The sequence below is a fragment of the Kitasatospora sp. NPDC127116 genome, assembly GCF_042677365.1.
GTDB classification, from domain to species: domain Bacteria; phylum Actinomycetota; class Actinomycetes; order Streptomycetales; family Streptomycetaceae; genus Kitasatospora; species Kitasatospora lactacystinica.
This window is the reverse complement of the sequence record NZ_JBHXTL010000070.1, coordinates 3,966-52,517: the sequence shown is the minus strand read 5'-3', so window position 1 is coordinate 52,517 and position 48,552 is coordinate 3,966. Positions and strand designations below refer to the sequence as shown.

Below are 48,552 nucleotides of genomic sequence, written 5' to 3'. Positions count from 1 at the left end.
TCGTCAAGGCGAACGAGGCCGCCAAGAGCAGCAAGGACGCGGCGGGTGCCGCACTCAGTGCCAAGGGCAACGCCGATTCCGCGGCGGGCTCGGCCGAACAGGCCGGTGCCTACGCGGACAGCGCCGGCGGGCAGTCCGCCAAGGCCAAGCAGGCCGCGGCGGCGACGCGCCGCTCGGCCGCCGAGGCCGGCCGCGCCGCCGCCGCCTCCCAGCAACTGGCGGCCGAGGCCGTCACGAAGGCCGACGCGGCCGCGGCGCTCCTGAAGTCCGCGGGCGAGCACGCCGCCGCGGCGGCGCAGGCCGCCCGGGACGCCGCCGACCACGCCGGTCAGAGCAGCAACGCCGCGCAGGAGTCCACCGACCACGCGAACGCCGCCTCCGGCTTCGCCGCGGACGCCCAGACCGCGGTCGACAAGGCCAACGAGATCCAGGACCTGGCCCGCCGCACCGAGGCCGAGGACCTGACCAACCGCACCGCGGCCGCCGTGGAGAAGGCCCGCAAGGCCAAGGCCGACCAGGCCGACAAGCAGGCGCAGACCGACCAGGCCGCCCAGGACGTCCAGAAGGCCAAGGCCGAGGCCGACCGCCTCGCCGCCCTCGCCAACCAGCCCGGCGCCACCCCGGCGCAGGTCGCCACCGACGGCCGCAAGCTCGCCCTCGTCTCCCGCAAGATGTCGAGCACCTGGGGATCCGCGGCGGCCGACGCGGCTCTCACCGGCAACGACGCCGCCGTGTTCTCCTACCTCAAGGCCGGCCGCAAGCAGGCCGAGGAGCACGACGCCCGCGACCGAGCCACCAAGATCTACGGGGACTCGGAGAGCGACGGGGTCCGCACCGCCGCCTACACCGCACTCCAGGGCACCACGGACCAGGTCAACGCCTTCCTGACCAGTGGTCAGTTCGATGCCGCGGCGCCGGAGAACCGGCTGACGATCACCCGCGTCAGCGACAGCGCCGGCCCCGCAGTCAAGGCCGCGGCGGACGCCGCGCTGCGGGTCAACACCCCCGCCGCGCTGCGGGACTTCCTCGGCAAGGGCCTGGCCGACGCGCAGGCCGCCGACGACCGCCTCGTCGCCACCCGGCTGGAGGACGCCCCGGACACCGAGCCCGAGCTCAAGGCCGCGGCCAAGGTCGCCCTCGAAGGCCCCGTCCAGGACCTGCGCACCTTCGTGGCCCAGGGCCAGTTCACCGCCCAGCAGAAGGACCGGCTCACCGCCGTCCACGTCGCCGACGTCAAGGGCCTGATCGCCGAGGCCACCGCCGCCGCCGCCACCGCCCAGAAGAACGCGGCCACGGCCCAGGCCGCCGCCGCCACCGCCCGCGGCGCCGCCGCCGAGGCCAACGGCTACGCCGCCCAGGCCCAGGCCTCGGCCAACACCGCCGCCGACTACGTCACCAAGGCCCAGGCCGCCGCCGACGCCGCCCAGGCCGACGCCGCCAGGGCCGCAGCGGCCGCCAAGAGCGCGAACGCCGCCAAGGCCTCCGCCAACCGCGACGCCGCCAAGGCCGTCTACTCCGCCAACCGGGCCGAGCAGTCGGCCCGGCAGGCTCGCTGGTCGGCGGCCGAAGCCAACGAGTCCGCGAGCGCCGCCCGCAGCTCCGCCGAGGCGGCCGGTCAGGACGCGACGGCCGCCCAGACCGCCGCCGACAACGCCCACGCGACCTACGAGACGCGGCGGGACGCGGAGGAGAAGGCCCGGCTCGCCAAGCTCGAAGCCGAGCGCAAGGAGGCCGAGAAGCAGGCCCAGGCCGCCAAGGAGAAGCAGGACTCGATCGCGGCGATCGAGGAGGAGATCAAGAAGGCGAAGGAGGACAGCGAGAACGTCAGCTACCTCTACCACCTCTTCTCCGAGAGCATCCACCTCACCCTCGACGTCATCGGCGGTGCGGGCGGCGTCATCGCCCCCGGCCTCGCCGACATCGCGGACCTCGTCAACTGCGCCTACTACGCCGTCGAGGGCCGCACCACCGACGCGGTCACCTCCTGCATCGGAGCGATCCCCTTCATCGGCGACGGTGCCGCCGTCGCCAAGCTCGCCCAGTGGGCCAAGAAGTTCGGCTCCTGGGGCGAGAAGGCCGTCGAGTTCATCAAGAAGCTCGTCACCCGTCTTCCTCCGCCGACCTGCCCGCTGAACAGCTTCCCGGCCGGCACCCGCGTCCTGATGGCCGACGGCTCCACCCGCGCCATCGAGACCGTCCAGGTCGGCGACGAGGTCCTCGCCACCGACCCCACCACCGGAGTCGCCGGTCCCCGTCGGGTGTCGGCCACCATCTACACCCCGGACGACCGCGACTTCACCGACATCTCCCTGGGCGCCGGGCAGTCCCTGACCAGCACCGGCCACCACCCCTTCTGGTCCGAGAACCGGAAGTCCTGGACCGACGCCGCCGACCTCAGGACCGGCGACGAACTGCGCGACCCCGCCGGACAGCCCCGGCGCATCGAGGACGTCCGGAACTGGAACACCCTCCAGCCCGCCTACAACCTCACCGTCGAGGACCTCCACACGTACTACGTGCTGGCCGGTGACCTGCCGGTCCTGGTCCACAACACGACGAACTACTGCCCGAAGCGTCTCGCCCTCGGTCTCAGCGAAACCCTGGAGGGCAAGGACCTGATGAGCCCGTTCATCAAGCTCACCAAGTCCGAGTCGTACATGCAATTCCCCGACGGCACGGACTGGAAGCAGACCGTCCGTGACGCGCTCGCCCCGGGGAAGGACACCGAAATCGTCTTCAACCTCACCGGCTTCGGGAAGGATCTGGCACGGGAGTGGGCCGCGGCACAGGAGGGGATGGCGGTTCCCGTGCAGCCCTTCACGGGCTGGGAGCTGGCCATGATCAAGGCTGCGCCGAAGGAGGTACGGGATCGCGTGAAGTGGTACCTGGACGGTGTAGAGACGACGAGCCCCTTCGACTGAGACGAGCCCTTCGCATGACCAACGGGATGACGTTCCTGGCAGGAATCGACGATCTGCCCCTGCGGACCGGGCGGGCCTTCCGCCCCTGGTCCTACTCGGTGTCGCACCGCTGCCTGGTGCTGCGGACCTGGGAGGACGACACGAAGCCGGCCCTGGAACTGGAGTTCAAGAACGTCTTGGCGATGAAGCTCCGACGGAGCTTCGACCAGCTGCACGTGTCCGAGGTCGTCGACGGGGTCCCCGAGATCGACGAATTCGCGGACATCTCGGACGAGGACCGCGAGTTCTTCCGGACCCTGCTGTTGTCCGACGGCACCCACCAGGGGTTCGTCGTGTGCAGCCGCATGCAGCTCGTGAGCCTGTGACACGACTCCGTTGATCCCGAGGCGTGAGGGCGTCCTGCCGGTTCCGTCCGGCAGGACGCCCTTCCCCTCGGCCGTAGGCCCCCTCCGAACCCGGAGGGGGCCTACGCGCTTTCCCGGCCGGCGCGTTGTCGGGCCGGGGTGCGGCGCGCCGCCCGGTCCGCCGCGGAGGGCGGCGTCGACGGCGCCGGCCACGCGCTGCCTGACCTCGGGTGACGGGGTGACGGTGATCGCGACGCCGGCGGCGCGGCCGTCCCCGGTGGTGTCAGCAGCCGATGTAGCGCATGGTGACGCTGGTGAAGCGGGTGCCCGAGGGGGCGTAGAGGGTGATGGCGCGGGACTTGCCCTTGCCGCCGGCCCAGTCGCTGTCGACGCGGCCGCCGTTGGAGAGGTTGCCGCGCACGTAGGGACAGCGGCCGTCCGCCTTGGTGTCGTGCACCGTGCCGACGACCTTGGTGTTGTTGTTGCACCACTTGCCGTTCGCGTAGCCCTCGCCGGAGCTGACGCTCCAGTTCTGGGTGCACGAGTCGGCGGGCGGCGCGGCGTGGGCGCCGGTGGCCGGGAGGATCAGGGCGGCGAGGGTCAGAGCGGCGACGGCGGCTCCGGGGACGGCGAGACGGCGCTTGGACATGGCGGTACCTCCACACGGGTGCACGGTGGACATCCGGGCCGGGGCGTCGGGCGGCGCGAGGGCTCGCGGCTCGCGGCGCGCGGCCCGCGGTACGGCCGACGGCCCGTCCTCGGCGGTCCGACGAGCGTGACGTAGTCGAACGACCGTCGTCAACGGGGGAGTCGGGCGCGGGCGGCGGCGGACCGCCCCGGGGGCACCGGGCCGGTACGGGCGACCCAAGGGGTACGTCCCGCACCATGGGGGTGGGGTCGCCGGCCCGGATCGGTGTACGAACCCAGTGCGGAGGTTCGGCCGCGGCGGGGGCGGGGAACGGCCTCCACCCCCGCCCTCAGGCCCGGTCCTCCCGCTGCGCGCGGTGGGCGGCGACACGGACGCGGGTGGCGCAGCGCGGGGTGCAGTAGCGCTGCGGGGTGCGGCGGCCGGTGTCGATGAAGAAGCGTTCGCAGCCCGGGGCGGCGCAGCGGCCCCAGGCGCAGCCGCCGCGTTCGCCGAGCCACAGGCCGAGGGCGAGGGCGGCGGTGGAGAGCAGCCAGTGGGTGAGGCCGGCGTCGGCGGGGGCGCGGGTGTGCAGGGACCAGGGCCGGCCGGGGAGGCGGACCAGGCGGGGGCTGGCCGGGTGGCGGTCGAGCAGGGCGTTGATCAGTTCGGCCGCCCGGTCCGGGTCGTCCGTGTCGAGGACGGCGATCACCTCGGCGGTGGCCTCGCGCAGTTCGCGGGCGTCGGCGTCGGTGAGCCGGAAGGGCGGACCGCCGTGGCGCTCCAGGAGGGCCTGGAGTTCGGCGGCGCCCGCGCCGGGGTCCTCGCGGACGGTGTTCGCGAGCTCGGCGAGGAAGTGGAGACCGCGGGGGTTGCCGGCGTCGGCGCCCTGGGGCTTGGACTCGGACGCGGCCTTGGGTTCGTACTCGGACTTGGACTTGGGCTTGGGCAGGGGCTTGCGCGGGGGCGGGGAGTCGGACCGGGCCATGGGTCGCCTAGGAATCTCGGAGGGGTTGCCGTCCGGACCATGGTAACTTCAAAAACTCCCATTAGGCGTTACCGAGGAGTGGTGGCATGCAATTCCCGGAGACCACGTCCGTGCTCGTCGTCGGCGCGGGCCCGGTCGGCCTGACCCTGTCCGTCCTGCTGTCCGGCCACGGCGTGCCGCACCTGCTCGTCGAGGCGCACCCCGGCACCTCGCGCCACCCCAAGGCCCGCGGGGTGTCGGCCCGTTCGATGGAGGTCTTCCGGCGGTGCGGCCTGGAGGAGGAGATCCGGCGGGCCGGACTCCCGGCCTCCCAGGTGTTCTTCTACCGGGGCCGTGACCTGGTCGACCCGGACTTCGTCCGCACCGGCCTGGCCGGCGGCCCGGCGGAGAGCGCCGAGCGCACCCCCTCCCCGGGGCTGATCTGCTCCCAGGACGCCCTGGAGGCCGTCCTGCTGCGGCGCGCCCGCCGACTCGCCCCGGGCAGCGTCCGGTTCGCCACCCGCCTGCTCTCCTTCACCCAACGGGACGGACACGTCCACGCCCTGCTGGAGGACCGGGACTCCGGCGAGCGCCGCACCGTGCGCGCCGACCGGCTGGTCGGCTGCGACGGCGCGTCGAGCACCGTCCGCGAGGCGGCCGGGATCGCGATGACGGGGCCGACCGGCCTCGGCCACTACCTGAGCGTCCGCTTCGAGGCGCCGCTCGGCGAGGTCGTCGCCGACCGCGCCAGCGCCTCGTACTTCCTCACCGAACCGGGCCGCGGCGGCTTCCTCGCCGTCGACAACGACCGGCAGTGGATCTACCAGTACCCGTACGATCCCGAACGCGAGGACGCCGCCGCCCTGTCGGCCGACCACCGGGCGCTCGCCCGGCTGGTCCGGGACGCCGCCGGGCTGCCCGAGCTCGCGGTCACCGTCCAGGACACCATGACCTGGCGGATGGACGCCCGCCTCGCCGACACCTACCGCCGCGAGCGGGTGCTGCTCGCGGGCGACGCCGCCCATGTGGTGCCGCCGACCGGCGGGCACGGCATGAACACCGGCATCGGCGACGCGGACAACCTCGCCTGGAAGCTCGCGGCGGTCACCGCCGGGACGGCCGGCGAGGCACTGCTGGACACCTACGAGGCCGAACGCCGCCCGGTGGCCCGGCAGGTCGTCGACATCTCGCTCGCCAACTCCCGCGCCCGGGCCGGCTACCGGATCGACGACGAACTGCTGCTCACCGCCGCCTACCGCTCGACGGCGGTCCTCACCGACCCGGCCGACCCCGCGCTCCCACCCCTGGACCCCGGCCTCTCCGGCCTCGAACACCCCGACGGCACACCCGGCACCCGCCTGCCCCACCTGCGGCTCGCCGGCCCGCCCGGGGCCGTGTCCACCCTGGACCTGGTCGGGCCGGGCTTCACCCTCCTCACGGCCGCCGGGGACACCGCCTGGCGGCGACAGGCGGCCACCGCCGCGGCGGCAGGACTGCCGGTCACCGTGCACGCACTGCCGGCACCCGACCGGTCCGGGGCCGCCGGCCTCCCGCCCACCGGCGCCGTCCTCGTCCGCCCGGACGGCCACATCGCCTGGCGGGCACGGCAGGCTCCCGCCGAGGACGGGCGGCTGCTCGCCGTCCTGCGACGGGTGCTGTCCGCGCCGGACACCGGAACCTCCGGAACCTCTGGACGACCATCTCCTGATGGTCCGTCATGATATGTCGGCCGCACGGGGAAACAGCGCGTCCCGCCACGCCGCCCTGCCCGTTCCGTTCCTGCTCCGACCCCGGCCCCGGACCTCCATGCGGGGTGAAGTACACCTGCAGAACGGTGACTTCGGGCTCGACCAGCCCCGGGGAGGATGCCGGGCAGCACCTCCGGTGGATGCCGCGGCCGGAAGCCCACCGGCAGACTCGGCAAGAGGGGCGGCGACGCGCCCCCGACAGGGGAGGGAAGCAGACATGACGCCACATCCGCGCACATCGAGGGCCGGCATCCGCTCGGCCGCCGCACTCCTGGCCGCCACCGCACTGCTCGGCGCCGGCGCCACGACGGGCTTTGCCGCGCCCTCCGCCGGGCCCCCGGTCGTGATCCAACCCGCCGACGAGGAGGGTGAGTTCCTTCCGGACAGTGCCGAGTCCACCGCGCTGCGCACCACCTTGCAGGGCATCGTCGACGGCGGCTCCTCGGCCGCCGTCGGCGAGGTCCGCCAGGACGGGCGGACCGTCTGGCGCGGGCGCGCCGGGGTGGCCGACCCGGTCACCGGAGCGGCGGTACCCGCGCACGCCCGGTTCAGGATCGGCAGCGTCACCAAGACCTTCGTCGCCACCGTCGTGCTCCAGCTCTCCGCCGAACGGCGCATCGCCCTGGACGACCCGGTCGACGCCCGCCTTCCCGGCGCGGTGCCGAACGGCGCGGCCATCACCGTCCGCCAACTGCTCAACCACACCAGCGGGTTGTACAACTACACCGATGCTCCCGGCATGGATCCCCAGGACGAGGACCAGTACCGCAGCTGGCTGGCCGGACCGCGCTGGCACACCTACCGGCCTGCCGACCTGCTCGCGCTCGCCAACGGCCGTGCCCCGTACTTCCCGCCGGGGCAGGGCTGGCACTACTCCAACACCAACTACCTGCTCGCCGGCCTGCTCATCGAGAAGGTCACCGGCCACCCCTGGCAGCGGGAGGTCGAGCAGCGGATCATCCGGCCACTGGGACTGCGCGACACCACCATGCCCGGCCTGTCGCCGCGGCTGCCCGGCCCCCACGCCCACGGCTACGTGAAGCTCTCGACCGGACCGGTGGACGTCACCGAGCTCAACCCGTCCGTCATGGGCGCCGCCGGGCAGGGCATCTCCAGCGCCGCCGACCTCGACCGGTTCATCGCCGCCCTCCTGGACGGCCGACTGCTGCGCCCCGCCGAACTCGCCGAGATGACCAGGACGGCGGACGCCGGACCGGGACGCGGCTACGGGCTGGGGCTGGCCCGCTTCGACACCCCGTGCGGGGTGTTCTGGGGCCACAGCGGAGACCTCCCCGGCTACTCGACGATGGCCGCCGGCACGGCCGACGGCCGACGCCAACTCGCGCTCTCCCACAACCCGTTCGACCGCTCCGACCCGCGCGCCGCCAAGACCGCCGTCACGGCCTTCCTCACCACGGCCGCCTGCGGGACCGCCCCCGGGCGGTGATCCGCGGCCCGGGCGCGGCAACCAGGGTGCGGCGGCCGGGGATCAGCGCCCGGTGGTGACGACCATGCGGAAGCGGGCCCGGCCGCCGGCCATCCTGGCCACCGCAGCCGCGGTCTCCTCCAGCGGCACCTCCTCGATCCACGCCCGCACACCGGTGCGGGCGGCGAAGCGCAGGGTGTCCTCGGTGTCGACGGCCGTGCCCGAGGAGTGGCCGTAGACCCTCCGGTCCCCGGTGATCAGCTGCAGCGGGCTGATCGAGAGGGCGTCGGCGGAGACGCCGACGACGACGAGCTCGCCGCGCCGACCGAGCCCGTCGACGACGGCGGACATGGCGTCGGCGTTGGTGACCGTGGACAGGACCACCTTCGCGCCGCCGAGCGACCGCAGGGCCCCGGCGACGTCGCCGGCGGTGCTGTCGATGTAGTGCTCGGCGCCGAGCTCGTGCGCCAGCGGCTCCTTCTCCGCACCGCGTGCGACGGCCACCGTACGGAAGCCCATCGCGCGGGCGAACTGCACCCCCAGATGGCCGAGCCCGCCCAGGCCCAGGACCGCGACCGTGTCGCCGGGCCCGGCGGCGGAGCGGCGCAGGGCGTTGAAGACGGTGATCCCGGCGCAGGCCAGCGGGGCCGCCTCGGCGGCGGTCAGCCCGTCGGGGATCGCGGCCAGGGCCATGGCCGGGACGACGACACTGTCGGCGTAACCGCCGGGGTAGGCCGCCCCGGGGACCTGCAGCTCGGGGCAGTGGATGCCGTCACCCGAACGGCAGGCGTCACAACGGCCGCAGCTGCCGCCGTACCAGCCGACGGCGACCCGGTCACCGACCTTCCAGCCCTCCACCCCCTCGCCGAGGGCGTCGATGCGGCCCGCGATCTCGTGACCGGGGGTGACCGGGAACGTCGTGCCCGGCAGGGCGCCACCGGCGATCAGGAGGTCGGAGTGGCAGACGCCGCACGCCTCGACGGCGACGCGCACCGCCCCGCGCCCCGGTTCGCGGACCGGCACCTCGGACAGTTCGGGCGCCGCCCCCGGGGCTGCGACCAGCACGGCGCGCTGCAGGCCGTCGGAGGAGGTGGACGAGGTGGCAGCCATGGTGGAGAACCCTTCCGTACGGAGTCGAAGGCCGAAGGCCGAAGGCCGGATGTCGGAGGCCAACGGCGGGCGGCGGGCGGCGGGCGTCACTCGCCCCGGCGCTCCCACCAGCTTCGTCCCTCCGCCGCCGTTTGTCCGCGCACGCCCGCCGCACCGACTCCCGGGCCCGGCGGGCGTCATCGGGCGAAAGGCCGCACCGTCGGTGCCCCGGCGGCGAGAATGTGGTCCGCGTCCCGCTGGGAACGGTCCCGACCCCGAGGAAGGCTTGTGATGACGCAGAGCGCACCCGACTTCGCCGAGCTGCTGAGGGGCGCCACGCGCTCCGCCGCGCACCTGGAGATGCGCGACACCTACTCGGTCGGCGAGGAGGTCGAGCCCTTCGACCGCTTCAGGAGGACCGGCGAGGTGGACAACGACCCGAACACCTCGTTCTGGCCGACGTGGATCCCCCTGGTGGAGGATGCCGTCTCCCGGGGTGTCGTCCTGCGCCGCGCCCGGATCGTCTCGGAGCCGGTGACCGACTACATCAGGTACGAGCACGCCGTCACCCCCGTCAACCTCGCGGCCGGCGAACAGGTCCGGTGGCTTCCCCGGAGCCGGGCATCGACCATCGCCCTCCCGGGCAACGACTTCTGGCTGATCGACCGGCGACTGGTGCTCTTCCACTGGTTCACGGGCGACGGCGACTGGGCGGGCCACGCCTTCACGGAGGACCGGGCCGCGGTGGACCTCTGCTCCGCGGCCTTCGAGGCCGTCTGGGCGGCGGGCGTCCCCCACGAGAAGTTCACCGTCGAGTAGTTCGCCGTCGAGAGGTTCGCCGTCGAGTAGTTCACTGTTGAGAGGTTCACCGTCGAGAGGTTCACCGTCGAGAGGTTCGCCGTCCGACGCCACGGGCACCGGACGCCTGCCGCGCCTCTCTCCGAGGCACGGCGGGCGAGGTGCGCGGTTCTCAGTGCCGGTGGTGGTTGTCGGGTTGGGCGGGGTCGCCGGGGTGTTCCAGGCCTTCGACCAGGGTGAGGCGTCGGGCGCGTGCGTGGTCGAGCCAGCGGACGAAGGCGGCGCGGCGGGCGGCGTCGCGGAGGGTCGGGGCGGGGTCGGGGGGCTCCGGGGGCGTGGTCACGGTGAGCAGGGCGGCTTTCCAGGGGCCGGCGGTGACCCATGTGCCGGGCGGGGCGGCGCGGAGGGCTTCGGCGAGGGCGGTCGGGAGGGTGTCCGGGTCGGCCTCCAGTTCGCCGTCGGGGAGGGCGAGGTGCCAGCGCTCCGCCGGTGGGCGGGTGGTCATGGTGCGGTAGTGGGCGATGTCGGCGGGTGAGGGTTCGACGTCGGCGGTGACGGCCGCGTAGACGGCGCGGACGGCCGGGTTGCCCTCGAAGGCGGCCGCCGTGATGGAGCCGAGCTCGACGGCGGCCTGCTGGTCGAGGCGGGCGGGGCCGTCGGGGGCCACGGGCAGCCGGCGTTCGGCGGCGACCGCCTCGCACAGCGCCTCGGTCAGCAGGACCTGGGCGACCCATCGGGTGAGCTGGCGGTCCTCCGAACTGCCGGGCTGCGGCAGGGCGGTGGCGCGCGGGCCGTTCCGCAGGGCGGCGAGGCGCTGGTCGAGTGCCGTCCGCGGGAGCGGGCGTCCGTCGAGCAGGCCGAGCGTGGTCATGCCTCCACCACCAGGGCGACGGTCGGGGCGTACTGGCAGCGGCCGAACCACATGACCTTGGCGAGGGCCCAGTACGAGCCCGGGTCGGTGGATTCGGGGACGGTGACGGGGAAGTCGACGGTCGTGGCGGTGCCGGCGGGGGCGGTGAAGCCGCGGACGGGGTCGGCGACGGCCTCCCAGGTGCCCCACGGGGAGACGAGCTGGAGTTCGCCGCGGATCTCGCCGCGCGTGCGGTTGGTGAGGACGAGGGAAAGGGTGGCCCGGCCGCCGGGGGCCACGCGCAGGGTCTCGGTGGAGACCTCGACGTCCAGCCCGGTGTCGCGGCCGGTGGTGGCCTTGGTGCCCTGGGCGATCGTCCAGTCCTCGGGAGTGTCGCCGGGTGCGGGGAGCAGGCCGGGCAGTTCGCCGACGGCGATGGTCACCACGTCCTCGATCCGCTGGCCGTCGTGCTCGATGCGGACGGCGGCGAAGTACAGCCCGGGCTCGGCCCCGGCCGGCGGGGTGACGGTGACCGGGAAGCGCAGGTGCCCGCCGGCCTCCAGCCGGTACGGGCGGCTGCCGGGGCCGGTCGTCCAGCCCTCGGGCGGCAGCACGACGGCCGTGCCCTCGACGGCGGCATCGCGGAGCTGGGAGGAGAGCGCGACCGACAGCGTCACCGGCTCCCCCGCCGTTCGCAGCAGCCCGGGCGAGGCGCCGACGGACACCGGCAGGTAGCCGAGCGGGGCCGGGCCCCGGTTGTGGAGCCAGTAGCGGGCGTGGACGGGTTGGGCGGGTTCCGCGGTGGGGCCGAGGTCCGTCGCGGCCGCGGGGGCGGTGACGGCCGGGGTCGCGAGCAGGGTGGCGATCTGCGAACCGGCGAGGTCGAGAGCGGAGTCGCCGGAGGGAAGCGGTCGTTCCAGCAGGTCCGCGGCCCGGATCTCGCCCAGGCCGAGCGCGCCGCCGATCCGCGCCGTGCGCCCGAGGCCGGTGGATTCGACGAGCCGGACGGTCAGTTCGCGCCCGAGTGGCGACGTCGAGCCGTGCGCGATCGGGTTGCCGGCCGGTTTGAGCGTCCCGAGCAGCACCTCGCGCTGCGGCTCGACCCGCAGCCAGGACAGGGTGGCGGGCAGCGGCCCGTCCTGCGCCGGGGCGATCCGGGCGTACAGCGGGTGGTTGAACTCCTGGCCCTGGGCGGGCAGTGTGCGGTCCCGCCAGTCGCCGTCCCCTCCCACCAGCGCGTATTTGAACTCGTGCGTCCAGTGCTGGAGTTGGAAGGACGTGCCGTCGGGCAGGGTGCGCCGGGGCGGGTCGATCCAGACGCCCGAGGGCCAGCCGGTGCAGGAGCGCATCAGCGACAGGTGCAGGGCGCCGGTGGTGTCGACGGCGAAGCCGGGCAGACCGAAGCTCAGCAACGCGACGGTGTGTTCGGCCAGTTGCTCCTGGACCGGGGACGGGCAGACGGCGGTGATCCGGGCGTCGGCCAGGTCGTCGACCAGCGCCGCCACGTCGGAGACGACGAGCGCCGGCAGCGCCCGCAGGTCGCGCAGGTCGGCGTCCGGCCGCCAGACCTCGGCGAGCGGGGTCACCGCGGGCACCCACACCGCGCCGTGCGCCTTCAGGACGGCGGCGTACTCCTCCCCCGCCAGCGAGATCAACTCCCGGGCGGCATCGTTGGCTTCCGGCCCACCGACGACGATCCGGAAGTCCGGCAGGTTGGAGTCCACCTCCAGCCAGCCGTACCGCGCCCAGTCCGCCCCCGAGGTGGTGGCGGTGACCCCGACCCGGGCGAGCGCGACCACCAGCGGACGGGCGTCGGCGGCGTCGTCCAGCGCGGGGACGACGACCTCCGCCACCCCGAGGGCGCGCGAGCCGGCCGGCGCACCCAGTGCGTCGGTGAGGTCGACGCGCGCGGTGGCGCCGAGCCCGAACCAGGTGTTGGCGGGGTTGTCCAGGGTCCACGGCGCCTCCGCCGAGTCCACGTCCGGCATCGCGAAGCCGCGCCCGACGACCGCGCCCGCGACCTCGCTGACCGGCAGGCCGCCGGGGACGTCCACCGGGAAGCGCAGCCGCAGCAGCCGGTCGGCGCCGGAGTGGTCCACCACCCGGGTGCGGCAGTCCACCCGGTCGAGGCCGCGCCAGAGCGTGACGGTCTGCTCGTACCGGACGGAGTCGACCGTGCCCTCGATCACGAGGCGCTCGCCGAGCGGCCCGGTCTCCCGGCGGACGGACGCCTCGCCGTCGCCCGAGCCGACGACCGGACCGCTGGGCACCAGGTGCCAGGGGCCCTCGCCGAAGTCGGGGTGCTGCGGGTACTCCTCGTACACCCGCAGCTCATTGCCGATCCGGCCCTCCTGGATCAACTCCCTTCGGCTCGGCAGGTCGTGGACCGAGGTGAGGCCGCCGCCGCGTGCCGGGTCGGCGGTGACGCGGTACCGGTCGCCCTCGATCACGAAGCCGTCGGCCGCCGTCCACGGCTGCTCCGCCTCGCCCTCCACCAGTCGCCAGGTGCGCCAGCCGAGCGCGGGCACCTCGGCGGCCAGGAAGCGCAGCGCCCCCCGGTCGACGGCGCTCGGCACGGGCTCGCCCCGGTCGTCGAGGACTCGCACCGACCGCATGCCGTCCGGCAGTTCGACCGTGACGAGGTCGGTCCGGTCGAAGGAGAGCGTGTTGGTCACCACGATCGCCGAGCCCGCGCCCGCGGTGGGCCCCGCGCTCGCGATGGGCCCCGCGCCCGCCATGGGTCCCGCGCCCGCCGTGGGTCCCGCCCCCGCCGTGGGTCCCGCCCCCGCCGTGCAGATCCGCCCCGCGAGAGCGTCCAGCGCCGCGTCGCGTACGCCGGACGCCAGGTCGTACGCCTCCCGCCAGCCACCGAGCAGGTCCAGGTACACCTGGTCGGACTCGGAGCCGGTGATCGCGTCGTGGTGGGCGCCGTAGGCGAGTTGGCGCCAGACCTTGTCGAGCGCGGCGGCCGGGTAGCGGCCGAGGCCGTGCACGGAGGCGAGCGTGGCGAGCTTCTCCGCGTCCACGGCCGCGACCTCGCCGGCTCGTTGGGCCTGCTTGGTGTCGATGTAGGAGACGTCCTTGCCGGTGTACACCGGGTTCATGTCGCGGGTCTGCGGGCTGGGCCGCCGTCCGGTGGCGGCGAGTTCGGCGCGGACGGCGTCGAGGAAGTCGCGCGGGACGGCGCAGACGAACCGGGGCCAGAGGTACTTGGCGGCCCAGGAGCGGTGGATCTCGGTGACCCACTTGTTCGGCGGGGTGTAGTCCGTCCCGACCGGCAGCAGCAGGTTCTTCGTCGCCCCGACGGGCTTGAGCTTGCGGTACAGCTCGTAGACGGCCTGTTCGGCGGCGGCGAGGTCCGGGGAGGAATCCATCCACCAGCCGGCCGAGTAGTGGTGCGGCATGTAGTGGGTGAGCACGCCCTCGCCGCCGGGGGCGATCCACTCGAACTCGCTCGGGAACTGCATCACCCGGGCGTCGTCCTTGGCCTCCCGGAAGTTCTTCTGGATCGGGCCCCACTGGTGGAAGGGGCCGCGCGCCCAGGCGCTGCCGGTGAGGCCGGCCGCGGCGAGGTGGCCGGGGAACTGCGGGTCGTGCCCGAACACGTCGAGCTGCCAGGCGGTCCGCGGGTCGCCGCCGAGGATGTCACGCTGGTAGCCGATGCCGTGGACGATGTTGCGGATGGTGGTCTCCGCGCCGGTGAGGTTGGTGTTCGGCTCGTTGTAGGTGCCGCCGACGAGTTCGACCTGGCCGCGTTCCAGCAGCAGCCGCAGGGTCTCGCGGCGTTCCGGGTGCTGGTCGAAGTACGGCTTCAGGTAGTCGACTTCGGCGAGCACGAACTTGTACACCGGGTCCCGCAGGGCGAGGTCCAGGTGCGCGTCGACGAGGGCGAAGCCGTTGCGCTCCCACAGCGGCCGGGTGGTGGCGTCGGCGGAGAGCAGTTCCCACGGGGAGGTGTAGGCGGCCTGGGTGTTCCACCAGACCGGGTCGTAGTGGAAGTGCGAGACCAGGAACATCGTCCAGCCGGGCTCGGCGACGTCCACGCTCGCCTCCGCGACGGCTTCCGAGGCCCGCACGGTGACGGGCAGCCGCTCGCCGGGCGAGGCCCCGCCGATCTCCAGCGGGACCTCGACCAGGCCCGTGCCGGTCGCCTCGCCGCGGACGCCCGGGCCGCTGACCGTGATCCGGGCGGCCGGGCCCTCCAGCGTCACCCGCAGCACTTGGCGCGGGGCGTCCTCGGGACCGACGAACAGATCGGTGCTCTCGACGGCGGTGATGGTGACCGGCACGGGGGTGCTTCCTTTCCTCTGACAGGGCAGCGCGGGCCAGCGGGGCTACGCGCCCCAGGCCTCGAACTCGTAGATGCGGGCGGCCGGATCGCCGTTCTGGGTCGGCGTGTTGACCACCAGCCGGACGTACCGGGCGGTGGTGTTCACCGGGTGGGCGGTGGTGCCGGCCGTGTTCCCGGTGACGTCGGCGACGGTCGTCCAGGGGTCGTTCGCGCCCGAGCGGACCTGGACGGCGAAGTCACGGGTGTTGTACGAGGCGCTCTCGCCGCCCGCCGCCGCGTGCTTGACCACGAACTTCGACAGCTGCTTCGCCGAACCGAGGTCCACCTCCAGCCACTTGGCGGAGGTCAGCGCGCACCACTTGTCGCCGGTCCCGCCGCCGACGCTGCCGTTGACGGCCTTGGCCGGGCCCTCGTTGGCGTTGCACTGGCCGGAGGCGGTGGCCGGGCGGTTGAGCGCCAGGTTGACGGAGGTCGGCGGGGTGCCGTTCCAGCTGACGGTCGTGGAGGCGGCAGTGGAGCGCCCGTAGGTGGTGGACACCGCCTCGACGTCCAGTGTGGTGGCGTTCTCGTTGCCGGCCCGGTCGAGCCGCCCGACGAAGTACGCGTCGTTGGGCGTGGCGCCGAGGAAGCTGCGGCTGCCGTCCGCGTTGCGCCGGTAGACCTCGTAGTGGTGGACGTTGCCGCCGGGCGCCGCCGTCCAGGACAGCCGCAGGGACTGGCTGGAGCCGGCCGTCACGTCGCTCGCACCGAGCACGGTGAGGCCGGCCGGGGCCGCCGGGGTCTCCACCGCACCGTCGTAGAGGGCGATCTGTCCGACCCGGAGGTCGTACGCCGGGTCGCTGCCCTCGACCCGCAGGGCGATCTGGGCGACGGTGCGGCCCGCGTACGGGGAGAGGTCGAGGGTGTGCCGTTCCCAGCCGCTGCCGGTGTTGGCGCCGACGTCGACCGTGGTGAAGCTGCTCGGCGAGTCCGTGAACGACACGGCGGCCTTGAGCTTCGTGGGCCCGGCGGCCGGGGTCTTGACCACCAGGTCCAGCCTGGTGTTCGCGGCGACCGGCAGCTTGGCCTGGTACAGCCGGACGGTGTTGGCGGCGTCGAGCTTTCCGCTCAACCGCAGTGAGGAGCCGCCCTGGTAGGCGTCGGTGAAGTCGACGGACGGGGTGAGCCTGCTGCCGGTCGACTCCACCACCCAGCGGTAGGTGGGCGGGACGTCCTGGAGCGAGAGGTTGTTCCAGCCGCCGGTGGCGACCCGGGTGCCGGCCGCGTTGTAGAAGTCGCCCTGCCCGGTGTCGAAGTTGGTGACGAACGGCTTGGCGGTGATCGGCGAGGATTCGGCGACGTAGCCGGCCAGCCCGGGCCAGCCCGCCGAGAGGTCGATCCGGGACGGGTCGTTGTTGGCGCCGACCCAGTAGCGGGCGTCCTTGGCGTAGAAGTCGGCGCGGTCGGTGGCGGACTTCCAGGTCCACTCCGGGCGGTAGAGGCCGAGCGAGGTGGTGTGCGGCTGCCCGGACGGGAAGAGGGTGTTCCAGTCCACGCCGGTGTTGTAGCCGTTGGCCTCGGTGTCGATGCCGGAGTAGAGCTCGTACTCGCTGCGGCCGAGCTGCCGGGCCAGCGCCCGGGAGGAGTTCAGGCCGCTCGCCGACCAGCCGAAGTTCAGGAACATCGAGTCCGAGGTGCGCTTGGAACCCTCTTGCAGGAAGGGCGAGTTGGCGGAGGTGAGGGCGTTCTGCCAGTTGACGGAGCCGGAGGTGGTCATCGCGTCGTACCACATGAACTCGGTGCCGCTCTGCGCCTTGGTGTACTGCATCAGGTTGCGCACTTCGCCCGCCAGCGCCGAATCGCCGCCGCCGGTCTCCTGGTTGATGAACCAGCCGTCGAAGCCGTAGTACTGCGCGGCCTGGACGAGCTTGTCGGCGACGGGGTAGCGGCTGCCGGACTTCTGGACGAAGTCGCGCACCCACTGGAGCTGGCCGCCGTACGCGCCGGGCGGGAAGAAGACCGTGCCGTACACCTTGACGCCGTTGCGGTGGGCGGCGTCGATCACGGTCGGGTTGGGGGCGAGGATCAGGCCCTCGCCGGCCGAACCGCCCCAGAACACCAGCTTGTCGACGTACTGCCAGTAGCCGAAGGCGTAGTAGTTGGGATCGGCGGAACCCTGCGAGGGGTTGTTGGAGGTGGGACCGAAGGAGACCAGGGAGGCGATCTTCCCCTCGCCGGCACGGGCGTTGGGGTTGGCCCGCAGCGCCGGGTCGCCGGTGCGCGGCTGGAGCGGGACGCGGGAGCGGTTGAAGCGGGCGTCCGGGTCGGTGGCCGGGTCCCAGGTCAGGATGCTGTTGGGGTACCAGTACGAGGCGAAGGGCTGGGTGCCCGAGCCGACGGTGACGGCGGGCGCCGCTGCGGGTATCGGGTCGGCCCGGGCCGCGGGGACGGCGGTCAGCGCGGCCGTCGCGAGGGCGGCGCCGAGCAGCAGGGGGAGGCGTCGTGACATGCGGTGGCTCCGATCGAGCGGAGGAGGGTGGGGGCGGGCCCGCCGTCGCGGACGGGCCCGACTGCATGCGGGCGTGCCGGTGCTGGATCGAGTGGGGGTCGCGCCGCCGCCGGGCTTCCTCGGCGCACGGAAGCGCACGGGAAGGTACGGGAACGTACGGGCGCGGCGGGGAGCGGGACGGGCGGCGGAAGCCGAACGGAGTGCGGCGGAGCGCGCCGAGCGGAGCCCGCTCGGCGCTGCGAGGCTAAACCGGTTCAGAACCGCTGTCAACGATGCGCGCAGCATCCACCCGGCCGGGGGAACCCGCGACGGAACCGGCGGGCGAACCGGCCGCAGAACCGGAAGGCGGACCGGCGGGCGAAGCGTCGACAGGACCGGCGGGCCCGGCGGGCGAAGCGCCGGAGGAGGCCTCCGGGGGGCCGGCCGGCACGGCCCCCGGCGGCGAGGTGGACTCCCGCACGGTCAGCCGCGGCGTGGGCATCTGGAGGTCCCGCCCCGGCCCGGCCTCGTCCAGTGCCGCCAGCAGGCTGCGCGCGACCTGCTCCCCGAGCGCGAAGGTGTCCCGGCTGAGCGCGGTCAGCGGCGGGTGGACGATCCGGGCGAGCACCGAGTCGTCGAACGAGACGATGGACAGCTCGCCGGGCACCGCGACGCCCATCTCCCCCGCCACGCCGAGCCCGGCGACGGCCATCACGTCGCTGTCGTAGACGATCGCGGTGGGCCGCCTGGCCCGGGACAGCAGGGTCCGGGTGGCGGCCGCGCCCTCGGCGTCGCTGAAGTCGGTGGGCACCGACACCGCCTCCTCCAGCCCGAGCCGGCGCGAGGCGTCGCGCAGTGCGCGGATCCGCCGCTGGGTGTGCTGGAAGTGCGGCAGCCCGGCGAGGTGGGCGATCCGGCGGTGCCCGATGGCGGCCAGGTAGTCGACGATCGAGAGCATCGCCTCCCGGTCGTCGGCCCAGATCCGCAGCTGGTTGCCGCCCTTGCCGGGCCCGCCCAGCACCACTGCGGGCAGCCCGAGTTCGTCGAGGACCGGCAGCCGCGGGTCCTTGACCTGCAGGTCGACCACGATGAAGCCGTCCACCCGGTGCTCGGAGGCCCAGCCCCGGTAGACCTCGATCTCGGCGGCGGTGTCCTCGACCACCATCAGGTGCAGCGCGACCGCCCTGGCCGAGAGCACCGCCTGGAGCCCGGACAGCAGTTGGCTGAAGAACGGCTCGACGCCGATGGTGCGGGCCGGCCGGGCGATCACCAGGCCGACGGCGTCGGCCCGGGCTCCGCCGAGGGCGCGCGCGGCGCTGTGCGGGCGCCAGTTCATCTCCTCGGCGACACCCAGGATCCGGGCCCTGGTCGCCTCGCTGACGCCGGGGCGGCCGTTGAGCGCGAAGGACACCGCGCCCTTGGAGACACCGGCCCGGCGGGCGATGTCGGCGATCGTCGGTCTGCCCACTGAACCCGACTCCTTCTCTTGACATCCAAGTTTAGGCGGGAGCATAGTCCCTGGCATAGCTAGACCGGTTTAGTTAGTCAGGTTGCGGAATCCGGCACAACCCCCGAGCTCGGCACGATCCCCCACCCACCCCCAGGACCGGGAGACCCTCATGCGAAGAATCTGGGCGGCACTGACCACGACCGCGCTCGCCACCGCCGCGCTCACCGGCTGCGGACTCGGCTCCGGCGACACCAAGGACAGCGACGCGGTGGCGAGTGCGGCCGCCACCGGCGAGGTCAAGGGCAAGGTCTCGCTCCAGACCTGGGCGCTCAAGCCGAAGTTCACCGACTACATGCAGGGCGTGATCGACGGCTTCAAGAAGAAGTACCCGGGCGTCGAGGTCGACTGGCTGGACCAGCCCGGCGAGGGCTACTCCGACAAGGTGCTCAGCCAGGCCGCCGCCGGCAGCCTGCCCGACGTGGTCAACCTCCCGCCGGACTTCGCCTTCCCGCTGGCGAAGAAGGACGTCCTGCTGGACGTCGCCAAGGCCGACCCGAAGCTCGCCGAGGAGTACGTCCCCGGCGGCGTCGACGCCTACCGGTTCAACGGGTACCAGGGCACCTTCGGCTACCCCTGGTACCTCAACACCGATGTGAACTACTGGAGTTCGGAGCTCCTGACGAAGAACGGCCTGGACCCGCAGAAGCCCCCGGCCAGTCTGGACGAGCTGATCGCCCAGGCCCGGACGATGAAGGAGAAGTCCGGCGGCCAGACCTATCTGATGAGCCGCAAGCCGGGCATCGGGGACCTGTACAACATCGGCGTGAAGATCATGTCCGACGACGGCAAGTCCTTCACCTTCAACACCCCCGAGGCCGCCGCACTGCTCGACAAGTACCGCGACGCCTTCAAGGAGGGCCTGATGCCGAACGGAGTGCTGACCGACACCTACGCCGGCAACTCCAAGCTCTTCAGCTCCGGCACGGTGGCCTGGACCACCGGCGGCGGCAACTACATCACCAGCCTCGCCACCGACAACCCGACCCTCGCCCCGAAGGTCGTCTCCTCCCCCGCGATGGCCACCCCTCCGCTGTACGTCCAGGGCCTGTCCATCCCGAAGAACACCAAGAACCCGGCCGCCGCCGTGGCCCTCGCCCGCTGGGTGACCAGCCCCGAGAACCAGGCCGCCTTCGCCCACCTGACCAGCGTCTTCCCGTCCACCAAGGCCTCCGCGAACGACCCGTTCTTCAGCAGGAGCGACGGCACCAACGCGGGCGACGCCAAGGTGATCGCCTTCACCTCGCTCGCCAAGGCCAAGCTGATCCAGCCCGTCGAGGTGGACGACGCGATGGGCACCGTCATCAAGCAGCAGTTCGCCCTGGCCATCAGCGGCGACACCAGCTCCAAGCAGGCGCTGGACACCGCCGTCGAGCAGTGCAACAAGCTGCTCAAGGGCTGACCCCACCGGGCCCCACCGAGGCCTCGCCCGAACCCCGCCGGGCCCGCGGCGTCCCGCCGGAACCCCCACCGCACGCCACCCCGTACCGGCGAAGTACCGGCGACCGGCGGCGGGCTCCCCCGCGCCCGCCGCTCCCGGGAACCACCCGCACCACCCCCAGGCCCCAGGAAGGCACGGCATGACCCACCGGCGTTGGTTCACCCCCTGGCTGCTCGCCGGGCCCGCGATAGTCTGGCTGGCCGTCTTCAACCTCTGGCCGGCCGTCAACACGGTGATCCTGTCCTTCACCAACGCCAAGCCCCTGGGCGGCGGGCGGTTCACCGGACTGGAGAACTTCGGCCGGCTACTGGACGACGAGCAGCTCGCCGACGCCCTGCTCAACAGCATCGTGTTCATGCTGGTCTGCCTGCCCCTGCTGACCGTCCTGCCGCTGCTGCTCGCCCTGCTGGTGCAGCGCAGGATCCCCGGCATCACGTTCTTCCGCACCGCCTTCTACACCCCGGTGATCGCCTCCGCCGTCGTGGTGGCACTGATCTGGGGCTGGGTGCTGGACGAACGGGGCCTGGCCAACGGTCTGCTGCACCAGGCCGGGCTGGCCGGCTCCCCGGTCGCCTTCCTGACCGACCGCTGGCTGCTGCTGTTCAGCGCGATCGCCCTGACCGTCTGGAAGGGCCTCGGCTACTACATGGTCATCTACCTGTCCGCGCTCGCGAACGTCCCGCGCGAGCTGCACGAGGCCGCGGCCGTGGACGGCGCCGGCCCGCTGCACCGGTTCTGGCACGTCACCCTGCCCGGGGTGCGCCCGACCATGATCCTGATCTCGGCGCTGATCTCGGTGAGCTCGCTGCGCGTCTTCTCCGAGCTGTACGTGCTCTCCAACGGCCTGGGCGGCCCCGGCGGCCGGGACATGTCGGTGGTGATGCTGATCCAGATGTACAGCCGCGGCTTCAACGGGCACCTGGGCTACGCCTCGGCGCTCAGCCTGCTGCTGTTCGTCGTCACCCTCGGCCCGATGCTGTTCCTGATGCGGCTGAACCGGAAGGCGGCCTGACCTCCCATGACCACCGTCCGTACGTCCCGGTCCCACGACGCGACCACCGAGCCCGCCGGCCCCATCGGGCCCGCCAGGCGCTCCCGGGGCTTCAACACCCCCTCCACCGCGCAGACCGCCGCCCGCTACCTGCTCCTGGTGCTGGTCCTGCTGCTGGTCATCGGCCCCTTCCTGTGGCAGCTGTCCACCTCCCTCAAGGGCCCCGCCGAGGACGTGTACACCCGCACCCCGAGCTTCCTGCCCGACCAGCCCACCCTGGGCAACTACGGCAAGGTCGCCGACGTCATCCCGGTGTGGACCTACGCGCTCAACTCGGTGATCGTCGCCGTGGTCTGCATCACCGGCAACGTGGTCGGCTGCACCCTGGCCGGCTACGCGCTCGCCCGGCTGCGCTTCCGCGGGGCGAAGCTCGTCCTCGGCCTCTTCCTCGCCACCCTGATCCTGCCCGGCGAGGTCACCATCGTCTCCCAGTACGTGCTGGTGCGCGGTCTCGGCCTGGCCGACAGCCTGGCCGGGGTCGCGCTGCCCGGCTCGATCGCGATGCTCAACGTGCTGCTGATGCGCACCGCCTTCGCCGCCGTGCCGGCCGAACTCGACCAGGCCGCGCTGGTGGACGGCGCCAACGTCTGGCAGCGGCTGTGGCACATCGGTCTACCGAACGTGCGCGGGATGCTCAGCGTGATCGTGATCTTCACCTTCATCGGCGCGTGGGACGACTTCCTGTGGCCGCTGATCGTGCTCAACGACCCGCAGAAGTACACCCTCACCGTCGGGCTCCAGTACCTCAACGGCACCTTCTCCGCCAACCCCCGGCTGATCGCGGCCGGCACCATGATCGCCTTCCTGCCGATCGTCGTGGTGTTCGGCGTCTGCCAGCGCTTCTTCTTCAAGGGCGTGGAGGAGGGAGCCGTCAAGGGATAGCCCGCCCCAGGGATCGGCCCACCGCCCGTACGCCCCAAACCCGTTGAGGAAGCCCTCCGATGGCCACCGCCCCCCGCTTCGGCGTCAACTACACCCCCAGCGCCGGCTGGTTCCACCACTGGCTCGACTTCGACCTCGACGCCGTGCGCGCCGACTTCGACTCCATCGCCGCCCTCGGCCTGGACCACGTCCGGGTCTTCCCGCTCTGGCCGGTCTTCCAGCCCAACCGCACCCTGATCCGTCCGCGCGCCGTCGAGCAGCTGACGGCCCTGGTGGACGCGGCCGGCGAGCGCGGACTGGACGTCGCCGTGGACGGCCTGCAGGGCCACCTGTCCAGCTTCGACTTCCTCCCGTCCTGGACGCGGACCTGGCACCGGCGCAACATCTTCACCGACCCCGAGGTGCTCGACGGCCAGGCCGCCTACCTGCGCACCCTCGCCGGGGCGCTGCACGAGCGGCCCAACTTCCTCGGAATGACGCTCGGCAACGAGATCAACCAGTTCTCCGGCGCCCCGCACCCCGACCCGGACCGGGCCACCCCCGCCGAGGCGGAGGCCTGGCTGCGCCGGATGCTCGACGCCTGCGAGCAGGGCGCCCCCGGCCGGCTGCACCTGCACGCCTCGTACGACGCGGCCTGGTACCTGGACGAGCACCCGTTCACGCCCTGGCACTCGGCCCGGATCGGCGCCGCGACGGCCGTGCACTCCTGGGTGTTCAACGGCACCGCCCAGCGCTACGGCGCGCACTCCACCGCCACCGCGCAGCACGCCGCGTACCTGGTCGAGCTGTCCAAGGCCTGGGCGGACGACCCGGCCCGCCCGGTCTGGCTGCAGGAGGTCGGCGCGCCCGCCCCGCACATCACGGCCGAGGACGCCGCGCGCTTCACCGGCGCCACCGTGGAGGCCGTCCTGGACTGCCCGGACGTGTGGGGCGTCACCTGGTGGTGCTCGCACGACGTGGACCGCTCGCTCGCCGACTTCCCCGAACTGGAGTACAGCCTCGGCCTGTTGACCACCGACCGGAGGGTCAAGCCGGCCGGTGCCCGGCTCGCCGAGGCAGCCGCCGAGGCCCGCCGGTCCTGGCAGCCGCCGAAGCCGCGCAGCACCGCCGTGGTGGTCGCCACCGGCGACGAGGTCACCTCGCCCGGCCGCTCGGTCTGCGGCCCCGGCGGTTCGGCGTACGAGGCGTTCATGCGCCTCGCCGAGGCGGGCGCCCGCCCGACCGCGGTCCTCGCCGAGCGCGCCGAGGACCGCGTCCACCTCGCCGCGCGCGGCATCACCGAGGTGGTCCACCCCTGCGACGTACGTTCTCTCTGACCGCGACCCAGCCCGCGACCCAGCCCGCAACCCAGCCCGCAACGGAGCCCGCTGACATGCACGATGACCGCACCCTGGTCGAGTCCCGCCTCAAGCGCGTCCTGGACGAGCGCATTCGCCCGGCCGTGTACCCCGAGTCCGTCCCGCTGGAGGTCGGCATCTGGACGGCCCCCGGCGAGCCCGTCCCGGTCGCCGAGGGCCTGGCCGCTCCGCGCACCCCGATCGCGGTGGGCGACGCCTGGGGCGCGCCCTGGGGCACCAGCTGGATCACCGTGACCGGTACCGTCCCCGAGGCCTGGGCCGGGCGCACCGTCGAGGCGCTGATCGACCTCGGTTTCGACGCCAACATGCCCGGCTTCCAGTGCGAGGGCCTGGTCTACCGCCCGGACGGCTCCCCGGTGAAGGGCCTCAACCCGCAGAACCAGTGGGTGCGGATCGCCGCCCCGGCGGCCGGCGGCGAACAGGTGCTGCTGCACGTCGAGGCCGCCTCCAACCCCGTCATCCTGGACTACCACCCGTTCCTGCCCACCGAGTTGGGCGACAAGGAGACGTCCGGCGACCAGCCGCAGTACAAGCTGGCCCGGATGGACCTGGCCGTCTTCGACGAGACGGTCTGGCAGCTGGTGCTGGACCTGGAGGTGCTCGGCGAGCTGATGGCCGAGCTGCCGGTGGAGGGCGCCCGCCGCTGGGACATCCTGCGCGCGGTCGAGCGGGCGCTCGACGCCGTCGACCTCCAGGACGTCAACGGCACTGCCGCGGCCGCCCGTTCGCAGCTCGAAGCGGTGCTGGCCGCGCCCGCCGTGCCCTCCGCGCACCGGATCAGCGCGATCGGCCACGCGCACATCGACTCGGCCTGGCTCTGGCCGCTGCGCGAGACCGTCCGCAAGGTGGCCCGCACCACCGCCAACATGACGGCGCTGCTGGAGGACGAGCCGGACTTCCGCTACACCATGTCCCAGGCCCAGCAGTTCGCCTGGATCAAGGAGCACCGCCCCGAGGTGTACGCGCGGGTGCGGAAGGCCGTCGCCGAGGGCCGGTTCGTCCCGGCGGGCGGCATGTGGGTGGAGTCCGACACCAACATGCCGAGCTCGGAGGCGATGGCCCGGCAGTTCGTGCACGGCAAGCGGTTCTTCCTGGACGAGTTCGGGGTGGAGAACCACGAGGCCTGGCTGCCGGACACCTTCGGCTTCGCCGGCGGCCTGCCGCAGATCATCCGCAACGCCGGCTCCAAGTGGCTGCTGACGCAGAAGATCTCGTGGAGCCAGATCAACAAGTTCCCGCACCACACCTTCCTCTGGGAGGGCATCGACGGGACCAGGATCTTCACCCACTTCCCGCCGGTGGACACCTACAACTGCTCGATGAAGGGCAGCGAGATCGCCCACGCGGCGAAGAACTTCAAGGACAAGGGCGTCGCCCGGCACTCGCTCGCCCCGACCGGCTGGGGCGACGGCGGCGGCGGCACGACGCGCGAGATGGTCGCCAAGGCGGCCCGGATGAACGACCTGGAGGGCTCGGCCACCGTCCGCTGGGAGAACCCCGCCGAGTTCTTCGCCAAGGCGGAGGCCGAGTACCCGAACCCGCCGGTCTGGGTCGGCGAGCTCTACCTGGAGCTGCACCGGGCCACCCTGACCAGCCAGGCGAAGACCAAGCAGGGCAACCGGCGCAGCGAGAACCTGCTGCGCGAGGCCGAACTCTGGTGCGCCACCGCCACCTTGCGCACCGGCGCGGCTTACCCGTACGAGCAGCTGGACCGGATCTGGAAGACCGTGCTGCTGCACCAGTTCCACGACATCCTGCCCGGCTCGTCCATCGCCTGGGTGCACCGCGAGGCCGAGGCGACGTACGCGGCGCTGGCCGGCGAGCTGGAGGGGCTGATCGGCGCGGCCCAGCAGGCACTGGCCGGGGCGCCCTCGGGCGGGCGCGAGCTGGTGTTCAACGCGGCGCCGCACGCCCGCTCGGCGGTGCCGGGCGGCGGGGCCGGCGCCACCGCCCCGCCGAGCGGCACCTGCGAGGCCGTCGAGCGCGCCGAGGGCGGCTTCACGCTGCGCAACGGCCTGCTGGAGGTCGTCGTGGACGCGGACGGGCTGATCGCCTCGGTGGTCGAGCTCGCGACCGGCCGGGAGACCGTCGCCCCCGGCAGCCGGGCCAACCTGCTCCAGCTGCACCCCGACTTCCCCAACATGTGGGACGCCTGGGACGTGGACCAGTTCTACCGCAACACCGTCACCGACCTGACCGGCGTGGACTCGCTCACCGCCACCGCGTCCCCCGCCGCGGCCTCGGCGCGGATCACCCGCTCCTTCGGCTCCTCCACCGTCGTCCAGACCCTCACCCTGCCGGCCGGCGAACAGCGCGTGGACATCGACACCGAGGTCGACTGGCACGAGACCGAGAAGTTCCTCAAGACCGCCTTCCCGCTCGACGTCCACACCGAGCGCTACGCCGCCGAGACCCAGTTCGGCCACCTCTACCGGCCCACCCACACCAACACCAGCTGGGACGCCGCCAAGTTCGAGGCGTGCAACCACCGCTTCGTCCACTTCGACGAGCCCGGCTGGGGCGTCGCCCTGGTCACCGCCTCCACCTACGGCCACGACGTCACCCGCACCGTGCGCCCCGACGACGGCGGCACCACGACCACGGTCCGCTTCTCGCTGCTGCGCGCCCCGCGCTTCCCCGACCCGAGGACCGACCAGGGCCTGCACCGCTTCCGGCACGCCCTGGTGCCCGGCGCGGCGATCGGCGACGCCGTCCGCGAGGGCTACCGGATCGGCCTGCCCGAGCGGCGGGTCACCGGCAGCGCCGAGCAGGTCGCGCCGCTGGTGGAGCTGGACAACGACGCCCTGGTGGTGAGCGCCGTCAAGCTCGCCGACGACCGCAGCGGGGACCTGATCGTCCGGGTCTACGAGGCCGGCGGCGGCCGCGCCCGGGGCCGGCTGACCACCTCCTTCCCGCTGGCCGGCGCCGTCCCCTGCGACCTGCTGGAGCGGCCCTGGGACGGCACCCGCGGCGAGGTGTCCGTCGAGGACGGCACGGTGCGCCTCGCGCTGCGCCCGTTCGAGCTGGTCACCCTGCGGCTGCGGGCGACGGCCTGACGTCTACGCTGTTCGGCGCCCCGGCCCCTCGGCCGGGGCGCCGCCCCCTACTTCCTGGAGCCCACCGTGCCGCTCACCCCGCTGTTCGCCGCCCTCGACATCGGCGGCACCAAGATCGCCGGGGCACTGGTCGACGCCGACGGACGGCTGCGGCACCGGCTCCAGCTGCCCACCCCGGCCGCCGAGCCGGGCGCGGCCGTGCTCGCCGTGGTGCACCGGGTGCTGGACGAACTCTCCGGCACGGCCGACTGGGCCGCCGTGACGGCCGTCGGGATCGGCAGCGCCGGCCCGGTCGACCTCGCCGACGGCACCGTCAGCCCGGTCAACATCCCCGGCTGGCGCGGTTTCCCGCTGGTCGCCGAGGTCGCCGCGCACCCCGCGGTGGCAGCGCGCACACTGCCCGTCCGCCTCGCCGGGGACGGCGTCGCGATGGCCGCCGCCGAGCACTGGCAGGGCGCGGCCCGGGGTGCCGGCAACGCGCTCTGCCTGGTGGTGTCGACCGGGGTCGGCGCCGGACTGGTCCTCGACGGCGCGGTCCGCCCCGGCCCCAGCGGCAACGCCGGCCACCTCGGGCACATCACCGTCGACCTGGACGGCGAACCCTGCCCGTGCGGCTCGCGCGGCTGTCTGGAGGGCCTCGCCAGCGGCACCGCCATCGCCCGCCGGGCGCTCGCCCAGGGCTGGCAGCCGGTGGACGGCGACCGGACGGCCCGCGCCGTCGCCGCCTCCGCCGCCGCGGGCGACCCCGTCGCGCTCGCCTCCTTCGACCGCGCCGCCCGAGCGCTGGCCGCCGGGATCGCCGCCACGGCCGCCCTGGTGGACCTCTCCCGGGTCGTCGTCGGCGGCGGCGTGGCCGGCGCCGGGGACGTGCTGTTCACCCCGCTCGCCCGCCACCTGGACCGCTACGCCGCCCTCTCGTACATCCGCGGCCTGGACGTGCGCCGCGCCGAACTCGGCACCGACGCCGGGCTGATCGGCGCGGCCGCCCTCTGCCGCTGAGCCTCCCCGGAGCCGACCGCATGCCGCCGACCGCCCTTCCGCCACCCGCTTCGCCGCGGCCCGCTCTCGCGCCGTTCGCCCTCCTGCGCAACCCCGTCCGCCGCTACGCCTGGGGCTCGCCCACCGCGATCCCCGCGCTCACCGGCCTCGCGCCCGACGGCGGCCCGCAGGCCGAACTCTGGCTGGGCGCCCACCCGTCGGCGCCGTCCCTGCTGTCCGGCCTCGGCGGCGACAGCGCCGGTGTCGGTGTCGGTGTCGGTGTCGGTGTCGGTGTCGGTGTCGGAGAGCAGCCGCTGGACCGGCTGATCGCGGCCGACCCGGAAGGCCTGCTCGGACCGGACACCGTACGGCGGTTCGGCCCGGAGCTGCCGTTCCTGTTCAAGGTGCTGGCCGCCGACCGGGCGCTCTCCCTCCAGGTGCACCCCACCCGCGCCCAGGCCGAGGCAGGGTACGCGGCGGAGCAGGCCCGGGGCATCCCGGCGGACGCGCCGGAGCGGGTGTTCAAGGACCGCGGGCACAAGCCCGAACTCATCTGCGCACTCGGCGACTTCGAGGCCCTCTGCGGCTTCCGGCCCACCGCCGCCACCGCCCGGCTGCTGGACGCGCTCGGTGTGCTGTCCCCCTGGGCCGCCGCCCTGCGCGCCCGGCCCGCCGAGGCCGTGCTGCCCGAGCTGCTGCGCTCCGGGCCGCACGCCTCCGGCGGCGAACTCGCCGCCGTCACCGAGGCCCTGCGCCGCACGGCGGCCGCCGGTGGACCGTACGGCGCGAGCTGCGCCGCGTACGCCCGCCTCGCCGAGGAGTACCCCGGTGACCGGGGACTGCTCGCCGCGCTGCTGCTCAACCACGTCCGGCTCGCGGCCGGGCAGGCGCTGTTCCTGGACGCCGGGGTTCCGCACGCCTACCTGCATGGCGTGGGCGTGGAGTTGATGGCCAACTCGGACAACGTGCTGCGCTGCGGGCTCACCCCCAAGCACGTCGACGTGGACGGTCTGCTGGCGGTCACGTCCTTCCGGCCCGGGGAGCCGGAGGTGCTGGTGCCGCGCCGGCTCGGGGACGACTCCGGCTCCGGCTCCGGCCCGAGTGGTGGAACAGGCACCGGAACCGGCGTCGAGGAGGTCTTCCCCTCCCCCGCCGAGGAGTTCAGGCTCTCCCGCCTGCGCCCCGGCCCGGCCGCCGCCCGGATCGACCTCCCCACCCCGCAGATCCTGCTCTGCGTCTCCGGGCAGGCCCGGCTGCGAACGCCCGGCGGTGCCGAACTCCCCCTTGCGGCGGGCGCGTCGGCCTACCTGCGCCCCGGCGCCGGGCCGGTCGAGCTGACCGGCCCGGGCGCGGAGCTGTTCCGGGCCACCACGGGGTAGCGGCACCCGAGGGCCGCCCGGCAGGGAGCCCGAGAGACCCGCCCTAAGCCGGTGCCGGGTGGCCGAACAGCAGGTCGTAGCCGTCCGGGAGTTGCTCGATCACCTGGTCCAGCAACTCCCCGGGGACCAGGTCGGCGACCGTGCTGAGCACGGCCCCGATGTCCCACTGAACCGTCGCCGGGGTCGCCCCGTCGATCCACCCCACCACGGCCTGCACGAAGCGGTCGGCGGTCAGCGGCTCGGCCGCGGGCACGGCGTCGCGCAGCAGCGAGGCGTAGCCGACGGGCAGCGCATCGGCGAGTTCGATCCGCGCGGACCCCACCAGGTGCTCACCGAGCAGGGCCAGTACGACCCGGGCGGCGTGATCCGCCTCGGCCTCGCCCCGGTACTCGCCGCGCTCCACGACGCGGGCGAGGAAGTCCTCCCAGGAGATGGTCATCGCGTCCTCCTTCCGGTCGGCGGGCTCCGGCCGGACCGGCGGCCTGCTCACCCCGGGCCAGGAGGGGGATCGCAGCCCGTGACCACCGTGGGACGTACCGGTGCCCGTGCTGCTCAGCGTAACTCGCCCCGGCGCCTTCGGAACCGGCCTTCCGCCGTGGACCCGCGGAACCGTGCCTGCGGACGGCCGGGACACCCGGCCGCCGGGGCTCCGGAACGCTCCGGAACGCTAAGGGGCGCAGGGGAGGGCCAGAGGACGCGGGGAGGGCCTGGGACGCGGGGAGGAGCCGGGACGCCGTGCGGCGGGGATGGCCGGCCCCGGCGGATCGGCGCCGTCGTCGATCACGCCGCCGGCCCGCGGCGGGGGCTCACCCCGCCGAGGCGTGGCACCGCCTGCGCGGCCGCCGGGAGGGCGCCATCGCACCGGCGGCCGCGCCGCCCGGTACGCGCTGCGCCGGGGTCGTCGCGGTCACCGCCGCCGCGGCCACCGTCGTGGCGGCACCCACCACCGCCGGGGCCGTCACCGTCGCCGGGGCCGTCACCGTGGTCGCCGCGGTCACCGTCGTGGCCGCCAGGGCCGCCTGGGCGCGGGCCGCGTCCGCCATAAACGCCGAGAGAAAGATCCGCTCGGCCGGGCTCAGCGCCCGCGAGCGGCCGGATTCGCGGTCCCGCGCGACCACCACGGTCCGCGCCCGCATAAAGGTGAGCCGATCCCGGCAGACATTCACCTCGACCTGCACCGAACTGCGCCCCAGCCGTTCCACGGTGAGTCGCACCGACAGCGGCTCGGGCCGGTGGTGCAACTGCTCCAGGTAGTCGATCTCGTGCCTCGCGATAATGAATCCGGAGGCGAACAGCGATTCCCTCACCGCGGTTTCGTGGTGACGGAACAGGTCGTAAATCCCCTCCTGGACGTAGCCGACCAGACGGGCGTTGTTGATGTGCCCGTTCTCGTCGACGTCGCTCCACCGGGTCGGGCAGGACAGCACGTGCACGCCCGGCTGCACCGCGTTCACGGCCGGGTCAGCCCGGCACCGGCGGGGAGCAGCGCGCGCTGCAACCTGGCGTAGTAGCCGGAGTGTTCGGCCGCCATCCGGGCCGCGGTCCACCCTTCTTCGGCGGCCTCGGCGGCGGCCTGGACGACGAGGCTGTCCAGTACCGCGTCGACCGCGCGGCACAGATCGTGAACGGCGGCGAGCCGCTCGGTCACATCGGCCCCGCTTCCGGCGTTCCGGGACGGGAAGGCGGCCAGTGATTCCATCGCGAGCTGGAGATCGTCCACTCCGTCCGGCCGGTTTTCCGCAGGGAAATTCCGCATGTTTTTCTCCATGACTCATTCGGCCGTTACGGCCCAGTAGCTAGCGTTCGATTGCACCGGATCGGTGTCGACCCCCCGACCCCAAGACGCTATCCCAGCCGACCGGGGGCGACGGATGGTTTGCGGACCGCGACGGGAAACTGACCCCCATCGGAGTAGTTTGTCGGTGTACACAATATGCCCCATCAGCCGAATGCCGTCCGCATTTCGGGTGGTATCTCCGACGCGCGCCCCGAGATCGGCGCCCCGCAGTCCAAAGTCTGCTACCAGCCACTCCACCACCTCGCCTTGTACAGGTGCGTGCCGCGCAGCGACCGCGCCCCGTCGGGCCGGTGCAGGGTGATCACCGAGGTGCACCAGTCGCACGGAGCGGCGTGCTCGGGCGCCACCGTGAGCAGCCGGCCGGTGCCGGGCTCGTCACCGACGCTCTTGACGTCCCGCTCGGCGGCCGGATCGGCCAGGTGCACGGCGGTGAAGCGGTCGGCGGCCGGGTCGAAGCGCCACAGGCCGGCCGTCGTGGTCACCCAGAACTGCCCCGGAGCCGCCAGGACACCCGCCAGGTCGTGCCCGCCGCGCCCCGGCAACGGGCTGCTGCGCACCGCGGCGAGAGTGGGCGCGGCCGGGGTACCGCCCACCCTCAGCGCGCTCAGCGACGTGTCGCCGAGCACCCAGAGCAGGCCGCTCCGCCCGTCCCAGTGCACCCCGTGCGCGCCGGGCAGCGGGAACTCCGCGTACGCGGCGACCCGCGGGCCCTGCGAGGCCGCGTACAGCCGCACCCAGCCGCCCGTGCTCGCCGCCACCGCCACGTTGCCGTCCGGCAGCAGCTCGATGCTGTGCGGGTTGACGGACGTCCCCAGGTCCGCCGCCCAGTGGACGCGGCCCACGGTGGTCTCCACGACGGCGGCCAACCCGCCGGAGGCCGTCGTCAGCAGGTAGCGGCGCCCCTGCCGGACACGGGACTTCGCCTCGTCCGGGTTCGTCCAGCTGCGCGCGGGCGTCAGATCCGCCAACTCCGGTGCCCGGTCGGCACTCCAGCCCCAGACCACCGGCAGCCGGTCCGGCCCGCGGTAGGCCATCAGCTCCTCGGCGCTCTGCAGCACCAGCACGCTCCGCGAGGCCTGGTCGACGACCGCCACCTGTCGGCCCGGCGACCTGGCCCACGCGCCGCTCCCGGGCACGCAGAGCAGCAGGGCGACCGCAAGGGCCGGCAGGGTTCTCCTCAGCACGCCTTCACCGTCGGTGCTGCGGGCCGACTCCGCTCGGCGGCACGTCCGAACGGGCCATCGACGCGGCGGCCGCGGACCGGGCGACGCCGTCGGCGGATCCGGCTCGTTCACTGTCATCCGCACATCCTGGCCGGGCGACGGCACCGGTGGCCGGCGCCACACGGTCCGGCACGCCGGGCCGTCAACCGGGCGCTGACCGCGCTCCTCAGCGCCCGGTCGACGGGCCGGTGTTCGGCGGCCCGTGCGGCGGCGCCCCGGTGTCCGGCGGCTCGGCGCCCGGGGTCCCGACGTCCGGCGGCTGGTCGTCCGACGGCTCAGCGCCCGGCGACCACGTCCGCGACCCGGGCGATCGGCGAGGTGGTGGCCCGCCCGTCCACCTCCTGCCGGTCGGCGGCGTGGTACGCGGCGTACATCGCGTGCACGCCCAGCCAGCGCAGCGGCTCCGGCTCCCAACGCCGTACGGTGTGGCCGACCCACGGCAGCCGGGTCAGCTCGGTGTCCCGGCCGAGCACCAGGTCCCGCAGGGTGCGGCCGGCCAGGTTGGTGGTGGTCACCCCGCTGCCGACGTACCCGCCCGCCCAGCCGAGCCCGCTCACCCGGTCCAGCTCGACGGTGGCGCACCAGTCCCGGGGCACGCCGAGCACGCCCGCCCAGGCGTGGTCGATCCGGGCCTGCGCGGCGGCCGGGAAGAACCGGTCGAGGATCCGGCGCAGCTGGCGCACCGTCTCCACCTGGGTGCTGCCGTCCGAGTCCGTCCGCGAGCCGAACCGGTACGGCACTCCCCGCCCGCCGAGCGCGATCCGGTCGTCGGCGGTGCGCTGGGCGTACATGTACGCGTGCGCGAAGTCGCCCAGCAGCTCCCGGCCCTGCCAGCCGGCCTCCGCCCAGAACCCGGCCGGCAGCGGCTCGGTGGCGACCATCGCGGAGTTCATCGGCAGCCAGGTGCGCTTCTCGCCGCGCAGCCCGGCGGTGAACCCCTCGGTGGCGCGCAGCACATGGTCGGCGGTGACGGTCCCGCGCGGGGTGACGGCGCGGGGCTTGCGGTAGCCGGAGCCGGGCAGGATCGCGGTGACCGCCGTACCCTCGTACACCTCGACGCCCAACTCCCGTACGGTGCGCGCGAGTCCGCGGGCCAGTCGGGCGGGCTGGATGCGGGCGCCGTACCGGGTCCAGCAGCCGCCGAGGGTGCCGGCGACGTCGATCCGCTCCCTCGCCTCCTTCTCGCCGAGCAGCTCGACGCGTCCCTCGCCGTAGGCCCGCTCGCCCTCGACATGGGCCCGGAGGCGCTCCAGCTGCGGCTTGCTGCGGGCGACTTCGAGGACCCCTCCGCGGACGATGTCCGCCTCGATCCCCTCGCTCTCCGCTACGCCGACGACCTCCCCGACCGCCTCGTCCATCACCCGCTGCATCGCCGCCGCGCGCTGCTGCCCGTACTTCCTGGCGAACGCGCCGCGGCCCGCGAAGCCGTTGTACAGCCAGCCGCCGTTGCGCCCGGAGGCGCCGTAGCCGCAGAAGCGCCGTTCGAGGACGGCGATCCGCAGGCCGGGGTCGGCCTTCTTCAGGTAGTAGGCGGTCCACAGTCCGGTGTACCCGCCGCCGACGACGCACACGTCGACGTCCCGGTCCCCCGGCAGCCCGGGACCCGCCCCGGGCACTCCGTCCGCCGCGTACCAGAACGACACCCCGCCGTTGACCGCCGCCACCGGAAACCTCCCACACCCTCGCCGACCTGCCCGGACGCTACCTCCGCGGGTCCGCCGCGGGCCACCCCTCACAGTGCAAGGATCGCCGCCGCCGATCAGCCACCCTGTCAGTCCCGCAGCAGGTCCAGGGCGCGCGTCCAGCTGTACGATCCCGGCGTGAAGTCCGCGATCCGCACCCCCATCCGCCGCAGCTTCGCCAGGCTCTCCCGGTAGGCCGGGTGCGCCGCCTGAGCCGCGCTCAGGCAGGGCTGCACGGCGACCGGGACGCCCCAGCCGTACGACTCGCAGAGGATGCCGAGGGCGAGGGTGTCCGAGATGCCCAGGGCCCACTTGTTGATCGAGTTGAAGGTGGCCGGGGCGACGACGATCGCGTCCGGGTCCGGCAGCGGCCGCGGCTCCCCCGGCCTGCGCCAGGCCGAACGGATCGGGTACCCCGTCCGCGCGGCGATCGCGTCGGCGTCGACGAGCGCCATGGCGTTCGGCGTCGCCACCACCCCGACGTCCCAGTTCCGCTCCTGCGCGGCGGAGATCAGCTCCCCCACCCCGCCCGCGACCCCCGCCGCGCACACCACGACGTACAGCACCGGCTTCCTGTCCTCGGACACCCTCGGAATCCCCACGCTCGACCCACCTGCGGACCCCAGAACAGTAAGCTGCCCGCATGGTCCGCTCCGTGGTGTTCGACATCGGCGAAACCCTGGTCTCCGACACCCGCTACTGGGCCGGCTGGGCCCGCTGGCTCGGCGTGCCGACCCACACGATGTCCGCCCTCGTCGGCGCGGTGGTGGCCCGGGGCCGGGACAACTCCGACGCCGTCCGCGTCCTGCGCCCCGGTGTCGACATCGCCGCCGAGTGGCGCGCCCGGGAGGCCGCCGGCCACGGCGAGCACCTCGACGAGACGGACCTCTACCCCGACGTGCGGCCCGCCCTCCACCGCTTGCGCGACGCCGGCCTCTGGGTCGGCATCGCGGGCAACCAGAACGCGCCGGTCACCGGCCTGCTGACCGGGCTCGCGCTCCCGGCGGACGCCATCGCCACCTCGGCGGACTGGGGCACCGCCAAGCCCTCCCCGGAGTTCTTCGACCGCGTGCTCGCCTGGGCCCCCGGCGACCCGCACGAGATCCTCTACGTCGGCGACCACCCCGCCAACGACATCACCCCGGCCCGGGCGGCGGGCCTGCGAACCGCCCACCTCCGCCGGGGCCACATCGGCCTCACGACCCGGGCCCCCGAGGCGGACTGGACGGTCGACTCGCTGACCGCCCTCGCCGACCTCCTCACGGGGCGGTAGCGGCCACGGGCCTCCCGCGGCCGTCGCACGCCACGTCCGAACCGGTCCGCACCGGGCCCGCCCCCGCGCGATGGCGGAGGCGGGCCCTTCCCCATGAGCCTCAGGCCAGGATCCGGACGGGCGGGGCGATGGAGGGCGGGGAGCACCGGGGCGTGGTGGCGCAGACGGTGAGCGGTCTCGGGTGGGGACCGTCGAGGATCCGGACGGACCAGAGCACCGGGTAACTTCCGCCGCAGATAGAGCAGTTCGGGCGGGGCGGGGCCGCCGGCACCGGAGGCACGCCGGGCGGCATCGGGGGCACGCCGGGCGGCGGGGTCGGCGGGACGAGTGGCTGGGTCGGCGGGACGAGCGGGGGCGGCGGGGTGCCGGCCCACCCGGGGAGGTCCGGGGCGAGGGCCTGGAAGTCGTGGCCGCACTCGGAGCAGGTGTCGAGGACGGACTCGGTGCGCATGTCGCCGCAGCTCGGGCAGAAGGTGACCGGCTGCTCGTCGGCGGCAGTGCTCTCGCAGCGCACGCAGACGAAGTCGGGGTCGATCCTGGACCGTTGGAAGATCGACCCGAAGATCAGGAAGGGATTGGGCTCGCCGTCCTTCTCGTACGTCGTCTGAACGACGGAGGCGATCAGCTTGAGGCGGTTCTTGCGCTGCCGCAGCCGCTTGAGGTCCAGGTTCACCACCTTGGTCTGCCGGCAGGCGCGGCAGGTGCAGAGCGTGCGGACGGGCAGCCGCGAGCGGATGCCGAACTGGCGGTGCAGGAAGTCGAAGGCCGGGCGGTCCGCCTCGGTGACGGCCACCTCCACCGAGGCGGACCCGCCCGCACTGAGCCGGCCTTCCACCACGGCCGCCAACCGCGCGACGTCGGCCGCCAGCTGGTCCGGCACGCCCTCCGGCCGGCTGCCGATCATCACCGGGATCGCCAGCAGGGTTCGGGCGGTGGCCATGTCCATCGTGAGGTAGCCGGCCGGGGAGCGGAACACGATCCGCTCGATGCCCTCCCACAGCGCCGGGCCGGTGGAGCGGCGCCCGCCGGAGAGCCGCTCGGTGACGAGGGCGGCGACCCCGCCGACGAGGCGCTGCCCGGTCTCGTGGTGCCGGGCCAGCGTGTCGGCCCGGGGCCCGCCGGCCCACCACCGGGGCTGCGGGAAGCCCGCCCCGGCCGCCGGATCCAGGCCGGTGAGGGCCCGGTCGAGGGCGCCCAGCGTGACCTGGAAGGCGGCCACGTACGGGTCCTGGACACCCAGGGCGATCACCGAGACCGCCCGGTCCGAGAGGTGCAGGGACACCGCGGTGCGGTCGCCGTCGGCGGGTGCCATGTGGAGACGGGCCGTCACCGGCACCTGGTCGGGCAGCAGCATCGCCGAGCGGACGGCGGAGCCGCGCCGGGCCTCCACCACGGTGGCCATCTCCGAGGTGATCTGGAAGCCGAGCGAGCGCAGCGCGTCCACGGCGGCGACCCGGACGCGCCCGGTGTCGGCGTGCACACGGCGTTCGGCGTCGAGCGTGATCGAGGCCAAGGTTCCTCCGGAGGAAGGGAATTGGTGAGCGGAGGCGGGAGCGGAGCGATCCCGGCGCGCAACCGTAGCGAAAACACCGCGCCGGGGTCCCCCGCTACGTGCACGTATTGACCGGACACCCGGCCGGACCTGCCCGCATGCCCGGCCCGGTGCAGCCGTCTCCCGACACCCGTACCGCCCCCTTGACCGCGGCGTTCCCGGTCGCGCTCGCCGACGACGCCGAGGCGGTTCTCGCCCTCATGCCCGCTTCGCGGCTCCGGCCCGCCGGCCCGTTCCCGGTCGTCGTCGAGGGCGAGCGGGTGACCGTCCCCGGGCGTCTCTACGCCGGTCGGCGAGTACGTCCTGGAGATCCTGGTGGACATCCGGGACGAGCTGCGCCCGCTCGCCGTGCCGGGCTCCCCCGGACGGCTCGCCTACGGGCGGTTCCTCGTCGACAACCCCGCCTTCTTCGCCCGCACGCAACGGCGGGTGGTGAGCTACTGGAGCTGCTGCCACCGCAGTACCCCCCCCCCGCGCGACTTCCGGGCCTATCCGGGCTCCACGGTCCTCGACCTCCTGCGGTCCGCCGCCTCCGACCGGGCGGGCCGCCCCTGGCCGGACCTCACGCCCTCGGGCACGGGGTGAGGTGGCGCGTCCCCGTCCTTCTCCCGGCGGGCGGGGAGGCCGTGCCTACGACTCAGGGCGCGGCGTAGCGGGTGACGTTGGTGATCCGACAGCTGACCTTGCCCGAAACCTGCGCCGTTCCCGGGGCCTTCTGCACGGCGGCCTGGTTCGGGGCGAGGTTGCTGGTCGCGGCGGCGCCCTCGGCGACGCGCGTGCCGGAGGTGTCGGTGAACTCCAGCTGCACGATGTAGTTGCTGCTCTTGCCGCTGTGGTTGGTGATCCTGACCTCGGCCTCGGGCATCTTCAGCACGTCGTTGATCGTGCACTTGGTGATCTCGGCGTCCTTGGCGGCGTCACCACCGCCGACCGGGGCCGCGGCCGGCGGTGCGGCCGCGGGGGCGGTGTCGCTTGCGGCGGGTGCCGCCGGGGCGGGGACACTCCCCGTGGTCGCGGCGACGACGGGAGCGGTGCTCCTGCTGCTGCTGGTGCTGAGGCTGGGATCGCAGGCCGCCAGGCCGAGAACGGTGGCGCCGGCGGCGAGCAGGGTGAGGGCGGTGCGACGCATTGGTTCCTCTGGGGCGTGGTGCGGGCAATGGGAGCGACCGTAGCGAGCCCGCACTGTTCGGTGCGGACCGTGTGATGGATCTGTGACCGGTCCGGGACCTACCCGTCGGTCAGGACCGAACAGGGCGGCGGAAGTCCGCAAATGCTTTCGAGCCCACGGTCGTTGACGAACCATCAGATCTTGCTTCGACCCCAAGGCCCGGCTCGCCTCAGTGCGGCTCCACCAGGGCCGCCGCGGCGTCGGCACAGCCCCAGCTGAGGGTGACGCCGGCGCCGCCGTGGCCGTAGTTGTGGACGACCCGGCCGCCCGGGTCGGCTTCGAGGCGGGGGCCGCCGTGGCGGGCGGGGCGCAGGCCGACGGCGTGGGCGAGGACGCGGGCGTCGCGGAGTTGCGGGATGCGGGCCGTGCAGCGGGCGAGGATGGCCTCGGCGGTGGCCGGGTCGGGTGCGGTGTTCCAGTCGTCCGGCTGGAAGGTGCCGCCGAGGACGACATCGGTGCTGCGGGGGTGGATGTAGGTGTAGCCGGCCGGGTCGTCCTGGATGCGGGTCGAGCTGGGCAGTCCGGGGTTGTGGACCAGGACGAGCTGACCGCGCACCGGGTGCACGGCCGGGTCGTCGCAGAGCTTCCGGGCGCCGAGCCCGGTGGCGTTGACCACCACGGGGGCCCGGTCCAGGGCCTGGTCGAGGGCATCGAGGCGGCGGTGGACGAGTTCGCCGCCGTTGTCGGTGAACCGGCCGAACAGCCAGGGCAGGTAGAGCGGCATCTCGACGGCGGGGGCGGTGAACGACCAGCCGTCCGCGCACTCCGGTCCTCGTTCGGCGGCCGTCAGCCGGCGCAGGTCGGGGACGGCGTCGCCCCACCAGGGCAGGCCTTCCGACTGCCGCTCGTGCTCCAGCATCCGGGTGCTGCGCATCGAGACGCCGGGTACGCCGTCCGCGGCCTGGCGGGCGAACTCGGCGAAGGCGGTCGCGGACCAGTCCGCCACCCGGCTGTCGGTGCCCGTGGCGACGGGGAACCAGACGGCCGCGGCCACCGCCGAGGTCGTCGACAGCAGGCCGTCGGCCGTCACCACGACGACCCGAAGTCCCTTCTCCTGCAGGCGGATCGCTGTGGTGAGCCCGATGATTCCGCTTCCGACCACGACGACGTCCATCGCGAACCCCTCCGTCCGAGGGCCGCCGACCCGATGTCGGCGGCCGCGTCCAGGTAAGCCGGTCGCGCCCGGTCCCGTCCAAGACCAGTTCTGTCCCCGGACGATAAGGCGCGCTTATCATCGCCGGATGGACAGGCGGACGGATCTGCGGACGGATCTCCGGATGGATCTGCGCCGAATGCGCTACTTCTCCGTACTGGCCGAGGAGTTGAACTTCACCCGGGCCGCCGGCCGGCTGCGGATCGCGCAGCCGGCGCTGAGCCAGCAGGTCAAGGCGCTGGAGCGGCAGCTGGGCGTGGAGCTGGTGGAACGCACCGGCAAGGGCTGCGCGCTGACCCCGGTCGGGCGGGCGGTCGCGGAGGAGGCCCGGCGGGTGCTGCGGGAGGTGGCGGCGGCCGAGGAGCGGCTGGCGGCGGTGGTCCAGGGGCGGGAGGGGCGACTGCGGGTGGCGTACACCCGCTCCGCCCGGGGCGGGGTCTGCGACGCCCTGGTGACGGAGTTCCGCAACCGCTACCCCCGGCTGGACGTCGCCCTGCAGACCGGCTGGACCTCGCACAACGTGGCCGAGCTGCTGGCCGGGCGGCTGGACGCGGCGTTCGTCCGGCCGCCATTGGACGTCCCAGGGCTCGACTGCCGGATCATCGCCGAGGAGGAGCTGCTGCTCGCCGTGCCGGCGGGCCATCCGCTCGCCCGCAGCCGGGCCCGGATCGGCCGGCACCGGATCGCGGACGAGCCGGTGGTGCTGTGGCCGAGGGAGAACGGGCCCGGGATGCACGCGTTGATCACCGAGCAGCTGTGGCCGGGCCGCTCGCCCCGGATCGTGCGGGAGGAGCCGGACGACGAGCAGTTGCTGCTGGCGGTGGCGGCGGGGTACGGCATCGCGCCGATCCCGGAGGGCCGGGCCCGGGTGTTCCGGATCCCCGGCGTCTGCCTGCGTCGGCTCACCGTCCCGGTGCCGACGGTCACCCTGGGGCTGGCCCACGATCCCCGGACGGCGCCGCCGGCCGTCCAGTTGCTGCTCGCGATGGTGCCCTCCCGTCCGACGCCGGGAGGGAGACCCGAACGGCCGTGATCCCGAACTCTGGGACTGCGGGAGCCGGGCCAACCAGTACTGGTGGCACAGCATCTGATGGCTCGTCGACTCCCGGCGGCCCCGGTGCCCGCCCCCGCAACCGGGCGGGGGCGGGCACCGTCGTCGGAGGGCCGGTTCAGCCGATGGTGGAGCCGGTGATCGGGGCGGAGAGCTCGACGGTCTTGCCGTTCAGGCCGGTCTTGACGAACTGCCAGCTCAGGCCGGTGATGACGCCCTTGTCCAGCGGGGCCAGCTTGGCGAAGGCGGGCTGGCTGAGGTCGATGTGGGTGGAGTCGCAGGAGGGACACTGGTCCTTCACCGGGACGGTGATGGTCTTGCCCTGGTAGCTGACCTTGACCGAAATGCCCTTGCAGACCGGGTCGTTGTTGGGGTTGGCGGTGGTCCACCAGGTGTGCGAGACGGCGACCAGCATCTGGGTGGCGGCGTTGATCTGGGTGCCGCAGGCGCCGTAGCCGGCGTCGTTGTAGTAGGTGGCCTTGCCGGTCATGGGCTTGTTGATCGGTATCGCGGCGCTGGCGGAGCCCGCGGCGAGGGCGATCAGGGCGGCTGCGGCGAGCGGGGCGCCCGCGAGGATCCTGAGGTTCTTGCCGATGGCGCGCATGGTTCGTTCCCTCCGGTTGCGGTGCAGGGCATGGTCTGGCATGGGCATGACATGCGGAACTCGACACATTCGCACGACAGTTCACCAACCGAATGTCCGCCCTTGTGGAGGAAACGTATGCGCCCGCCCGCAAGGTGGTCCAGACCTCCACGATGTTGGCATGAACACAAGGCAAGCATCTTTACCAATACGGCCGAAGGGGCGAAGATGCGTGACCGCCCCGCCACGGACGGTGTTGACAGAACGTCACCCGCGTCCCCCGGAGGCCCCTCAGATGCGCACCTCGCTCGTCGCCCTGCTCCTCGGCACCGTCCTGCTCCCGACCACCGCGCCCGTCGCCGCCGGTGCGGCGCCCCGCGAAGTGAACCAGGGCTACAGCATCCCCGTCGCCGGCGTGACCGACCTCGGCGCGCTGCCCGTCCTCGGCAGCCTCGGGCTGGACTTCGCCCGCCTGCTCGGGCAGTAGCAACCCGGGCGGCGGCCGCCGCCTTCGAGCAGCCGGGCCGCCGGGCCGCCCGGCGATGGTGCCCGATCCCCCACCAAGATCCCCCCACCCGGGTTACCCTCGTCCCGCGCGGCGGCCCGGCCGCGCAGCCGACCGAGGGGGGAACGGATGATCGGGGACCTGCTGCCGGACGTCGTGGTGACCGAGGTGGCCTACGACGACCCGCCGGAGGCCCGGCTGGAGCCCGAGGAGGAGCCGGCCGTCGCCCGGGCCGTCGACAAGCGGCGCCGCGAGTTCACCACCGTCCGGCACTGCGCCCGGACCGCCCTCGCCCGGCTCGGCGTCCCGTACCGGCCGCTGGTCCCGGGCCTGCGCGGCGCACCGAGCTGGCCGGACGGCGTGGTCGGCAGCCTCACCCACTGCGACGGGTTCCGCGCGGCGGCCGTCGCCCGGGCCGGCACCCTCGCCTCCGTCGGCATCGACGCCGAGCCCGCGCTGCCGCTGCCGGAGGGCGTCGAGGAGACCGTCGCGCTGCCGGTCGAGCGGCAGCGGCTCGCCAAGCTGGCGGCCGAGCACCCGGGCGTCCCGTGGGACCGCATCCTGTTCAGCGCCAAGGAGTCGGTCTACAAGGCCTGGTTCCCGCTGACCCTGCTGTTCCTGGACTTCGACGAGGCCGAGCTGGACCTCTCCCCCGACGGCACCTTCACCGCCCGGCTGCTGGTCCCGGGCCCGGTGGTCGGCGGCCGCCGGATCGACGGCTTCGACGGGCGCTGGGCGGTCCGGGACGGGCTGCTCGCCACCGCGATCGCCGTCTCCCCCTGACGTCGCGCCGGGGTCGCGCCGGGAGACGCCACGGTCGCCCGGGCGTCTCCCGGGCGTCTCCTGCGCATCTCCTGGGCATCTCCCGAGCGGCCCCAGGCGTATCCCGGGCGGCCTCCTGAACCGCCGTCGGCGCGGCATATCCTCGACCCCGTGACGGTGACCTATGTGATCGACGGCAACGAGATCAAGACCCTGGACGACTTCTGGGACGTGGTCGGGCGGACCATCGGCGAGGACGGCTACTTCGGCCGCAACCTCGACGCCTTCGCCGACTGCCTGCGCGGCGGTTACGGCACGCCCGAGGACGGCGACTGGGTCATCGAGTGGCGCCGTCACGAGGTCTCCCGCCGCAACCTCGGCTACCCGGAGACGGTCCGCCGGCTGGAGCTGCGGCTGGCCCACGCCCACCCCACCAACCGGGCGCGCATCACCGCCGAGCTGGAAGCCGCCCGGGCGGGCCGGGGGCCGACGGTCTTCGACTGGCTGGTCCGGATCATCGAGGAGGAGCACCCGGGCGGCCTGCGCCTGGTCTGAGCCGCCCGCCCCGAGGCGCACGGCCCGCGGTGCGCGGCCCGCGGTGCGTACCCCGGCCCGCCCGGCTACAGCACCTCCGAGAGCCGGACGAAGCGCCGCCCCGCCGCCAGCAGTCCCGGCAGCGCCGCCGCCACCCCGGGGGCCGTGCCGCCGCCCGGGTGGTTCAGGTGGCCGATCACGATCGCGCCGGGCGGGGCGGAGGCGACCTCCTGCCGCACCTCGGCGGCCGGCAGCGTCGCCCCGCCGTCCCCGTTCACGGTGAAGCCCGCCACGCGCTGGCCCAGGTCGGCGACCACCCGGGTGGCGACGTCGTCGTAGTGCGCGGTGCCGGAGCGGAAGAACCGGGGCGGGTGCCCGAGCAGCTCCGTGAGCTTCCGGGCGTTGCCCGCCACCTCGTCGTACACCTCGCCGACGTCGCCCGTGCCGGCGATGCCGTAGGCGGAGCGGCCGGTGACCGAGAGCGGGCGGTGGACGGTGCCGTGGTTGCCGATCTCGAACAGCGGGTCGGCGGCGAGCTGCTCGAACTCGTCCGGGTTGGCGTCGATCCAGCGGGCGTTCAGGAAGAGCGTGGCCGGCACGCCGTGCGCCCGCAGGGCGTCGATCAGGTCGGCGTCGTAGCCGTTGCCGCGGGGGCCGCCACAGGCGTCGAAGGTGAGCGCCGTGGCGCTCTCGCCCTCCGGCAGCTCGGTGATCACCCCGGACACCTCCAGGCCCCACTCGCTCGGGGCCAGCGCGCCGTACCGCTCGACCGTCTCGGCCCGGGTCGGCTCGTGCGGGGGCTGCTTCGCGGGTTCCGACGCGGAGGTCGGCGCGGGTGTCGGCGCCGGCGTCGGATCCGGCCCGGGTGTCGACGCGGCGGCGGCCTCGGCGGGCCCGCCGGACGCCGTCACGAGCGGCGCAGCGGGCCCGGCAGACCCGGCGGGCCCGGCGGGCGGTATCGCGGAGGGCGAGCCGGTGCCCGACGTCCGGCCACCGCACCCCGCCAACGCGCCTCCGGCCACCACCATGAGCAGCGCCCGCCGGCTCACCGCCATGCCCGTCTCCCATCCGCGCGATTTCTCATATAAACCGATGACATGACTATGAACCGACCAATCGTCACTCCCCGCAACTCGCCCCGGCCCCCGCCAGGCCCCTCTTCACCGAGCCGCCCCGCCCCCGTGGGCCCCGACTCACCCCCGGTTCACTCGCCGGGGTAGGCACGCGAGCGACCCGCCCGCCCCGATCCGGAGGCCTCGATGCCGACCGACCCCAGCACCCCGCGCCCCGACCAGCCGACCTCCCGGCCCACCGACCCGCCGGCCCCGCAAGCGACGCCGCAACCGACCTCGCAGCCGGCCGCCCCGCCCACCGACCCGCCGGCCCCGCAGTCGGCCGCCGGGCCCGCCCGCCGTGACCTGCTCCGCACCGGACTGGCCACCGGCGCCGCCACCGCCCTCGGCCTCGCCGCCGCCACCGGCCGGGCGGACGCCGCCCCCGCCGACGGCCCCGGCGCCACTCCCCCCGACCGCACCCTCACCCTCACCGGCCACCTGCCCACCGGCGCCCCCGACTTCGTGTACCTCCCGGTCGAGGTCCCCGAGGGCGTCCGCGAGCTGGCCGTCTCCTACGGCTACGACAAGCCCCCGGTCCCGGCCGGCACCCCCGGCAACTCCTGCGACATCGGCCTCTTCGACGAGCGCGGCACCGACCTCGGCGGCCCCGGCTTCCGCGGCTGGTCCGGCGGCTTCCGCACCGCGTTCAGCCTCTCCCGCGGCGCCGCGACCCCCGGCTACCTCCCCGGCCCGATCAACCCCGGTACCTGGCACGTGGTCCTCGGCCCCTACCAGGTCGCCCCGCAGGGCCTGGAGTACCACGTCGAGGTCACCCTCCGGTTCGGCCCGCCCGGACCGCGGTTCACCCCGCACTACCCGGCGGAGCGGGCCCGCGGCCGCGGCCGGGCCTGGTACCGGGGCGACTGCCACCTGCACACCGTCCACTCCGACGGGCGGCGCAAGCCCGAGGAGGTGGCGGCCGGGGCGCGCGCGGCCGGCCTGGACTTCATCGTCTCGACCGACCACAACACCAGCGCCTCGCACGCCGTCTGGGGCCCGCTGGCCGGCCCCGACCTGCTGATCCTGCCGGGCGAGGAGATCACCACCCGCAACGGCCACTGGCTGGCCCTCGGCCTGGAGCCCGGCCAGTTCGTCGACTGGCGCTACCGCTCGCGCGACGAGGAGTACCCCCGCTTCGTCCGCCAGGTCCACCGGGCCGGCGGCCTGGTCGTGCCCGCGCACCCGTACTGCCCGTACGTCGCCTGCCAGTGGAAGTTCGGCTACGAGGAGGCCGACGCCGTCGAGGTGTGGAACGGCCCGTGGACGTACGACGACGAGTCGGCGGTGGACACCTGGGACGGCCGGCTCGCCGTCGCCCTGCGCGAGGGCCGCTCCTGGCTGCCCGCCCTGGGCAACAGCGACGCCCACAGCGAACCGCAGGTCATCGGCTCCCCCCACACCGTGGTACTGGCCGAGGACCTCACCCGGGACGCGATCCTCGACGGGCTGCGCGCCGGACGCAGCTGGCTGGCCGAATCCTCGGCCGTCGAGGTGGACTTCACCGTGACCGGGCACGGCCGCCGGGTGGGCATCGGCGAGGAGCTGACCGTCCCGGCCGACGCCCCGCTGGACGTCCGGCTCACCGTCTCCGGCGTGCCCGGCGGGACGGTCCGCCTCCTCACCGACGAGGGGCAGATGCACCAGGAGTCGCTGCCCGCCGACGGCGCCGGCACCGTGGTCTGGCGCACCACCGCCTCGCTCGCCGCCTACGTCCGGGCCGAGGTGCGCCACCCGAAGGCGGACGGCACCCCGGGCAGGGGCAACGCGATGGGCCCGGACCTGCCCTGGGGCCCGATGGCGGCGCTCACCAACCCGATCGTGCTGCGCACCGGCGACCGGTAGGGGCCCTCGGCGGGCGCCCCGGCCGCCCGCCGGACCGTCACCGACCGACCACCGCCCCGCCACCGCCCGCTCGCCCACCGGCCTCCGAGCGCTCGCCCACCGGTCCCCGATCGATCGGCGAGCACCCCTCCGACCCGCCCAGGAACCGGATGGGGGACGACTCGGGCCACCCGTTTGGACTAGGTTGATCCCCGAAACGCATCAGTCGTAGGGACGAGGCGGTCGGTTGTCCGGATATGGGCCGACCAGCTCCTTCGCACTCCGACCGCCCCGCCCCGGCTACCCGCCCGTCCCCGGCCCGCGAAGGGATCAGCAGCTGTGAACCGTACGACCGTAGGTGGGCCGGAGCTCGGGGGCGGCCTGGGCGCCGGGGGCGTCCTCGTCCTCGTCGACCCGGCCGGGGCCGGGGACAGCCCGGTCGCGGAGCTGCTCGCCCGGGAGCTGAACCCGAGCGTCCACCTGCGGACGGACGACTTCCTGCGGGTCATCCGCAGCGGCCAGCTCCCGCCCCACCTGCCCGAGGCCGGGCGCCAGAACGCCACCGCCCTGGCCGCGGCCGCCCAGGCCGCCTTCGCCTACGCCACCCGCGGCTACCAGGTCGTGGTGGAGGCCCCCGCCGTCCCGGCCACCCTCGACACCTTCCGCCGCGAGAGCCGCGCCACCGGCGCCGCCCTCCACTACGTCGTCCTCCGGCCCGGCCCGGCGCCCGAGGACGGCGCCCACAGCCTCGACACCACCGCCCTCACCCCCGAGGCCACCGCCGACTCCGTCCTCACCGCCCTCACCCGCCGCACCCACCTCCTCGGCTGGTAGGCCTCGGCCGGTCGGCCTCGACAGGTGCCCGGGGCCGTCGGTGGCCGCCGCCCCGCCCTACGCCCCCACCACGCCGTCGATCGCCTCGCGCAGGAAGTCGGCGTGCCCGTTGTGCCGGGCGTACTCGTGGATCAGGTGGAGCATCACCAGCCGCAGCGACACCTCGGCGTCCCACCGGGCCTGGTAGCCGGTGACGTCGAGGGAGTCGGCGGCGAGCTCGATGCGGCGGGAGTGCTCGACCTCGGCCTGCCAGGCGGCGAAGGCCTCGGCGCGGGTGGCGCCGGCGGGGTCGTACGCGGCCTGGTAGTCGCCGTCCCCGGACCAGACCAGCGGCAGGTCCTCGCCGTCGATCACCCGGCGGAACCAGGCGCGCTCGACCTCCGCCATGTGCCGGACCAGCCCGAGCAGGCTGAGCGTGGAGGGCGGGCTGGAGCGCAGGCGCAGCTGCTCGTCGGTCAGGCCCTCGCACTTCAGGGCGAGGGTCGCCCGGTGGAAGTCGAGGAAGCCGCGCAGCATCTCGCGCTCGCCGCCGGTCAGCGGCGGGGCGGGGCGGTCGTCGGGGATGTTCACGGTGTCGTTCTCCTCGCGGTGGTCGGAAATCCTCGCGGACTGTAGCGAACCGTCCGGCCCGTCCGAAGGTCATTTTTTCCGTGCCCCGCACCCGGCTGTCACATCCGTGCGCCCTGCGGTGTCTTCATGCCCGGCAACACGGCAACACCACGACACGGCAACCGCCGAACCACCGACCCGGGAGGACACCATGGCACTGCGACTGCCGAAGGCCCAGCTGCCCGCCGAGCTGAGCGAGAACATGATCAAGGGTTTCGGGGCCGCCCTCGAACCCGTCGAGGCGATCTGGCACAACCCCGGCGTCGCCACCGCGAACCTGGACTTCTCCCGCCGGATCGCCGAGTGGGACGCGCTCGACGAGAGCCTCAAGTCCTTCGCCCACATGGCGGTGGCCGCGCAGGTCGGCTGCGGCTGGTGCCTGGACGTCGGCTACTTCCAGGCGCAGAACCGGGGCCTGGACCTCGCCAAGGCGAGCCAGGTGCCGAACTGGCGGGCCGCAGACGTGTTCACGGCGCTGGAGCGCGAGGTGATGGAGTACGCCGAGGCCATGACCGTGACCCCGCCGGCCGTCACCGACGAACTGTACGACCGCCTGCTGGACCGGCTCGGCGCGGCGGCCATGGTCGAACTCACCGCCTACGTCGCCTTCGTCAACATGGCCACCAGGAACAACACCGCGAACGGCGTCCGCTCCCAGGGCTTCTCCGACGCCTGCGGGATCCCGCTGGCCCGGCGCACCGCCGTCGTCGACGACCCGGCCGGGGCGTCGCCAGCATGACCGAGGACCCCTTCGTCACCCACCGCGGCCTGCTCTTCACCGTCGCCTACGAGCTGCTCGGCTCCGCCGCCGACGCCGAGGACGTGCTGCAGGAGTCCTGGCTGCGGTGGGCCGGGGTCGACCGCGAGCAGGTGCACGACCCGCGTTCGTACCTCATCCGGATCGTCACCCGCCAGGGCCTCAACCGGCTGCGGACACTGTCCCGCCGACGCGAGCAGTACGTCGGCGAGTGGCTGCCGGAGCCGCTGCTCACCAGCCCCGACGTCGCCGAGGACGTGGAACTCGCCGAGAGCGTCTCGTTCGCGATGCTGACCGTCCTGGAGACCCTCGGGCCGACGGAACGGGCGGTGTTCGTGCTCCGCGAGGTCTTCGAGCTGCCGTACGAGGAGATCGCCGAGGCCCTCGGCAAGACCTCGGCCGCCGTACGGCAGGTCGCCCGGCGGGCCCGCGGGCACGTGGCCGCCCGGCGGCCCCGGGTGCGGGTGAGCCGCGACGAGCAGCAGCGGGTGGTGGAACGGTTCCTGGCGACCCTGCGCACCGGGCGGCTGCAGGACCTGATGGAGGTGCTGGCGCCGGACGTCGTCCTGATCGCCGACGGCGGCGGGATCGCGGCGGCCGTGACGGCCCCGGTGCACGGGGCCGAGGCGGTGGCGGCGCTGCTCGCGCGCACCGGGCGGCTGCCGATCGCCTTCGAGACCACCACGGTGTGGCTCAACGGCGCGCCGGCCGGGCGGATCGACATCGGCGGCGAGCCCTCGGTGGTGAGCCTCGCGGTGGAGGACGGCCGGATCACCCGCGTCTACATCGTGCGCAACCCGCGGAAGCTGACCCGGATCGACGCACCGGCCGACCTCGCCCGGTGACCGCCCCCGGTCGCGGGGGGGGGGGGGGGGGCGCCCCCGCCCCCCCCCCCCCCCCCCCCCCCCCCCCCGGCCCCCCCCCCCCCCCCCCCCCCGGAGAGATAAAAAAACA

41 protein-coding genes are annotated in these 48,552 nt (G+C 74.1%); 22 read left to right on the top strand and 19 right to left on the bottom strand.

The features are described from left to right. Together ACFVHV_RS26060 and ACFVHV_RS26055 are read left to right on the top strand one after the other, a co-directional pair. A partial coding sequence (locus ACFVHV_RS26060; RefSeq protein ID WP_380353895.1) for a polymorphic toxin-type HINT domain-containing protein occupies positions 1–2,921 on the top strand: 2,921 nt, incomplete at its 5' end. Positions 2,922–2,935: 14 nt separating this feature from the next. Next, positions 2,936–3,286: a hypothetical protein gene (locus ACFVHV_RS26055; protein WP_380353892.1), complete on the top strand. Its 351-nt coding sequence runs from the start codon at positions 2,936–2,938 to the stop codon at positions 3,284–3,286. Positions 3,287–3,548: 262 nt separating this feature from the next. On the opposite strand, the gene ACFVHV_RS26050 is transcribed toward ACFVHV_RS26055, so the two are convergent. Then, a complete protein-coding gene (locus ACFVHV_RS26050) occupies positions 3,549–3,914 on the bottom strand; it encodes a hypothetical protein (protein WP_380353890.1) in 366 nt (121 codons plus the stop codon). Between the two features lie 328 nt (positions 3,915–4,242). Further along, positions 4,243–4,878: a CGNR zinc finger domain-containing protein gene (locus tag ACFVHV_RS26045; RefSeq protein ID WP_380353888.1), complete on the bottom strand. Its 636-nt coding sequence runs from the start codon at positions 4,876–4,878 to the stop codon at positions 4,243–4,245. Between the two features lie 86 nt (positions 4,879–4,964). On the opposite strand from ACFVHV_RS26045, the gene ACFVHV_RS26040 reads away from it, so the two are divergent. Together ACFVHV_RS26040 and ACFVHV_RS26035 are read left to right on the top strand one after the other, a co-directional pair. Continuing rightward, positions 4,965–6,578 carry an FAD-dependent monooxygenase gene (locus ACFVHV_RS26040; protein WP_380353885.1) on the top strand — a complete coding sequence of 538 codons (1,614 nt, stop codon included), beginning with the start codon at positions 4,965–4,967 and terminating at the stop codon, positions 6,576–6,578. A gap of 244 nt (positions 6,579–6,822) precedes the next feature. After that, positions 6,823–8,052 carry a serine hydrolase domain-containing protein gene (locus ACFVHV_RS26035; RefSeq protein WP_380353883.1) on the top strand — a complete coding sequence of 410 codons (1,230 nt, stop codon included), beginning with the start codon at positions 6,823–6,825 and terminating at the stop codon, positions 8,050–8,052. 42 nt (positions 8,053–8,094) lie between these two features. Here ACFVHV_RS26035 and ACFVHV_RS26030 read toward each other — a convergent pair whose 3' ends face one another. Further along, positions 8,095–9,141: an alcohol dehydrogenase catalytic domain-containing protein gene (locus ACFVHV_RS26030; protein ID WP_380353881.1), complete on the bottom strand. Its 1,047-nt coding sequence runs from the start codon at positions 9,139–9,141 to the stop codon at positions 8,095–8,097. 270 nt (positions 9,142–9,411) lie between these two features. Between ACFVHV_RS26030 and ACFVHV_RS26025 the strand changes: the two genes are divergently transcribed. Beyond that, positions 9,412–9,939 (top strand): DUF6879 family protein, encoded by a 528-nt coding sequence (locus tag ACFVHV_RS26025; RefSeq protein ID WP_380353878.1) that lies wholly within the window; start codon positions 9,412–9,414, stop codon positions 9,937–9,939. A 151-nt stretch (positions 9,940–10,090) separates the two neighbouring features. Here the strand turns inward: ACFVHV_RS26025 and ACFVHV_RS26020 are convergent, their stop codons facing one another. The 4 genes from ACFVHV_RS26020 to ACFVHV_RS26005 all read right to left on the bottom strand — a co-directional run bounded on the left by ACFVHV_RS26020 (position 10,091) and on the right by ACFVHV_RS26005 (position 18,994). After that, entirely contained in the window at positions 10,091–10,789 is a 699-nt protein-coding gene (locus ACFVHV_RS26020; RefSeq protein ID WP_380353875.1) for a hypothetical protein, read from the bottom strand. Continuing rightward, entirely contained in the window at positions 10,786–15,057 is a 4,272-nt protein-coding gene (locus tag ACFVHV_RS26015) for an NEW3 domain-containing protein (protein WP_380353873.1), read from the bottom strand. The genes ACFVHV_RS26020 and ACFVHV_RS26015 overlap by 4 nt, the downstream gene beginning before the upstream one ends. Positions 15,058–15,102: 45 nt before the next feature. Further along, positions 15,103–17,547 (bottom strand): discoidin domain-containing protein, encoded by a 2,445-nt coding sequence (locus tag ACFVHV_RS26010; protein WP_380353871.1) that lies wholly within the window; start codon positions 17,545–17,547, stop codon positions 15,103–15,105. Between the two features lie 244 nt (positions 17,548–17,791). Beyond that, complete coding sequence (locus ACFVHV_RS26005) at positions 17,792–18,994, bottom strand: LacI family DNA-binding transcriptional regulator (RefSeq protein WP_380353868.1); 1,203 nt, start codon at positions 18,992–18,994, stop codon at positions 17,792–17,794. 151 nt (positions 18,995–19,145) lie between these two features. On the opposite strand from ACFVHV_RS26005, the gene ACFVHV_RS26000 reads away from it, so the two are divergent. The 7 genes from ACFVHV_RS26000 (at position 19,146) to manA (ending at position 29,178) form a co-directional block, all read left to right on the top strand. Continuing rightward, on the top strand, positions 19,146–20,435 hold the full coding sequence (locus tag ACFVHV_RS26000; protein WP_359904768.1) for a sugar ABC transporter substrate-binding protein: 1,290 nt from the start codon (positions 19,146–19,148) through the stop codon (positions 20,433–20,435). A 178-nt stretch (positions 20,436–20,613) separates the two neighbouring features. Further along, positions 20,614–21,486 (top strand): carbohydrate ABC transporter permease, encoded by an 873-nt coding sequence (locus tag ACFVHV_RS25995; protein ID WP_380353865.1) that lies wholly within the window; start codon positions 20,614–20,616, stop codon positions 21,484–21,486. A gap of 6 nt (positions 21,487–21,492) precedes the next feature. Then, positions 21,493–22,407 (top strand): carbohydrate ABC transporter permease, encoded by a 915-nt coding sequence (locus tag ACFVHV_RS25990; RefSeq protein ID WP_380353862.1) that lies wholly within the window; start codon positions 21,493–21,495, stop codon positions 22,405–22,407. A 59-nt stretch (positions 22,408–22,466) separates the two neighbouring features. Next, entirely contained in the window at positions 22,467–23,723 is a 1,257-nt protein-coding gene (locus tag ACFVHV_RS25985; protein WP_359904777.1) for a glycosyl hydrolase, read from the top strand. 56 nt (positions 23,724–23,779) lie between these two features. After that, on the top strand, positions 23,780–26,821 hold the full coding sequence (locus tag ACFVHV_RS25980) for an alpha-mannosidase (protein WP_380353859.1): 3,042 nt from the start codon (positions 23,780–23,782) through the stop codon (positions 26,819–26,821). A 66-nt stretch (positions 26,822–26,887) separates the two neighbouring features. Beyond that, positions 26,888–27,820 (top strand): ROK family protein, encoded by a 933-nt coding sequence (locus ACFVHV_RS25975; protein ID WP_380353857.1) that lies wholly within the window; start codon positions 26,888–26,890, stop codon positions 27,818–27,820. Between the two features lie 20 nt (positions 27,821–27,840). Then, complete coding sequence (gene manA, locus ACFVHV_RS25970; protein ID WP_380353854.1) at positions 27,841–29,178, top strand: mannose-6-phosphate isomerase, class I; 1,338 nt, start codon at positions 27,841–27,843, stop codon at positions 29,176–29,178. Between the two features lie 43 nt (positions 29,179–29,221). Here the strand turns inward: manA and ACFVHV_RS25965 are convergent, their stop codons facing one another. The 6 genes from ACFVHV_RS25965 to ACFVHV_RS25940 all read right to left on the bottom strand — a co-directional run bounded on the left by ACFVHV_RS25965 (position 29,222) and on the right by ACFVHV_RS25940 (position 34,468). Next, positions 29,222–29,617, bottom strand: coding sequence for a DUF2267 domain-containing protein (locus ACFVHV_RS25965; protein WP_359904788.1), 396 nt, complete (start codon positions 29,615–29,617; stop codon positions 29,222–29,224). 367 nt (positions 29,618–29,984) lie between these two features. Beyond that, complete coding sequence (locus ACFVHV_RS25960; protein WP_359904791.1) at positions 29,985–30,632, bottom strand: thioesterase family protein; 648 nt, start codon at positions 30,630–30,632, stop codon at positions 29,985–29,987. Continuing rightward, complete coding sequence (locus ACFVHV_RS25955) at positions 30,629–30,934, bottom strand: hypothetical protein (RefSeq protein ID WP_359904794.1); 306 nt, start codon at positions 30,932–30,934, stop codon at positions 30,629–30,631. The genes ACFVHV_RS25960 and ACFVHV_RS25955 overlap by 4 nt, the downstream gene beginning before the upstream one ends. Before the next feature lie 263 nt (positions 30,935–31,197). Further along, positions 31,198–32,160, bottom strand: coding sequence for a DUF6528 family protein (locus ACFVHV_RS25950; protein ID WP_380353849.1), 963 nt, complete (start codon positions 32,158–32,160; stop codon positions 31,198–31,200). A 314-nt stretch (positions 32,161–32,474) separates the two neighbouring features. After that, positions 32,475–33,863 (bottom strand): NAD(P)/FAD-dependent oxidoreductase, encoded by a 1,389-nt coding sequence (locus tag ACFVHV_RS25945; RefSeq protein WP_380353847.1) that lies wholly within the window; start codon positions 33,861–33,863, stop codon positions 32,475–32,477. 107 nt (positions 33,864–33,970) lie between these two features. Continuing rightward, positions 33,971–34,468: a flavoprotein gene (locus ACFVHV_RS25940; RefSeq protein ID WP_359904803.1), complete on the bottom strand. Its 498-nt coding sequence runs from the start codon at positions 34,466–34,468 to the stop codon at positions 33,971–33,973. Between the two features lie 56 nt (positions 34,469–34,524). Here ACFVHV_RS25940 and ACFVHV_RS25935 point away from each other — a divergent pair, with 56 nt between their 5' ends. After that, entirely contained in the window at positions 34,525–35,154 is a 630-nt protein-coding gene (locus tag ACFVHV_RS25935; protein ID WP_380353844.1) for an HAD family hydrolase, read from the top strand. A gap of 100 nt (positions 35,155–35,254) precedes the next feature. Here ACFVHV_RS25935 and ACFVHV_RS25930 read toward each other — a convergent pair whose 3' ends face one another. Then, positions 35,255–36,667, bottom strand: a complete 1,413-nt coding sequence (locus ACFVHV_RS25930; protein ID WP_380353841.1) for a hypothetical protein — start codon at positions 36,665–36,667, stop codon at positions 35,255–35,257. A 354-nt stretch (positions 36,668–37,021) separates the two neighbouring features. Here ACFVHV_RS25930 and ACFVHV_RS25925 point away from each other — a divergent pair, with 354 nt between their 5' ends. Next, the gene (locus ACFVHV_RS25925) at positions 37,022–37,291 is read left to right on the top strand and encodes a hypothetical protein (protein WP_380353838.1); all 270 of its coding nucleotides are present in this window, start codon (positions 37,022–37,024) and stop codon (positions 37,289–37,291) included. A gap of 52 nt (positions 37,292–37,343) precedes the next feature. Here ACFVHV_RS25925 and ACFVHV_RS25920 read toward each other — a convergent pair whose 3' ends face one another. Together ACFVHV_RS25920 and ACFVHV_RS25915 are read right to left on the bottom strand one after the other, a co-directional pair. Beyond that, positions 37,344–37,835 (bottom strand): hypothetical protein, encoded by a 492-nt coding sequence (locus tag ACFVHV_RS25920; protein WP_359904813.1) that lies wholly within the window; start codon positions 37,833–37,835, stop codon positions 37,344–37,346. A gap of 208 nt (positions 37,836–38,043) precedes the next feature. Then, positions 38,044–38,988, bottom strand: a complete 945-nt coding sequence (locus ACFVHV_RS25915) for an FAD-dependent oxidoreductase (RefSeq protein WP_359904815.1) — start codon at positions 38,986–38,988, stop codon at positions 38,044–38,046. A gap of 163 nt (positions 38,989–39,151) precedes the next feature. Between ACFVHV_RS25915 and ACFVHV_RS25910 the strand changes: the two genes are divergently transcribed. Next, positions 39,152–40,060 carry a LysR family transcriptional regulator gene (locus ACFVHV_RS25910; protein ID WP_380353834.1) on the top strand — a complete coding sequence of 303 codons (909 nt, stop codon included), beginning with the start codon at positions 39,152–39,154 and terminating at the stop codon, positions 40,058–40,060. Positions 40,061–40,196: 136 nt separating this feature from the next. Here the strand turns inward: ACFVHV_RS25910 and ACFVHV_RS25905 are convergent, their stop codons facing one another. Next, on the bottom strand, positions 40,197–40,682 hold the full coding sequence (locus ACFVHV_RS25905; protein WP_380353832.1) for a cysteine/serine endopeptidase inhibitor: 486 nt from the start codon (positions 40,680–40,682) through the stop codon (positions 40,197–40,199). Between the two features lie 274 nt (positions 40,683–40,956). Between ACFVHV_RS25905 and ACFVHV_RS25900 the strand changes: the two genes are divergently transcribed. The 3 genes from ACFVHV_RS25900 (at position 40,957) to ACFVHV_RS25890 (ending at position 42,483) form a co-directional block, all read left to right on the top strand. Further along, positions 40,957–41,148, top strand: a complete 192-nt coding sequence (locus tag ACFVHV_RS25900; protein WP_359904821.1) for a hypothetical protein — start codon at positions 40,957–40,959, stop codon at positions 41,146–41,148. 147 nt (positions 41,149–41,295) lie between these two features. Continuing rightward, on the top strand, positions 41,296–41,949 hold the full coding sequence (locus ACFVHV_RS25895) for a 4'-phosphopantetheinyl transferase superfamily protein (protein WP_359904823.1): 654 nt from the start codon (positions 41,296–41,298) through the stop codon (positions 41,947–41,949). 150 nt (positions 41,950–42,099) lie between these two features. Then, positions 42,100–42,483 (top strand): barstar family protein, encoded by a 384-nt coding sequence (locus ACFVHV_RS25890; RefSeq protein WP_359904826.1) that lies wholly within the window; start codon positions 42,100–42,102, stop codon positions 42,481–42,483. Between the two features lie 65 nt (positions 42,484–42,548). Here ACFVHV_RS25890 and ACFVHV_RS25885 read toward each other — a convergent pair whose 3' ends face one another. Then, positions 42,549–43,517 carry a polysaccharide deacetylase family protein gene (locus ACFVHV_RS25885; RefSeq protein WP_359904829.1) on the bottom strand — a complete coding sequence of 323 codons (969 nt, stop codon included), beginning with the start codon at positions 43,515–43,517 and terminating at the stop codon, positions 42,549–42,551. 204 nt (positions 43,518–43,721) lie between these two features. Here ACFVHV_RS25885 and ACFVHV_RS25880 point away from each other — a divergent pair, with 204 nt between their 5' ends. Further along, a complete protein-coding gene (locus ACFVHV_RS25880; protein WP_359904832.1) occupies positions 43,722–45,419 on the top strand; it encodes a CehA/McbA family metallohydrolase in 1,698 nt (565 codons plus the stop codon). 318 nt (positions 45,420–45,737) lie between these two features. Next, positions 45,738–46,232, top strand: coding sequence for an ATP-binding protein (locus ACFVHV_RS25875; protein ID WP_359904835.1), 495 nt, complete (start codon positions 45,738–45,740; stop codon positions 46,230–46,232). Between the two features lie 57 nt (positions 46,233–46,289). Here the strand turns inward: ACFVHV_RS25875 and ACFVHV_RS25870 are convergent, their stop codons facing one another. Then, entirely contained in the window at positions 46,290–46,748 is a 459-nt protein-coding gene (locus tag ACFVHV_RS25870) for a DinB family protein (protein ID WP_380353898.1), read from the bottom strand. Between the two features lie 244 nt (positions 46,749–46,992). Here ACFVHV_RS25870 and ACFVHV_RS25865 point away from each other — a divergent pair, with 244 nt between their 5' ends. Then, the gene (locus ACFVHV_RS25865; protein ID WP_380353829.1) at positions 46,993–47,580 is read left to right on the top strand and encodes a carboxymuconolactone decarboxylase family protein; all 588 of its coding nucleotides are present in this window, start codon (positions 46,993–46,995) and stop codon (positions 47,578–47,580) included. After that, on the top strand, positions 47,577–48,443 hold the full coding sequence (locus ACFVHV_RS25860; protein ID WP_380353826.1) for an RNA polymerase sigma-70 factor: 867 nt from the start codon (positions 47,577–47,579) through the stop codon (positions 48,441–48,443). The genes ACFVHV_RS25865 and ACFVHV_RS25860 overlap by 4 nt, the downstream gene beginning before the upstream one ends. Positions 48,444–48,552: the final 109 nt, after the last annotated feature.

Bases quoted from the DNA above. Each gene is read 5' to 3' on its own strand.
- ACFVHV_RS26055 (WP_380353892.1), top strand. From the start codon at position 2,936: ATGACCAACGGGATGACGTTCCTGGCAGGAATCGACGATCTGCCCCTG.
- ACFVHV_RS26050 (WP_380353890.1), bottom strand. From the start codon at position 3,914: ATGTCCAAGCGCCGTCTCGCCGTCCCCGGAGCCGCCGTCGCCGCTCTG.
- ACFVHV_RS26045 (WP_380353888.1), bottom strand. From the start codon at position 4,878: ATGGCCCGGTCCGACTCCCCGCCCCCGCGCAAGCCCCTGCCCAAGCCC.
- ACFVHV_RS26040 (WP_380353885.1), top strand. From the start codon at position 4,965: ATGCAATTCCCGGAGACCACGTCCGTGCTCGTCGTCGGCGCGGGCCCG.
- ACFVHV_RS26035 (WP_380353883.1), top strand. From the start codon at position 6,823: ATGACGCCACATCCGCGCACATCGAGGGCCGGCATCCGCTCGGCCGCC.
- ACFVHV_RS26030 (WP_380353881.1), bottom strand. From the start codon at position 9,141: ATGGCTGCCACCTCGTCCACCTCCTCCGACGGCCTGCAGCGCGCCGTG.
- ACFVHV_RS26025 (WP_380353878.1), top strand. From the start codon at position 9,412: ATGACGCAGAGCGCACCCGACTTCGCCGAGCTGCTGAGGGGCGCCACG.
- ACFVHV_RS26020 (WP_380353875.1), bottom strand. From the start codon at position 10,789: ATGACCACGCTCGGCCTGCTCGACGGACGCCCGCTCCCGCGGACGGCA.
- ACFVHV_RS26010 (WP_380353871.1), bottom strand. From the start codon at position 17,547: ATGTCACGACGCCTCCCCCTGCTGCTCGGCGCCGCCCTCGCGACGGCC.
- ACFVHV_RS26000 (WP_359904768.1), top strand. From the start codon at position 19,146: ATGCGAAGAATCTGGGCGGCACTGACCACGACCGCGCTCGCCACCGCC.
- ACFVHV_RS25995 (WP_380353865.1), top strand. From the start codon at position 20,614: ATGACCCACCGGCGTTGGTTCACCCCCTGGCTGCTCGCCGGGCCCGCG.
- ACFVHV_RS25990 (WP_380353862.1), top strand. From the start codon at position 21,493: ATGACCACCGTCCGTACGTCCCGGTCCCACGACGCGACCACCGAGCCC.
- ACFVHV_RS25985 (WP_359904777.1), top strand. From the start codon at position 22,467: ATGGCCACCGCCCCCCGCTTCGGCGTCAACTACACCCCCAGCGCCGGC.
- ACFVHV_RS25980 (WP_380353859.1), top strand. From the start codon at position 23,780: ATGCACGATGACCGCACCCTGGTCGAGTCCCGCCTCAAGCGCGTCCTG.
- manA (WP_380353854.1), top strand. From the start codon at position 27,841: ATGCCGCCGACCGCCCTTCCGCCACCCGCTTCGCCGCGGCCCGCTCTC.
- ACFVHV_RS25965 (WP_359904788.1), bottom strand. From the start codon at position 29,617: ATGACCATCTCCTGGGAGGACTTCCTCGCCCGCGTCGTGGAGCGCGGC.
- ACFVHV_RS25955 (WP_359904794.1), bottom strand. From the start codon at position 30,934: ATGCGGAATTTCCCTGCGGAAAACCGGCCGGACGGAGTGGACGATCTC.
- ACFVHV_RS25935 (WP_380353844.1), top strand. From the start codon at position 34,525: ATGGTCCGCTCCGTGGTGTTCGACATCGGCGAAACCCTGGTCTCCGAC.
- ACFVHV_RS25920 (WP_359904813.1), bottom strand. From the start codon at position 37,835: ATGCGTCGCACCGCCCTCACCCTGCTCGCCGCCGGCGCCACCGTTCTC.
- ACFVHV_RS25915 (WP_359904815.1), bottom strand. From the start codon at position 38,988: ATGGACGTCGTCGTGGTCGGAAGCGGAATCATCGGGCTCACCACAGCG.
- ACFVHV_RS25910 (WP_380353834.1), top strand. From the start codon at position 39,152: ATGGATCTGCGCCGAATGCGCTACTTCTCCGTACTGGCCGAGGAGTTG.
- ACFVHV_RS25905 (WP_380353832.1), bottom strand. From the start codon at position 40,682: ATGCGCGCCATCGGCAAGAACCTCAGGATCCTCGCGGGCGCCCCGCTC.
- ACFVHV_RS25900 (WP_359904821.1), top strand. From the start codon at position 40,957: ATGCGCACCTCGCTCGTCGCCCTGCTCCTCGGCACCGTCCTGCTCCCG.
- ACFVHV_RS25895 (WP_359904823.1), top strand. From the start codon at position 41,296: ATGATCGGGGACCTGCTGCCGGACGTCGTGGTGACCGAGGTGGCCTAC.
- ACFVHV_RS25885 (WP_359904829.1), bottom strand. From the start codon at position 43,517: ATGGCGGTGAGCCGGCGGGCGCTGCTCATGGTGGTGGCCGGAGGCGCG.
- ACFVHV_RS25880 (WP_359904832.1), top strand. From the start codon at position 43,722: ATGCCGACCGACCCCAGCACCCCGCGCCCCGACCAGCCGACCTCCCGG.
- ACFVHV_RS25870 (WP_380353898.1), bottom strand. From the start codon at position 46,748: ATGCTGCGCGGCTTCCTCGACTTCCACCGGGCGACCCTCGCCCTGAAG.
- ACFVHV_RS25865 (WP_380353829.1), top strand. From the start codon at position 46,993: ATGGCACTGCGACTGCCGAAGGCCCAGCTGCCCGCCGAGCTGAGCGAG.
- ACFVHV_RS25860 (WP_380353826.1), top strand. From the start codon at position 47,577: ATGACCGAGGACCCCTTCGTCACCCACCGCGGCCTGCTCTTCACCGTC.